The organism is Vibrio profundi, assembly GCF_043642225.1.
Taxonomy (GTDB): domain Bacteria; phylum Pseudomonadota; class Gammaproteobacteria; order Enterobacterales; family Vibrionaceae; genus Vibrio; species Vibrio profundi_A.
The window spans coordinates 1-57,671 of record NZ_JBHZSF010000008.1; the positions used below are offsets into that span (position 1 = coordinate 1).

Genomic DNA, 57,671 nt, shown 5'->3' on the forward strand with positions numbered 1-57,671 from the left:
TTTGTTTGGCGACTAAACCATATCACTTACTACCGTTTTTGTTTTAAGTTCCCGCTAATCCGCGATGAACCAAAAAATAGGGTTCCTTTCGACTAACAATCAGTACCTTCTGAAAGTAACAATGCGTCTTCTAATTCAACACCAAGATAGCGAATCGTCTTATCTACCTTTGTATGCCCAACAATAGCTGCACCGCTCTAATATTTTTCGTTTTTGCATAGACTAATGTCGCTTTGGTTCGCCTCATCGAGTGAGTGCCATACAAGTTAGAGTCCAACCCAAGATCTGATGCCCACTCTCTGACTAGGTGTCTATAGTACGAATAACTAATTGATTGTTGCTTTCGTCTTTGACTTGGAATAAGAAAATCGCTGGCGCTCAGTGAGGAAATCAAAATCCATTTCATTAAACTTTGTTGAGCTCTCGTCGTTATTTCAAATTGAACTTCAATGTCTGTTTTTCGCTGAATATGCTTAACACGGCTAAATATCCTATCTTGCGAAGATACATCGCAGACCCTGAGCGAGAGCAAGTCACTCGCCCTAAGTTTGCTATCAATTGCCAAGTTAAGTAGTGCAAGCTGCATCAAACTATTTTCAATCTATAGTCTGTTTCTTATCCGCCAAATCTCCTCAAGCCGAAAAGGCTTTTTGACGCCACTTTGTTTTGTTTTGTTGAAAACTACCATAATGACCTCCTATTTATTTGATCATCACGATTGTAGTTGGAAGGAAAATGGACAAGAGCTTGCTAGAGCATTTAATTAATTCAAATCGTTCAGAACTAATTAAAGCCTGGTAAAGACTTCAAGTTTGCACTTTTTCACAATCAGCTTTAAATAAATACGTTCTAAAGCTCATCTAATCTCAACATTAAAAGCAGATATATCAGACAATTTGTTATGAAAAACACCTTTAGCAGCCATAAAGCCGAAAGTGTAAGGATTCACTGCCCGCCCTTCCCGATCGTTTACACAAAGCATAAGGGGCCAGTTAAATAGGCTAGTGAGCATTACCCCGAGAGATGACATGGGACAGTGCTCCTACATACTCAATCTGTAACGATCTACTCTTCTTTCTTCTCACTTCGATAACTTGGTGCCGTGATACCAACCCAACCTTTGAAAGCACGGTTAAAGTTACTCAAATCACTATAACCAAGTTGCCAACTGATCTCTTGCACTGAAAGATCTGTTTCTTCGAGCAACTGTTTGGCTTTCTCTTTTCGAACCTGTTCTTTGGCTTTTTTAAAAAGGATGTTTCTACTCTTCAGATTTCGTTGCAGCGTTCGTTTTGTCATGCCCAACATGGTTGCAAACCACTCAATGTTAAACCAAGGCAAAATCGCGTAGGTCTGGATCAACGTTTCGACTGACTGGTACCAATCTAATTCGCTCTCTTGTTCGATTATGGCTCGATAGTTATCAGGCAATGGAATCACTATCGCACCATATTGTTGTTCAAACTGAATATCAGAATTAAAAAAGTGCTTAGGTATCTTACGAGCACTGTTGTTCGATGAGACAAGTTTACCGTGTGATGGTTGCCAACTTTCGCCTATAAACTTACGGCATAGGGTAATCACAGTAAGAGATCTAAACCATTCTGCTTGTTCAAAACCCGATGTAGATGGGTGATAGCAACTGCGATGACACAGCCACCACAAGCCCTCTTTTTTCTCTGTCCAGATCGTGACGTGGTTGTTCAAACTAGGCATTTCAGCGATCAAACAACGAATGGCTTGCGCCAACGATGTGCATTTTTCTATTTCATTATGCAGCCGTGGTGACAGTTGTTCCAGAGAGGTTTTTCGCCCAACTTCAATCCCTATTGAATAACCAAACTGACGTTCAAGTCGATGAATAAAGAGAATTAAATCTTGGGTAGGAAGCCAATGGTTAGATTGTGTCAATTCAATTGGTAAACCGCACTCGATAGCGACACTGCGCCAGTCAAGTGCTCTCTTATCGCAATACGCAATGTATGGGGCAATATTACTGGTAGAACTCAACAGTATGTTAGTTATGTTCGATGAAGCTTTCATTGTTGTTAGCGTTTACCTACAAATGTCACCAAATGACCCACTTCTGGGTGCTAAGCGCTACTTCTTGGCAACGCTATCAAGTTTCACCAGATGTTGATAACCGAAGTGTAGTTGATGAGTAAATTTGGTCACATAATTAGATTTCTATGCATGAGGAAAAGTAAGTCAAATGACGCTTTGGTGACGCGTGTGTTGAATCAGTCGAAACACACTTTGGAGCAAAAAAGAGTCAGCCTGATAGGCTGACTCTTGTACATGAAAGTATATGGTAATATCGAAAAGGTCACGGATAGTTTGATCGCTGCAGCCGCTGATTACTTAAGCTGATGACCCGTCCTCTTCGCGAGCTTTTGCATCGCTTCCGCAAACGTAGTGGCCCCACCTTTAGCTTTGACCTGTACTACCTTATAGCCCATTTTTTCCAACGCTTGGCGCTCTGCCAAAACCGCTTTGTCGTCTTGCTGGCTACCCTGAGCAGGCTGATGAATGTAGCACCCTTCAAGTTGACCATCTTCGACCAGTTGGTGATGTTTCAGTGCATTGATATCAAAATTCATAGTACGTCTTTTAATTAAAAGTGGAGAGTTTCTGAGACAAGTTACATTCGCTTTAAAGGCTTCACGACACTATCTAAACCTTCGATTTTCAGAGCTAAACATAGCTTTAATAAATCGCCTAGCTCACCGTTCGGAAACCCCTTCTTGTCGAACCATAACAGGTATTCTTCCGGTAAGTCGATCAACACTCTTCCAGCGTATTTTCCGAAAGGCATTTGAATGCGAGCTAACTTAATTAAATTTTCTTTCTCTAACATGTGACTTATTAGTTTAGTTGTGCGCTTCCTTGTAGAGTAACACCTAAACGATCCACCCAGAAGTGAATCGCGTCTTTCGCATCCTAGAAAACTCCTGTTTATGCTAGCTGACGGATTGGATACAAAAAAGCTCACTGTCAGTGAGCTTTATGAAATATAAATTGGATACCCAATCGTTACCGGAAACAAACCTCAGCCCAGCGAACTAAGCCTGCTGTGACCGAGCCAAAATAGTTTCCACTCACTATCGGAGTATTCGGAACGGCTTGTTCTACAGCTTGACGTAAGATAGGAGAACGAGCAGAACCACCAGTCATAAAAATAACGTCTGGTGTTTTCTCCCCTTCTACGATCGCTTCTTTCACTAAATCGATCATTTTTGATTTTGGGGATTCAATCGCTTCAACCATTTGCTCAACGCTTAAATCGACTTCCACTAGCTCTGATGCAATATTCATTGCCGCTCTATATTGCTTAGAATCTGCTAACGCAATCTTCGCTTCTTCCGCCCTACGAACGATACTGTAGCCAAGCGTTTCGTTATAGATTTTCAATAAACGGTCTAGCTTTTCTGGCTCCTGCGCTTCTTTTCTTAATAATTTAAGTGCTCTTAAATTTTCGCGGGAGTAAAAATCACGCTGTGCTTCAACGTTATTAATGGCAATAGGGTTCCAAAACTGAGTCAAAGGCATATCAATGCCTGCAGTACTTTTGCTTCCCATTCCGAATGGATGCATTAACTGTTTAAAAGCTAAGTAAATATCTAAGTCATTACCACCCACTCGCTGACCACTATGGGCGAGTAAACTTTGAGTTCGATCGGTTTGCTTTGCCCAACTAGGACCCATGTCTAATAGAGAGCAGTCTGTTGTACCACCACCAATATCTACCACTAGCACCGTTTTATCTTCAGACAAGGTGCTTTCATATTCTAAACCTGCGGCAACGGGTTCAAATTGGAAAGCGATATTACGAAAACCAGCACGCTTAGCTGCTCTCGAAAGGATGCTTTCTGCTTGGCGGTTTGCTTCTTCTCCACCGCGTCCATGGAAGTTAATTGGACGTCCAATCACCGCTTCATAGATGATCGCTTCAGTATGTGATTCAGCTTGGTTTTTGATGTTTGCCATCATTGCACACACAAGGTCTTCAAAAAAACTCACCTGTATGTCATGCAAACCGCTCGCACCTAAAAAGGATTTGGGAGACTTCACATAATAGACATCACGAGGGTCTTCTAAATACAAATCCAACGCAGCCTGACCAAATGCCATATCTTCAGGCAACAAATCGATGCTTTCTTCTCTATTGGCAGCGATGGCGCGACGAAGGACCTGCTCGCCCACAGTATCGCTTGGCTTGATGTTTAAATGACGGAAAAGGTGCTCTGAAACACTCTCACGAGTAGGAGCACAGACTGTCGAAGGGATGTAGTGACTGCTACCTTCTACAGGTAACAAGCTTGGATGGCCTCCTACCATAGAAGCCACCGAACAATTCGCAGTACCATAATCAAAGCCGATATACATATTTTCCCCCATCAACAAAAGGGGCAAGATGCTACCCTAAACCACTCAAAAATACGAGCTTGGTTGCTGATGAAATACGAAAGGGAAAATAGCTTGTTATGCTAACCCAATAATAAATGGGACAAATATCACACTTTAAGTAAATACTCTCTAATATAGACATAAAACCTCAATAAAATTAATCCTTATTTATCAAATGGTTAATACCTTACAATATGTTCAATATCTATCATTTAAGCTTGTTTGTTTTACAAATCAATAAAAATCAATAAGTTATATGCAAGTTTTGTTGTATACATATTCTCTATCAAATATTTACAAACCATAACTCACTTTGACGCTCCGACAGTTGCTTCCTAAATTTTAATGGTCTTTCGACAAATACAGTTAACTGTTTAGGATGAACAATGAAAAAAAATAAAATTGTATTAGCGCTTGGGTTAACAACAAGCCTTGGCTTAGTCGGCTGTTTTGACAGTAGTTCCTCTAGCGGATCAACGTCTTCAGCCAGTTCATACAGTGTGACAGCGATTGATGGCTATCTACAAAACGCACAAGTTTGGCTCGATTTAAACAGCAACTTCATGTTAGATGCAGGTGAACCAACTGCGATTACAGGTGCTGGTGGGCAAGCTAGCCTCGATGTTACAGGGATCCCTAACCCAGAAAGTTACCCCGTTGTAGTACGGGCAATTAAAGGTGAAACCATTGATGAAGATACTGGAACAGAGGTAGCTTCTGACTACGTGATGTCCGCACCTGCTGGCCAGCAAGATGTGACCCCCCTTTCAACCCTTGTTCACGTCATACTAGAGCGTGACGATACTCTTACCGAAGATGAAGCCGTAACCCAAGTCGCCACACAACTTGGTATTGAAGATGACGAAGTACTTGGCGACTTCATTGAAGATGGACACACCGAAGCCGCTTTTGGTGCTGAAAGCCTAGTGGATAACGGAGTTCTCAAATCCACGCCTGAAGAACTAGCAACCGAAGCGGATGAAGGCGAATCAGACACCAGTGAGATGCTAGCAGAAGCCGAAGAAGTGAATGAAGCTATTGCAAGCTACATCGACACGCTAGAAGCAGACCTCGAAGAAGGTGAAGAGCTTGTTATTGACGAGGACGTGGTCATCATCGTCGATGAAACGGCTGAGAATGGCTATACCGTAGACACGGATTCCGATGGCGATGGCGTCGCAGATAGCGTCGACTTTGCACCTAACGACGAAACAGAGTGGGTGGATTCAGATGATGATGGTACTGGTGATAATGCCGATACTGACGATGACAACGACGGGACTTTAGATGTCGATGATGATCTCCCATTTGACCCAACCGAAACATCCGATAACGACAACGACGGTATTGGTGACATTGCCGATACCGATGACGACAACGATGGCATTCTAGATGTTGATGACGCTAACCCAACCACACCAGACCTCGATCCTATTGAACAAGTAATCGAGTTCATGCAAAACAACAGCACCTTCTATGCGCTATGGGCAGATGAAGATACGTATCAAAACTCAGCAGGAGAAAATGAAACTGAAATTAGTGTCTTCATGGAAGAGTTCGAAGTCGAGAACAACGTAGGTACACTTGCAAACTTCTATGAGATTGAGGCGGATGGCTCTCTATCTAGCGAAGACCCATATGACGAAGAAGACCAAGACATTGCGCTAACCGATACCGGTTGGATGGCTTATAACGATGTCTATGAAATAGCGATCACCGGTGGTGGTGTAAGTGTTTACCCTGAAGACATTCCTACACTAACCAGCACAGCGTTTGGTTATGTGAAAGACCTAGGGGGAGAAAACATTGCAGAAAACGCCGGTGAACTCGCGGATTATGTAGATGAAACCGCCGTATTCCCTGAAGGCTCTGAAGGTGGTTCGGTGCAACTCACCCCAGACAACGACCAGTATTTCTTATGGAACCAACCTTGGTTCTGGCGTGCGACAGGAAACTACGAAGACGATGGTGAAAACGCGACATCACTCACCGAAATTGTCGTTGCAGCAGCGGATAAAGTTGCGACTGGTGATAAGTCTGACACCGTTAAAGCGCTGTCGATTGGCTATGATATCGGTATCCAACTTGTCGATGACAATACGATTAGTTATGTCTCTCTCGATTGGGAGTGGAATGAAGAAACGTCCAGTGTTGGCGACGCCACCGTCAATGGTACCGGTACTTGGGAACAAATCACCGTTAACGGTGAAAGCATCATTACCTTCGATATCCCTGCAAGTGTAAGAACGGCTTGGGGTGATAATTGGGACCAAGATACCTACCGCCAAATCCTATCTGTCTATGAAGGTGCGGTGTACCACGGGGACTGGTTCCCAGCCGGAGAAGCTGAAGAAGGCGATGAAGGTTTCTTACTTAATGAAACCGCCAAAGACGCTCTAATTGCCGCGGTAAACATAGAAGGTTGGTGTCCGATTACTGAAGCCGATTCTGGTACCACACTCGCTGAGTTTGAAGCGCAATTTGCAAATTGTACTCTGCCAGAAATGATGCCTCTCGATTCCGTGTCCTACCGAGTCAGTAGCTCGGGTCAGACGCGAACCGGAGCGTATGCTGACAATAACGAAATGCTTCGCTTCAAAAATGGCGATCCAAGCATGAAGTACTGGAATGTAAATGATTCCGGCATACTGGAGATCGGGGATGATGCAAACACCATTTGGGATTACCGACGCTTAATCATCGACACTGATGATGACGGTCAATTCCGTATTGCTCACTTTGATCCAGAAGATGGCAGTGTTTGGTTAGGCACTTACCTTGATATCAACCTAGATGAGTCAATTGGTATGTGTGACGCTGACGATTCAGGTTGGAACGACGAAACTGAAACGCCTATCAACTTCAAAACTTACACGGAATACTTAGCAGCATTAGATGGATGTCTTGATGACCAAGATTATCGTTTAGCTAAATTCAGCACTTCTTTCATCGACGATGAGCTCCAGCTTAACTCTGATGATGAATACATGACGTTCTATGGCGAAGGTCATGAAACAGAAACCGCAGGCACGGGCTTATTCCAAGAAATTGATGAGCAAGGCACTGTGACTGAAGAAGTGAACTTTACTTGGTCTATTCATGATGAAGACAGAGGGATCCTCGCAGTAGTATTCAGCTACACCGACGATAACGATGCAGCGCAAACTGCGACTGACTACATGTCTATCGCATACAGCAACGGTATCGAGTTCAATGTGAAGATCTTCACCACTTCCTCTGAATGGGATGGCAATACGATCGATGCAGACGGTGAAATCTGGTTCGAAAACTACGCTCACCCTGATTCGGAAGACGAGCTAACCGATCTCGGTTTTATTAGCGACTCAACCGAAGCAATGTAACCCGAAGCAATATAACTGTGTTGCTGAACAAAGCCGAGCCTTATAGCTCGGCTTTTTTTCATCTAAAGATCAATCTTCAAGCTTTCTATTCAAGGTACACAATTGACATAAATGATGGTAACGTCTGCGCTTTCATAAACAGGAGAAAAATATGAAAACGCCTTGTGTCGCGGCTTGCAAAAACAATGGTGGGATCTGTAGCGGTTGCTATCGAACCATGGATGAGATTATAGGTTGGAAAGGCTTAACGGAAGAACAGCGCCAAGACGTAATGAACCGACTAGGTAAGGCTGCTTCTACGCATACGTGCCCGCAATGTGATGAGCCCGCCCAATGTGATATCAGTGCAGGCAAAGAGACTTGCTGGTGCTTTGAGCTCGAAAAAAGAGACACAGACAGCATCCCAAAAACAGGTAGCTGTATGTGTCGTCGTTGTTTATCTCAACTGCCGATACTGTAACTTACCCCTAAGCGTTTAGACGTGCCAGAAGCTCAGGCTGCTAAAATGTGTAGTAAACGTTCAAATTGAAAGAGATCACACCATCGTCCCCTTCTTGAGCAATCGAATCTTCGTGTAGGTATTCCGCTTCAAGGTCTAGCATCAGCGGGGTATTATTGCGAAAACGCATTCCGCCACCGAAGCTTGGTGCCCATTCTATGTCATCATCACCAGGTAAATCTTTTTTGATTCCGGCGTACCCTAGCGTGCCATAAATATTAAAATGATAATCGATGGGAATTAACCATTTGGACACCAAGGAGGCATTCCACTTAACCCTTTCATCTCTATCAGACACTAAAACAGACTCTCGACCTTCAATCGCTAAAAAGCTCAAAGGTTGGTAGCCAACAATCCCACCTAGCAAGGTGCTGTCTGGTTTGTTATCACCTTGGTATTCAGAGTCACCATAATTCGCCATACTCATGCTGACGCCTAAATAAAACTGATTGGGTTCTTTTTCTTCTCGATTGGTTTCAGCCTTTGCCGCAAGAGAAAACGTTGTCGCTGCCAATGCAGTAGCCAACATTATATTTTTCATATCACCACCACTAGCCATCCATAGTACTTTAAGACTAGTTCGAGACTGAAAAGCTGCCACTATTGAACATACACTTAGACGCAAAAACGTTGATTTTATATCCAGTTCAAGATTAGAAGATGAGAAACATTGATTAAAGACGCTCACGGCAAAGCACAAAACAAAAAGGCCAGCAATGCTGACCTTATTTAACTTGATAAACGTGTATCAATTGAGCGTTATTTTTTAGCTAGCGCTTGAGAGTCGAATTTGATCCCTTCCCAGCCTTTCACCATAAAGTTACGAATATTTTGGTGATCAGTGTTATCTGGGTGCTGCAATACGTCTACTCGGTAGTATTGGCCGAAACACTGAAGCGTTTCCGCAGGCGTTAGGTCATTCAACAAGCCAAACGCAAAGATCTTACAAGAACCATTATTCTGCCCAGCTTCATTGTGGGTATCGCCATTTACAAATGCGGTAGGTTCAAAATCATACGTCGATTCGATAACAGCAATAGTATCTGAAAACTCAATTGATTCAGGGCGAGCTTTTAACGCATCTAAAAATGCATTCAATTCCATCTGTGGTTCTCCTTTGATAATGAATGACGCATATTACCTTTTTTTCACTTTCTTTCCATTATTGATATTCCCACGAAATTAAGAGCAAGATTTTCAGGTCTAACAAGCATCTAAGTTTATTCAAGGGTATATACTGTATATATTCCTACCTGAAATGGAGAATCAAATGTTTGATATACAATCTAACTTGCTTGAAAAACAGCAAGGTTCGGTTGACCTAGAAAAATGGCAACAAACCGTTGATTTGATTTCAGAGCTTTATGACGCTGCATGTGGAACGATCGTTCAATTAAAAGATCAAGAGTTCAAAGTCGTAGTCTCTAGCAGCAATGAGGACAACTTCCTCAAAGTAGGAGAAACCTGGCCATGGAATATACAAAGTTTCTGTAGAACAATCGTAGAAACCAATGAGCAACTCTACATATATAACGCACAAGCAGACGACTTCTGGAAAGATGCCCCTGCAGTGAGAAAAGGCCCTGTTCGTTCTTACTGTGGCTTACCGGTCTATTGGCCTGATGGCTCTATCTTTGGGACGATCTGCGTTATTGATACCAAAGACACGAACTACAGCGAGACACTACAAGCAGTTCTCAAACAGTTATGCCTGTTGATCACCTCAGATCTACGCATGTTGGCGGACTACGAAAAGATTAAAAGCCTAGCGATTACCGATGACTTGACGGGAGTCAATAACCGCCGAGGTCTAAAAATCCTTGGCGAGCAGAAATTTAAAGACGCAAAGCGCTACCAACATTCCATTGGCCTCATTTACCTTGATATCGATAACATGAAAATCGTTAACGACACATTTGGTCATACCGCCGGTGACACGTGCATTGTCACACTCTCCAACATATTGAAGGAGAACTGCCGTGCAAGCGACATCATTGCTCGGTTAGGTGGAGATGAGTTTATTATCATTTCTTTACTGGGTTCGCGCCGAGAATTAGGTTTGATGGCCAGTCGTATCGAAGAAAAATATCACACCGCTACCAAGGGCAATGTCCAACTAGAACTGACTTCGATCAGCTACGGAACGAGCATTATTGATTGTTATAGCCCTCATTCCTTTGAAGAACTACTAAATGAAGCCGACGCTAAAATGTACGAACACAAACAAAGTAAGAGGTCGAAAACAAGTATAGAGTAGAGTTGTTGCCAGAATGTTGATTTAAAGATAGAGTTTTTATTCCAATAACAACAAGAGTATAAGCATGGAAGCATTACTGGCTGAGTACCCTGTCGTGACAGAGATCCCTGTTGCTTGGGGAGAAATGGACGCATTAAACCACGTGAATAACGCTGTTTATTTTCGTTACTTTGAAACGGCACGACTCGACTTCTTCAAACACGTCGAACTAATGGAAGAGATGGCAGTTACTAAAGTAGGCCCAGTGTTAGGTGATACTTACTGTAAATATCGCTTGCCGGTGACATACCCCGACACGCTATTAGTGGGTTCAAAAGTCACCGATGTACAAGAAGATAGATTCACCATGGAATACTCCATAGTTAGTAAGAAGCAGGGCAAAGTCACAACAACCGGGACTGCCACAATTGTAATGTTTGATTTTGCCTCAAACCAAAAGGCCCTACTTTCAATCCGCCTACACAATGCCATTCAAGAAATGGGGCAACTTAAAGCGTAGCGCTCAGTTACTTATTTAATTCATTTTACTTAAACACAATTGACATATTTCCTCTTTAATTTCTGTTATCTAAAATTTCAGGAGGATTTATGTCAACACCAACAAAAACACTACTTGCCATCTCGCTATCAGGACTCATGCTGAATGGCTGTTCAACTGAACAAGCTGACTTTTCAACCGTTAATATTCAATGTAAAACCACCGCTCCCATTACTGCCGGCGAAACATCCATTAGCAAGTTAAGTGTGGTAGGCACTTCAATCGCGGATGCCAAATTTGACACATCCGCAGCTGAAATCGTCAGCTATGACTTTTGTACCGACAAATTGTATGTCGTTAATGCACAAGCTAAACAAGTCGACATTCTAAAGTTAGATCACCAATCCTCCCCACAAAAAGATGGCTTCATCGATTTAGAGATGGCAGGGAAACATGCCAACATCGAAATTGGTGCTGCCAACAGTGTATCAACCCATCAAGGGTTAGTGGCTGTTGCAGTAGAGAACAAAAACAAACAAGAACAGGGCATCATCGCCCTATACCGTTCAGACAACCTAGCCTTGATCACGACTTACCCTGCAGGAGCACTACCAGACATGGTCAGTTTCTCCAAAGACGGGCGCTACATCGCATCAGCAAATGAAGGTGAGCCGAATGTAGACTACACAGTCGACCCTGAAGGAAGCGTCACGTTAGTCGATTTGAAGGATGGTCCATTGCAAGCACAAGTCACGCAAATTGCTTTCACGGCATTCAACCAAGGTGGTTCTCGTCATTCTGAACTCGTCGATACGATGAGAATATCGGCGCCCAACGCTTCAGTCGCCCAAGATCTTGAACCTGAATACCTAACTTTCGCTGACAATGGCAAGCTGTATGTCGCCCTGCAAGAAAACAACGCAATCGCAGCGATCGATGTTGAAAGTGCTCAGGTTGACTCCATTTTCGGCCTTGGCGGAAAACCGTGGAGCCACTTTAAACTCGATCCTTCTAATAAAGATAAAAAACTAGGCAACCTTCATCATTACCCACAACTCGAAGGCTTATACATGCCGGACAGTATCGCAAGCTATACCGTTAATGGAGAAACCTTCATCGTAACGGCAAATGAAGGCGATGGACGCGAGTATGGTTTCGATACCACACAATCTCAATGTGACACCTTAGGCTACTCATGGGATGGCGACGATTTCTCTGGCACAGAGAAGTACGACACCAAGCTCGACTTTTGTATTGCCTACTCCGACGAGATACGAGGCAAAGGACTTGATGTTTCACCTGAACACCCACTGTTTGCTTCACTATCGGACAAGTCTCAGCTAGGCCGTTTAAAAGTTGTTGATCCTAAGCAATCCGTTCAGCCTGATGACACCATCAGCACTTTTGGTTCTCGCTCGTTTTCTATCTGGAATGAAGATGGAACGCGTGTATTCGACAGTGGTGACCAATTTGCCAACATCGTCTTGCACACCAACCCACAGAACTTCAACAGTTCTAACGACAGTAACCAAAGCGTTGATGACCGAAGTGATGACAAAGGCGTTGAACCAGAAGCCATTGAAGTTGCCTCGATCAATGATCGCTTTTACGCTTTTGTTGGGCTAGAGCGACAAGGCGGCATCATGACATACGATATTACTGACCCTAGTAATGCTCAGTTCGTCAACTACACGAACAATCGTAATTTCAAGCACGGCGTCTGCACCCAAGTAGACGAAGGTGAATGTTCTAATGGCATTTACGATCCGCAAGCTGGAGACCTTGGTCCAGAATCTATCAAGTATTTTTCTCGAAATGGCGAACACCTACTAGCAGTGGGTAATGAAGTGAGCGGATCGACCACCGTTTATCGCATCGAATTGTAATACCCCCTACTCCTTCCCAGAGCGAACTCGGCGCTTTTCGAGTTCGCCTCTCCAACATTTCCATTCAAACGAAACTAATTCCCGCTAAATACCCTATCGTTTAGAGGTAGACCGAACTCAAAAACAGATCAAATTCAAATAAACCAACAAAAAACTAACACAAGAGTCCAATGCTCGTATATATTCACTTAAAAATGAGCGAACGAAAACAAAGGAACAGCAAAATGAGCAATAACAGCCCATCAATCGAAAGAAAAAATAACAATGTGCTCGACCTTATAGTCGTCGGTGGCGGTATTAATGGTGCTGGTATTGCCGCAGATGCAGCTGGCCGAGGTCTAACGGTAGGGCTATACGATTCACAGGATTTTGCGAGCGCAACCTCATCTGCGAGTTCAAAGTTGATTCATGGTGGCTTGCGCTACTTAGAGCATTACGAATTCCGCCTTGTTGGTGAAGCGTTAGCAGAGCGAGAAGTTTTGCTAGGAAAAGCGCCACACATTGCTAAACCAATGCGCTTTCGCTTACCACACCGCCCTTTCCTACGCCCGGCTTGGATGATTCGTGCTGGTCTATTTCTTTATGACAACCTTGGCAAACGTACATCTTTACCTGGTAGTAAAAAAATCACTTTGGATGCAGGAAATGTGACTAAGCCAGACCTAAAGATTGGCTTTGAGTATTCTGACTGCTGGGTCGATGATGCTCGATTGGTTATTCTCAACGCGATGCAAGCTCAAGAGAAAGGCGCTGAGGTAAGAAACTACTGTAAAGTTGAAGCGGCAGAGCGTGAAGGAAATATTTGGAAAGTGACTTTACTCAATGTTCAAACGAACGAGCGATTTGTACGCCATTGCCGTGCACTCGTTAACGCGACAGGGCCTTGGGTTAAATCTTTCATTGATAACAAACTGGATGGAAAGTCTCCTTACGGAATTCGCCTCATCCAGGGCTCACACATTATTGTTCCAAAGCTTCATGATGAAGAACAAGCGTACATCTTACAAAACGAAGACCAACGTATTGTGTTTGTCATACCTTACCTAGACAAATTCTCTATTATCGGAACGACTGACGTGGAGTACAAAGGAGATCCTCGCGAAGTTGCTATAAGCGAGAAAGAGAAAGAGTACTTGTTAGATGTGGTGAACAAACATTTCGTCAAGCAGCTGAGCCTAAAAGATGTTGTTTCCACTTTTGCTGGCGTTCGACCATTATGTGACGACGAATCAGATTCTCCACAAGCTATTACTAGAGACTATACGCTATCTCTAGAGCAAGAATCTGATGACGCTCCGCTTCTATCTATTTTTGGCGGTAAATTAACAACTTACCGAAAACTTGCCGAAACAGCGATGAAGCAATTGAACCCTTATTTCTCGCAAATGGGTTCACCTTGGACGGCAGAAGCGCCATTACCAGGCGCAGAAGCCTATGACTTCGAACTTCTGTCGACTAAGCTACGTTCGAAATTCCCATTTGTGGAAAGCCATATTCTTAACCGTTGGTTAAAAACGTACGGTAGCCGTACTGAAAAAATGCTAATAGGTGTGACTACTAAAGAAGATTTAGGCCAGAGCTTTGGCGAGTCGTATGAGATTGAAATCCGTTATTTAATCGAACATGAATTCGTTGTAACCCTAGAAGATTTACTATGGAGACGAACCAAACTTGGCCTGCTCGCTTCCCCAGCTCAGCAAGCGGATATCGAAGTGTGCTTCAATCAGCTAAAGGGGTATCCCCAACCCGCTAGCGCTGTAAATCAATAAACCTTACTTTTCTGACACTACGCTTTGCGTAGTGTCAAATTTCTCATTTATTCCACTAGAAAAACATGATGCATATCGTTATTGTCTCGGACATACAAAATGACCGACCATATATCGATAAATGCCAAGCACGACAAACCAAACTCAACACTTAATCAAATACTTAAAGCCAGGGACTCGAGTTTCGGCTGCGCTACAATTTGGCCCGGATGATTCCGTTTCTATCAGTGCAACTTACGTTGGCATCAAACACGAAAGTTACCTGTTGTTGGATTTAAGTAAACTCGTCGTTGAAAGTCTTGTGCTCAGAAAACTAGAAAACGTCGACATCATTATTCGAGCAATCACTGATACTGAGCTTGGTCATATAATCGCGTTTAAAACGAGCATCATCTGTCAAATATCGAAGCCTACCCACATCTTGTTTTTAAGGCCTCCCACGAATATTGCCACTAAACCTGTTCGTGAGCATGAAAGGTATAAAATTGATTTGGAGTGCCAACTCGTTTCACAATCCATTACTTATGAGGGAAAGCTTGTCGATTTTTCAATCTCAGGCTGCGGGATCTATGTTACTGAAGATCCCGACTTAAATAGTAAATCGAAGATCGAGATTCACTCAAAACTCAATGATCTCTTACCCGCTGATATCCACTATCAGGTTGTAAGAGTCACCAAGAAAAAAGGGGGGTGGGTCGTTGGTATTCGCTATGAGCAAAGTATTGAGATGTGCCAAGACTTAAAGAGAGAAGTATTAGAGCAAGCTTTCTTAGCTGGATCTTTGTAGATCCAGCTGACCAAGTTAACTTTGGTTTTCAGCTCAATAATTAACTTTTTATGTGCGTTTCTTTGTAGTGCACAAAAGCTTGGTGAAGATCGTGCTCTTTTATCGGCTTCATAATGATGTAATCAGCGCCCGCAGCCATAAAGTTATCACGAGTGACTTTTTGCGTATCTGCTGTACAAGCATAAACAGGCGTCGCTAATTGGAGTTCATCACGTATGCGCTGTGTCGTTTCAATACCACCTAAATTCGGTAATTGGTTATCCATTAAAATAAGGTCAAATGACTCGACTTTAAGGGCCTCCATCGCTTCAAGACCATCTTTCACCCAAGTAACAAGCATGCCGTATTTCTTACAGAAAGCTTGAGCGATAAATGCATTAGTGTGGTTGTCTTCCACCAGCAATACTTTCAGAATCCCATCAAACAAGCTTGTTGTTGAGGTAACGACTGGAGCGGGAGTTTCCGCGATCTTTTTGGTTGTTATCTCAACAGGAAGATCTATAACAAAAGTGGAACCACTGCCTTTTTGGCTTCGAACTGAAATATCCCCGCCGAGCATTTCGACTAAGTTTTTCACAATCGCTAATCCAAGCCCTGTTCCGCCATATTCGCGGGTAATTGTCGGCTCTTCTTGAACAAACGGTTCAAACACGGCGTCGAGCTTGTCTTCTGCTATACCAATTCCACTATCTTTCACCGTTATGCTTAGGCCCGCTTTTTCACTATTCGGATATTGCTCCAAAGCGAAGTTGACCGAAACCTCTCCTTTTGGCGTGAACTTAATCGCGTTACTCAACAAATTGAACAGTACTTGATTTAAGCGAATTTGATCCGTATGAATTTCTAGCTGCTTATCAATCGCATTGGTGAGGTTAAGTTCGATATTGTTTTCTTCACATAGTGGACGATAGATATTGTCGAGCGTATTGACTAACTCAATTAACTTAAAATCTTTGCATTGAATCGTGAACTGGCCTTGCTCAATCTTAGAGAAGTCCAAAATGTCATTCAGAACCGCAACTAAGTGCTCTGCACTGTTACATAAGATATCGACTCGTTCGTTGTTCGCTTCATTATGCATCGAACGTTTCAAGAGCTGAGCCACACCAAGGATACCGTTAAGTGGTGTGCGGATCTCATGGCTCATTTTGGCTAGAAAATCAGCCCTCACGTTCGCTAGTTGTTCCGCTTCTTTACGAGCAAGGTTACTTTGCTTTTCAGCATCAATGAGCTTGGTGATGTCTTGTCCTTGAACAACAACACCGGTGATCCCCTGCTCTACTTTAATTGGTGAGAGGTTCCATCGAAATACCTTGTCGCCGATAGGCACATTGATCCCTGTTAGAGTGGCACCGCGTACAACCATATTGATGTGCTGTAGCATATCTCGCTCAAACGTCTTTGCAGGTGTGAGTGCTGCATCAACAGTGTCAGTCAGCTCATCGGCTTTGGACAGCTCGAGTTCCGCGGCAGGGTTCATTTGCATTAAAACGCCAGTCTCTGACCAAACTAAAATTGGCGAGTGTGCAAAGTTGAAGAGATCCTGAAGCTTTTGGTTCTGCTCAACGAGCTTCTCAAATGTGTCTTCTAACGTGCGTCCGATATGGTCAAACTCATAAATGGTCGAGCCATCGAATTCGTTAAATGACTCCGAGTCACCCGTCGCCGAACGCGTGTAATCCATCAACTTATCAAGTTCAGTCGAAACACGCTTTTGAATCCATGTTCTCGCCAAAATCGAAATAATGAAAATACCTGCAACCACTACTAATAGCGCCTGACGGTAGTTTCTTTCCAACTCAATAACATTGGAGTTTTTTTGAACCGCACGGATGATGAGTGGAGTTTTAACTGAGTTAATCTCAATTGTCGCGATAGTAACGAAATGCCCGATTGGGTCCATAGAGTGCGTTTCGTAGTTTAAAACGTCTGATACCGAATATTTTTCTTTACCAGAGAAAGTCGACGTTACCGGCTTGCCGTGAGCTTCTATCACGATATTTTCACAGTTACTTCCTTGTTGAATCGACTCGGCCAGTGAAAAGTTATTGTCCAGAATAATCGCAATATAAAGCTGTCCGAGAACTTCGCCAGTATCCGGCTCAATAATCGGGGTTCGCCTTGCAAGCAAATGACGATCGCCGATAGTGGTATCCATCTTCAAGAAGTGCCAGTTACTACTAAACGCTACACGCTCAGATAAAGCCTGTAGATTACCGGATGAAAAGCCGTAAAAGTTGGCGTTACCATCGTTCCAAATAATCCCATCATGGGTCGTAACGAAACGCAGATCAGGGGCATGATCCGGTTCTTTTTGATCAATACCGAAAAAGTAATAGCTGAGCGCGTCTTGATCTTGGAGAGTAAAAAAGTTGGTCAGAGCTTCACTGTTAGAACTGCTGTCTTGGTGAAGCTGTAAAACTGAAAGGCGGTAATCGAACATATTCTGAATTAAGCTCGATGTTTGCTTAACCGTTCGATTGGTTTCTTGTTGAATGATCTTACTACTTGTCTGGTAGTTTTGAACCAGTACTCCAATTGCCATCATACCTATGACCAAGATAATAATGCGAGTAATCAGTTTGGCGAGTGTGGGTCTTTGCAAGTTGGAGTACTTTTTTCTCATTTATTGTCCAGAATACCTAAATGCTCTTTCTTTTAATTTGGCAATACGTTTGGGAGAGTCGTGTTTAGAAACGACAGTGAAATCTCCGGAATAGACGGTGGGAACAGAGCGCCCTTCGACATCCCATTTAATAGCTTCAGCCATCGCGACGCCGGTATCATCATTCATACGCATAATAGTAACATCTAGTTCATGATTTTGAATGGCATTTAATTCTGCGGAGCCGCCTCCCCAGCCATTTACCACTATATCATCCCGCCCAAGCTCACGAATGGCTTCAGCCGCCCCCATCGCAACATCTGTCGCACAGGCATAGATGAAATCAATATCTGGGTTCTTTTCAATACTTAGCTTAGCCGCCTTATAGGCACTTTCTTTATCTGCTTTAGTATAGAAAGACGATCGTAGCCTAAAATCTGTGCTCTTATTAAGCTCATGAATAAACGTATCGCCACGGGCGTCACTAATATAACCCTCAGAACGATATAAAACTGAGTACTGGCTATCTTCTTTGCTGTTTTCTTTAAAGTACTCCGCCAGTTTCAAACTACCAATGGCATGATCAAAACCAACATACATAAATGGCTGACGGTCCTTCCATGCACGAACGGGAGTTGTAATGTTTTGTAAGATCAGTTTGGTATCTGTCGAGCTCAACACGTGCTCAATGAACTTTCTGTGGCGTGTTGTATCTAGCGTGAAGATAAGGTAATCAGTTTTACTTTCAATTGCTTCCTGAAGTGAAATGCTTTGCTGCGCGATGTCTGCATTAACACGGGTAAACACTTGATTGATCTGGTAGTTAACGTTGAGCTTATCCAAGCGCTTTTCAAACGCAGTGATATTGCGGCTCCAATAGTCGGAGATCTGTTGCCCAGGGTACACAACAGAAATAGTAATCGGTTTGCTTTGTGCGATCGTTAGCGGGACAGGAGGAAGTTGAACGACTTCATTCATTTGCTCCGTTAAAGCCTTTTGATTGGGGAACGTATCCAAATATTCCTGATATTCCCAATAGCCATTCAAAACATGTGTTCCGTGCGAGAACACGGGAGACGCAAAAAGTGCGAGCCCCATAAGCAAGAGTGATCGTTTCATTGAATTCTCAAATTGTGATGAGCTACTTTGGCTCATTTTTTATAACCTAACCATTCGCGATTCGTGCGATAGCGTGCATATATTATGGAGGACAAATATACAAAATGATAGCGATTGAATATATTTAGTATGCCGTACATCAAAATTTTATGTAAATATTCCTACACAATATTCAGTCAACATATTCATTAGCTCTAGGTCATAAAAAAACCGCCTAAGTGGCGGCTTTTCAATCGTCAAATCAATCATTAGAACGTAAAGGCTAAGTTACCCGACGCACCAAATTGATTATCCCCAGCATACGAACCCGCAAGATCTAGACTAACCACATCCCAAGGGCTGATACCGATACCCGCTGTCAGTGAATTATCTAAGGTATCTTCGATATCAATTTCGTAACCGGCTCTTAGCTGTGCCCAGCCCCACGCATTACCTTCAATACCGAAACGAAGAAACTGCGTATCGTCGTCTAAATTCTGGAAACGCTCTTGGCTTGTTAAATCAGCATCCGCAGCAACGGTAAAGTATTCGTGCGCGTACGCGAAGCCTAACGTCGCTTGAGGATTAAGCTCGTAAACTCCCGTGTTGCCTTCCGCAAACTTAACTTCCTGGGCAAAAATATCTTTGATTGCTAAACCGACGCGGAAGTTGTCTCGATACCAAACGGCACCTAAGTCTAAGTTAAATGCGGTTTCTGACATTTCAGATTCATCGTAATCATCCAAGTCAAAGTCTTCAACGGAGGAGCTTGCAGAATATGTCGTCAGTTCCTGATATTTAGGGGAGATACCAAATGATACCCTTTCTTCTTGAATGACAAACTCTTTAGCGAACGAGATACCTACCTCGGCGTAACCAAATGCTGCCATTTCTACCGTCGAGTTTTGATACCTAGCCTCAACGTCTACTGCTGTGTTCCCTGTATTCGGGGCAATATCTTGAGTCGCGATCACTTCAACGTAACCTCGGGTAAACAAGTTGGTAGAGACCGCTTTTATAGGCAAAGCAATCGCAATTCCTGCGCCGGCCGTCACTGCCAAAGGTGCGTTACCATCGAGATCATCAAGATAACCATTCAGTTCATCTATCTGGCTTTGTGTTGGAATCGTTGCATCTTCGTAGCTATCAATGGCATCTTGAAGATCATCCAACGTAGCAAGTGATTCGTCTGTATCGCGAGCAGTAACTCCGACAGCTGGAATCAACAAGCCAAAGTCATCATGTTCACGGAAATTGGCACCCAATGCTGGGTTATAGAAGGGAGCAACGAGGTAGTCGGCAGAAGCAACACCGGTATTACCCATTGCGTTACCGCGACCATCCGCTACGTGATTTGCTGCTTGAACTGACATCGACGCACAAGCAAAACCCACTGCTAGCGCCATTTTATTTAGCTGTTTCATTTCCATATCAACCTTATAATTCTAAATAGCTTCATAAGGTTAGCCTATAAATTAGGCAGAAACATTAAAACTAGCTATAGACCACCACCCCATTGATTAGTTCAATTGATATTTGTGATCTTACTAACTTTTCTTTCTTCACTTTGGGCTGTTGTTTAATGGAATATTCCATTTTTAATGCCGAGCTTTTAGAGTCGACGGGGAGATGCCAAACCAAATCTAATGGGCCTTTGCCTTTTAGCGCTTTTGCACCTTTGCCTGTTTGGTGTTGGTTAAATCGACGAGGAAGGTCATTGGTAACGCCACAATACAATGCATTGTGGCAGTTACGAATTAGGTAAACGACCCATTGGGACTGGGTTGTTTCATTACTCATTAAAGCAGAGATTGTACAAGTTCTTTTAGTTCAGCAACTTCTTCTTTCAAGCTCGCCACTTCTGCTTCCAATTCCGAAAGCTTGTCGCTATTTACAGGAGAGCTCGTCGCTGGGGCTGCGCTTGCCAACGCTTCCAGGTCGACTTCCCCACTCAATAAGTGTTGATAGCGAGACTCACGCTTACCCGCTTCTCTAGGTAACTTAACCACAAGTGCGCCAGCATCGCGATTCGCTAAGCCTTCGAGTACGGCTTCGACTTCTTTAACATCGGTAAACGATGCTAAGCGATTAGTACGAGTTCTTAGTTCGCCCGGCGTTTGAGGCCCACGAAGAAGCATACAACAGATGATACCGCGCTCTTGCTCAGAGAATTGCAGATCACCAAACTCAGTGTTACAAAAGCGGTGTTGGTATTTACTCACGCGGCTATTAAAGCTGCTTTCATCGCTCACCAAACGTCTCGATATTAAGCTTTCTACCGTGTCTAATACATCAGATTCTGACAACGCCAACACTGGCTCACGGTTAGATTTTTGGTTACATGCAGTCGTTAAACTGTTTAATGTTAGAGGGTAATGGTCAGGTGTCGTGACTTCTTTTTCAATTAAACAACCAATCACACGTGCTTCTACAGGTGAAAGCTCAATACTCATATCTCTTCCTTATTATTCTCGAATCTATCCTAACTCTTTACCGACTCAGCTTCTGTGTATCAGTGTTCGGATAAAATAGGGACTTTTTTCTTTCGGCCTTGTTCATCAATCATAATAATCTTAGAACGATTTAGCTCTATTTCTGTTACTTCTAGCTGCCTACGTTCTTTTACGTATGCCTTGCGGATTTTTTCTTGGTCTGGCGACAAATCTACGTATTGTTCGTCATCAAACTCATCAGGCAAAGTCTGCTGATTCATTATGTATTTTCATTTAAATTGCGATACTGCTTGGGATAGTATCGTGATACATCAGCAAAACACAATCACGCCCAGTGAGATCGATGAATTAATAAACAAGTTAATTAGTGCTTTGATCTAAAGACTGTTACTCCACGTTTTGATGTGCTTTAATCATCCTCAGACAACGTATTATCAAGATTAGGAAAAGGAATCTATGAGCAGCGTATTTGAAATCGTTAACCAAGCACGTCGTAAGAACAAACTGAAACGTGAACTTCTAGACAACGAAAAGAAAGTTCGTGACAACCGTAAGCGTGTTGATCTACTTGATAACCTACTGGACTACATCAAGCCAGAAATGTCTCACGATGAGATTCTAGGTATCATCAAAAACATGAAAGCAGATTACGAAGACCGTGTTGATGATCACATCATCAAGAGCGCAGAAATTTCTAAGGCTCGCCGTGATATCAGCCGTCGTATCCGTGAACTAACGGAAGAAGACAAGCAAATCCAAGGCAAAAAATAGTCGCCTTTGATTAAGACTCCAAACCCACCTCTCAGGTGGGTTTCTTTTTATCTACTTTTATCTCATCTCACTTAGCCTCATACCAGAAAAGCATCAATTTGAATTAACGCTATACTTCACTACACGTTAACCAAACGGATATGTGCATGAATTTAGCCTTGGTATTAAGTCTGCTTGTAGTGAACTCTCAACCTCTTCCTGATGAATATGAGAAACTCTATAACGTTGAAACCGATCTTTCATACGAAGACCTAGTGGTCGATGTGCATGGATATAAAGTGCCAACACTCACCGCTTTTCAAGGCTGGGTTTTATTGAATCATGCCGAAGACAAGATAAAGAAAATTGGCGACCAACTTAGAGCCGCCGGTATCAAAAAGACGATGCCTCTCCACCTGGTTTTATTGCAAGGGACAGATTGGGTGATGAGTAACACCACTTTGTTTACCCTCCCAAATCCAAAGCATATCCCAACTATGATTAACACTCTCAAATTCATTCAAGAGTATGTTGAACCCGAAATTGGCATTGTTATCCCTGTATCGGGTGAGCGGACCAATATATACAATAAACAAGCAGGAGGAGCAGCGCGGAGTAAACATCTAAACTTTTGTGCTTTAGACCTCGTCCCCTCCAAAGAGATACCCAGAGACGAACTTCATAAGAAACTAAAGTCTATTCACAACACAGTTGGACAGAAGTACAACGTAGGATTAGGGCTCTACTCTGGTTTGAGATTCCATATCGACACTTGCGGCTTTAGACGTTGGTAAAGCAATGTATTTTTATCAATGATAGTTCATATAGGTTGTTTAAACGTGGCATTCCTTGTAGTCTAAAAATTCATCACAGAGAGATACTATGAACTTTAATTTTTCTTACCTATGGCTCCAACTCCTTATACCATGTAGCCGGTAGGATAAATGACACCTGGCTGCGAGTAAGACAGCTGGGTATTTCTCTCCTTTCTTGCTCGTATGCCTCTTGAAGGAGCGAGCAAATGACTGAAAAGACTATAGAAAGTAACGTCGACCAATCCAATACCTGTAAGCAGTACCATCAAGGTATGATCTTCGCGCTAATTGGCGCTGCACTGTTTTCTATTAAGCCGGTACTGGTGAAACTCGCTTATCAAGCGGGCGGAGATGCCACTTCTATCATGTCCCTTAGAGCATTCAGCTCGCTCCCTCTCTATTTACTGATGCTAGTGTGGAGCCTTCGCGATCCTACTCATCGTCAACAGGTACGAGCTTATGGTTGGCAGGCCGCGGCTATAGGCGTTCTCGGTTACTATGTCGCGAGTTATCTTGATATCACCGCATTGGAGTCAATATCAGCTCAATTAGAGCGACTGTTGATCTTTCTATTCCCCACATTTGTGGTACTCATCGGTTGGTATTTCCAAGGACAAAAACCGACCAAGAAGACGCTAATCGCTATCTTGATTGGCTACCTAGGCATAGGTTTCATTGTTGCTCATGATTTTGCTTATTTAGGGGAGCAAGTTTGGTTAGGGAGTAGCTTGGCGGTAAGTTCGGCATTCATTTTTGCTTGTTACCTAATTTTGAGCAAAAGAATCATCACCATCATGGGGAGCCAGCTTTTTACGAGTATCGGAATGGGCAGTGCGGGTGTCGCTATTTTAATCCATCTGCTTGCTTCTGAAGTTAACTTGGCATCAATGAATTCAGAGCTGATTTTGATCGGAATTGGCCTTGGAATATTTTGTACCGTGTTACCGTCATACTTTATTGCGGCAGCAATGGCGCGCTTAACACCACAACTACTCAGCCTTACCAGCAATATTGGTCCAGCAATCACAGCAGTGTTCGCGGTGTTCCTTTTAAATGAGCCGTTTACTCTTTATCACGTGATTGGCATGAGCTTAGTCATTCTGTCGATATTTAAGCTCAAATAAAAGAAAACCCACCAAGCTTTCACTTGGTGGGTTTCAGTTCTTACTCGCAGCAATCCGGCTACTAAATAGGTGCTCCCTGCATCTATTCCTTGATAGTGTGCTGTATCCTTCAGCGCATTCCGTTTCATCGCCATCCTAGCGGTGTCCTCGGCTATCCTGCCTGCCAACTATCCTAGTTAGCTCACTTCACTTAATCCTTAAGTGGTGTCCTGTTACATCCATTGCAGATAATTCTTCCTGAATCATCTAATCTTCGTCCTGAAGATGACCTATCCATGGGTCTTTCCTGTTCCGTGTCTGCTTCCTGCTGACAATTAAATAATATGTTACTGAGCATTTTCCTCAATTGCCTATTTTCTATTAAACTGATTTCCGAAAAGATTAACACAGGCTATAAGTGATAAATATCAGCAACTTATAACCATTAACTCACCTTTTTCTTAATAAAAACGAGCTAACAACCTACTTATTTGTAAGAGATCTCTTACAAAGCTAAGCGTTTATATCTCCATGAAACCAAACCTACAAATATCGACCCCATCGTGTCATTTTAACACCAAGATAAAACGAGTCAAAATGACACCATGAGTAGATAAATAAAAATAAATAATTGAAGTTAAAAGACTTTTAAAGTTGGCACAGTTTTAGCAATAAGATAAATAAGACTCATACTTATTTAGAGGTTTGCTATGACTACAATGAATCAACGCTTTTCGACTCTGCTATCTGTCTCAAATTCTGTGTTGCTATTCACCACACTACTGATGATCGCGAGTATTATTGTCGCCTACCCTCTTGCAGACAAATTTTCGTTACCAGTACAAATAGCGGCGCATATCAGCACTATCTTAATCGCGGCATTGCTTAAAGTCAGTTACGTAACCCGCTGCTTAGCGCAATACAACTTAGGAATGGAAGTTCGATAATCTCTATTATTCGCATAGGGGAGCTTCCCCTATGCGAGTTGAAGGTTGTCAAAGAGGTCATAGAGTTGGTGAGATTTATACGGCTTAGGCAGATAAGCATCCATACCTGCCTCAAAGCAATGGCGAATGTCTTCATCTAGAACACTGGCGGTTAACGCTATTATTGGTAGCTTTGGTACTCCCTGTTCTTTTTCCCATTGACGGATTTCTTTCGTCGCTGTTATCCCATCCATTACAGGCATCATGCAATCCATTAGAATGGCATCAAAATCTCCTCCTTGGGTAATAGCATCTACCGCTTCTTGCCCGTTACTGGTGATCAAATACTCGTAACCTGCCTTATCCAAAAAGAAACTCGCAATTTTCTGATTCATCAAATTATCTTCAACAATCAGAATCCGTCGGTTAGATACTCGTTTCGATTCAGGTTCAGTGCTCGCTTGAATCTGCTTCTCTTTAGCTTCATTAAGGCTTTGCAAACTTGTTTGAAAACGCTTACCTAAGAATGGAAGGGTATGAATGGCATGCACTGCATCGGCACGCAAATTAGATTTAAACAAATGATGTTGAAGTACGACCACTTTTTTCAAGTTGTGGTGTATCGCGATAGTCTCTAGATCCGTATCAACGGGTGGGTGAAGTGCATGGCAATACAGAATAAGATCGGGATCTTCTCCCTCTAGATTCGCATTCTGGACTGAGCTCGCGGTTGCCACTTTGATACCCAGTGAATCACACTCGCGCACGACTTGATCCACATAATTAAAAGAGTTTGAAATCAAAAGCACATTTTTAAGATTAGGGTATGTCGGCTTCACGCCATCAACAGCATCCACGGTAATTTCAAACTTAAATATCGAGCCAACTCCTTTCTCTGATATCGCATCTATTTTCCCACCCATTAAATCAACAAGTTGACGACAAATCGCGAGCCCTAACCCAGTACCGCCAAACTGACGAGTAATGCTGCCATCTTCTTGAATAAAGGGTTCAAAAATCGAGTCCAATTTTTCACTGTCGATACCGACACCAGTATCAATAACGCTGACTTCAATCACTCCCTTCGACTCACTCAAAGGCGAGTAATTAATATTCGTCGTGATGCTTCCAGCTCGAGTGAATTTGATTGAGTTAGAAAGTAAGTTCGTTAATACCTGTTTCAATCGGTACTCGTCGAATTTAAGTAATGCAGGTATCGAGGGGTCTAAGAAAATTTCTAATTCAATATGCTGGCTTATCGCTTTAGATAGAATCAAATTGACCGAGTCATAAATGGTTTCAGACAAATCGGCTTGATGAGGAGATAACGTTAGATTTCCAGACTCAATTTTCGAAAGATCCAGAATATCATTAAGTAAAACCAGCAATGATTGAGAAGAGGAATCGATGTCATTAAGCACTTCTGTCTGATTCGCATCGAGAGAGCTTTGCGACAGTATTTCGGCCATGCCGATAATGCCATTCAATGGAGTTCTGATTTCATGTGACATGTTCGCAAGAAAAGCACTCTTCGCTTTGTTGGCAGCAATCGCATCTTCTTTCGCTGTAATGAGTTCCCGTTTATGCCTTTGCTCCGTCGCCATGATATGGTTGACTTTTGTCGCGAAAATGGCCAGTTCGTCTTTACCATCGACTTCAATTTGCTTGAGGTCTTCTCCATCCTCGCTATGGATCGACATTGCTTTAACGATCTTCGATAGTTTACGATTCAACCTAAGAGAAGTGGTCGCACCCATAATCAAAACAAACAGAGTCGCACCGACGACTAGTGTCGTGACTAACGTCGTTTTCGTTTGCTCTTGTTCAATTCTCGCCTGTAAGCTTCGTTCGATATTCGACGTATACAAGTCGATCACCCAAGATAACTGAGAATAACGCGAGTCTAGTTTCTGAATATACGAAAGCAGAGTTTGAGAGGTCGCTTCTCCATCCAATATCAGCTCTCTTAATGCTAGGCCTTTTTGATACTCGTCTTGTGAGAAAATAGATAGCAGCTCTTTCACTTGATTCGAGGTAGCCCCAAGAACTAGAAAATGTTCTAAATAATGCTCCTGTCGCTCAACGGCTTTTACAAAACTGCGTAATTTGGATGACAGAAATGGAGGGTCATTATGGACTGCATTGCTAAGCCAGGCTTCACGCTGCATCCAAAATGTAAAACTACTTAAATCCTCAAAAATATGTTCAGACTTAGCGATTTCAGGGTCACTGACTTGAGTTTCTAGTCGAGTTAGTTCGAGTAATAATTCCTGCATCGCTTCAAAAGCCCATTCACCAGCAAATACGCGCTCTTCTTCACTGATAACTGATAATTCAGTAATTACCTCAGACATCTCATTGACGGCGCTATTGAGGGACTCTATTTCTGAATAATTGGAAAGTTCGCTTTCTAATGCTTTAATAACCTCAAGATCTCCCTTACTTTTATTGATAAAGTAACCTTGAGATTCCAGTTGAGGGTCGATGAGAACCGCTTGATAAATATTGCGAGAGAGTGTGCCGAAGCTATGAAGCGCTTTTGTTTTTATCAGCGTCGCTTCAAAGTTATCCATGCTCCCCTTTACCCTCACCATCTCATTGAAAGTAAAGCCAAATATTATAGCTACGGGTACCACTGAAAGTATGAAAAGCCTGAATCTTATTGATGTATTTATCATTATATGAATCACTCCCATCCTTGAAAGTAATTTTACCTAGCCTATGTTAAGAGTAGACAATAAATATAAATTTAAGTTATCAAAATGGAATTTTAGGTGAACAATTATTCATGACAAAGATGTCATTTAGGCTTTTTTCCATCGTATTACTCGCAATATTAAACTCCTCTGCCTCATTTGCAGAGGAATATGCCGTTATTTCTCTAAATCAGTCACTTACACCACTAAAAAAACTTCAGCTCAAAATGCTATATAAAGGAAATATCACTTCCATTAACGGCAATAGCACGAAAATTTTAGATCTGCCCGCTAACTCAAATATAAGAAAAAAGTTTTATTACTCCCTCCTTAATAAGAGTCCCTCACAGATGCAGTCCATCTGGGCAAAACAGTCCTTTTCTGGGCGTGCAACTGCTCCCTTTGAGTTAAAAACCGACGATCTCGAGAGTGTACTTCAATGGCTTAAAAGTACACCTACCGGTATCGCGTATTACCCATTAAAACAACTACCTAACAACGTCAAAATCCTCTACACAATTACAATAAAGGAAGAGTTATGAATTTAAGATTTCTACTCTTATTGGCTATTATACCGTCGATATCTCAAGCGGCGTTTCAGATTACCGATGATCTTCGGATTAGCGGTTTTGGAACACAAACTGCCGTCATTACGGACCAATCTATTCCCGTATACCACCATTTTAATTTTACAGACGAATGGTGCTATGACTGCGATACAACATTGGGTGTTCAAGTCGATTGGTCAATGACTGACAATCTAAGAAGCTCGTTTCAAGTAGTGAAAAGCCCTAAGAATACCTTTTCCGATCCAGATTTAGAGTGGGCATATCTGGCCTACCAATATTCAGACTTCACGACAAAAATCGGTCGCTTAAGATTACCGCTGTTCATGGTCTCTGAATATTACTACGTTTCTGAAGCGTATCCATGGATCCGTCCACCACAAGATGTATATGACAGTATCTTCGGGCTCACCTATTTCAATGGGGTGTCACTGGAATGGAACACTTGGGTTGGAGAAGATTTCTCTGTCAGAGTCGCTCCATTTCTTGCGACTCCTTCTACCTCAACCCATGAAAGGTATGGGTTCACATTTGATATCGAGTCGAGCGACACCGTCGGCGTTACCGTTGACGTTAATAATGAAGACGGATTGATCAGGCTTGCTTACTTACATTCTTCCTACACTCAAGACATTCACGGAGGCCCAAAGTTTCGAGAAATGCTCAATATGTTCAGCATTGGCGGACAATATCTGATTGGAAACGTGAATATGATGTCTGAATTAGTACTTTCTGAAGAACTTCACTCTAATTGGTATGTCAGCATCAACTACCTTTTTGATAACTGGACCCCTTATGTTACCTACGGACAAAGACGAAAATTGGACGACAATGATTCTTTGATGATTGGTGCCAAGTACTCAATCCTTGCTAACTTAAGTGCATATTTGGAGTGGCAGCATATAAAAGGACGCGAAGAAATGAACAGTGGACACTTTACTGAGCCGCAAAATCCGTTCGGCCCGATTGAGACTGAAGTTAACATCTACTCTGTCGGTTTATCGTTTACCTTTTAAGTAGATAAGTTGAATTTGATCACACCTTTAGCTTTAAAGATGAAATCACATTCATTATTAATTAGATTTAGATCGTTATCGTCGCAAATTAAGTCTAATGGTTAAAAATTGTCAATAGGCGATTAGACTGATAATCCTGCCGTTTTACTTCGGGTATAGCCCAAAAACCAGTCATAAACTCTGCATTTAATTTTCCTAGCAGAATAAGCGTTTAGCCATTACAATCCTGCCACATAAAAATTACAAATATTGTACACCCTATATCAAGGCTGCTAGCAGCGATAAAGACTGTCATTCCTTGATGATTTAATCCCCACAGCACACTTACCACCCTACGCCTCGTAAGTGCTGCATAACTAACGTGAAAAGGTCCCGAGTTAAGATGAGCCCTGAAAAGCACCTTCAAGACTGGCAAACGAGCCAAACGATTGCTGAATCCATTTCCCCTGTACTAGGCCAACTTTATCGCCAAAAAGGCGTCGAAGTTATCCTCTTTGGTAAAACACTAGTCAACGCAACCACTATCGACATTATCAAAGCTCACCGAATCGCAAGACGCTACACCGGATCATCTCTTACTCCTGAACAAACTATGCCAATTATCCAACACCTTGCAGCCATGGAACTTTCTCCAAGCCGTATTGATGTTGGTCGCCTTGCTCACGAATTCTGGAAAGATCGTGAAGATACATCTGGTTTGGATGACTTCCTGCAAACCGCTTTGTTAGGAGCATTAAATGGCGAAGTCATGTCAGAGCCACGCGATGTTGTCCTTTACGGTTTCGGTCGTATTGGTCGCTTGCTAACACGTCTTCTTATTGAAAAGAGTGGCCCAGGCTACCCACTGCGCCTGCGCGCTATTGTGGTTCGTGGTGGTAAAAAAGGCGACTTAGAGAAACGCGCAAGTTTACTTCGTCGCGACTCTGTACACGGCCAGTTTAACGGCAGCATTGTTGTAGATGAAGAGCGTAAAGCGATCATAGTGAACGGTAACTACATTCAAGTTATCTACGCAAACAAGCCAGAAGACATTGATTACACTACATACGGCATTAAGAGCGCACTTGTTGTCGACAACACGGGTGTTTGGCGCGATGCCGAAGGTCTAGGCCAACACGTTGCTTGTAACGGTGCAGAAAAAGTTCTACTGACTGCTCCGGGCAAGGGCGATATCAAGAATGTCGTATTCGGTGTTAACGAAGACGTTATCTTGCCTGAAGACACAATCATCTCAGCGGCAAGCTGTACGACAAACGCGATTACGCCGGTTTTGAAAGCGATGCACGATAAATATGGTGTTCTTTCAGGCCATATTGAAACCGTTCACTCTTTCACGAATGATCAAAACCTTATCGATAACTTCCACTCTGGAGATCGTCGCGGCCGTGCTGCATCACTCAACATGGTTCTGACTTCTACAGGTGCGGCAAGTGCAGTAGCGAAAGCAATGCCTGAAATGGCGGGTAAGTTAACTGGTAACGCGATTCGCGTTCCAACGCCTAACGTTTCAATGGCGGTTGCTAACTTAAACCTAGAGAAAGGCACTGACAAAGAAGAGTTAAATAACTACCTTCGTGAAATGGCGCTGACTTCATCTCTTTCTGCTCAGATTGACTACACGGATTCTACTGAAATTGTATCCAGTGACCTAGTTGGTTCTCGCCACGCAGGTGTGGTTGATGGCGTTGCGACTATTGCTCAAGACAACCGTGCTGTACTGTACATTTGGTATGACAACGAGTTTGGCTACAGCTGCCAAGTTGTTCACTGTATGGAGCAAATGATGGGTGTTCGTTACAAGACTTTCCCAGCAGCTTAATTCAGCTTAGGAAGATATAACTTAGCCGCTTTGACAGCGGCTAAGAAAAGACTCCACAACATAATAATGATAAAGATATTGTTCTGGTTGTGATGAACTAGACCAATCACCCCCAATCTTGCCGCTCAGGGATCTGAGCGGCTTTTTTGGTTCATCAGTATAGAATATTGTCGAAGTATCGTTATTGAAGTGGCAATTACTGAGTCAACGTTTTCAAAAGCTGCTCTGCTGGGCGCGCAGTGGCTACAATCGCTTCATCGTAGATCTTCGCAGCTTCACTTAAGATTTCTTGATACGCTTTAGCATCTTCTTTACGAATCTTTTCACCAGCTTCTGCTTTACCAATTAAGGTCAATGCAAGGTCGGCCACTTGGATCGTTTTATCAGCGATTATTACGCTATCTACTGAGGCAACGTGGTCAGCAAGTACCGGCTTAGCAGACTCCGCAGCCATTTTCGCTGTATTAAAGTGCTCGCTCAACGCTTGTAAGGCTGTTTTATCCCCTTTTGCGTATGCTGATACTAAATCTTCCATTTCATACACGGCATAACTTTCGACTACCAGCGCATCAACAAAACGATTCAAACGCTCGTGCTGGTTATAAAGATCACCGTGGTTTTCCGTCGAGATCCACTTTTCCCAGTTACGTGCATAATATTGTGCAGGCTCAGTGTATTTCGCGAGTAACTGCAGTGAACGAATGTCCTGCCCTTTTGCTAAACGCTTGAGCAGCATGTCTGAGTTAGCATGATGGCGTAGCCCCACAGATACTTCCGACCAAGTATCCATCACTTGCATTCGTTGGTACATGCTGCGCTCGTCCGTCAGTTCTTGGTTCGACCACAAGCGTTCTGCAATCGCGTAGCTACGTGGCCACAAGTATTGCTCAACGGTATGCGTGTCTTTGTTTTCAAGCCAGATAGTGATTTCACCACCAAGGATCAATTCTTCTTCCTTCTCCGTCAGTTCAGCTGGGTAACCGCCGCTAGGCTCAGGAATGACACTGCCCTTGATTGCGCTGCTCGCAATAACTTCTCCTGTCGTCGGCCAGCGAACATTCCCTATTAACTGATAGCTGCTCTCTTTTAGTCCTTTAGCATTCAGATCTAAATTAAATTCCGTGTATGACATGAAGTTATCAAAGTATCCGATGAACTTTTTGCCTGGAACGTATTCTTTGATGAAGATTTCTTCACGAGATTTACCGTTGTAATCAGAAAACGCTCGGAATGTGCCGTCTTTTGCTTCAATGATTGATAGCGTTCCTTTACGTGGCCCACCTTTGGTTCTTGGCTTTTCCCACTGATACGTGACGAACTGCTCACCTTCATGGACCGTATCGTCAACCGTGATACCCGTTGGAATTGGATCATTACGGTAGTGGTAACTGGTTGGTTGAGGTTGATCTAAGTAGTAACCCGTAGAAAGAATACCTTGGTAGCCCTCTTTGGCAGCACGTCCGATACTGTCGTGCCCCTGCCAGCTTTGAATAACGATCGAGGTTGGAAGATCTTTATGCCAAATTTCATCCCACCCCGTCATCTTCTTGCCACGAGCTTCGAGCATTTTTTCAACCTTGATGTTTAGATATGACTGTAAGCCCCTTTCCCCATCAATGTTGTTATCAGCGATAAATTGTTGGTGTTTCTCGCTATTAATCCATTGAGAATAGTTCGGTTCATCCCCACCGATATGGAAATACTCATCTGGGAACAGCTCAACCATTTCATCAAATACGTCCCCTAGCATTTCATACAGCTCTGGGTTTAGCGGGTCCATCAGCGGCTCAAATACACCCCATTCACGCTGCTGTTCGTAAGATTGCCCTTCACCACCAGACATTAGATGAGGGTAAGCATGAGCGACACCTGAAGAGTGACCCGGAAGTGACACTTCAGGGATCACGCGAATACCTAAATTACGAGCGTATTCTACCAAGTAACGTACTTGATCTTTGGTGTAATAATTGCCGTCTGTTGTTTCAGACCATAATCGAGTCCAGCTATCTGTTTGAATTCGAATACCTTGGTCGTCCCAAAAGTGCCAATGAAACACGTTCATTTTCGCCGATGCCATCGCATCCAATTGACGTATTAGCACATCAAACTCAATAAAGTGACGTGAAGTGTCATAAGAAACCCCACGCCAGCGGAATCGTGGTTCATCTTTGATAGAAACTTGTGGAATGAAATAGCCTTCGGATGTCGATTGCACAAGTTGAAGTAGAGTCTCGATGCCTCGAATCGCACCGTATGGGCTCTCAGAGCTCAGAACAATTTGCTGGCCCTTCATTGCGATTTCATACGTTTCGTCAGCATCAAGGTTCTGAATTTTTGTTTTTGGCGCTCTTTCTACATCAATGATCAGATTCGCCTCTTTTTCATTCTCCGCTCGCCAGTTTAAAGTAGGCAAACCCGTTTGACGCTCTAAGCGGTCGATAAAACGCTTAGCTGTGTAGTCAACACGGTCAGAGTTGTAACCTTTAATAAATACTTTAAAGTCACTATCGATATTAACTTGACCACTTTTTAATTCCACTTCCTGTGGATACGGCATCAAGTTTAAATCTGTATTCGGGGCCATTGCAAAAGCCATAGGGGCAACCATTGAGCTAGAAATCAATAGAGACAATATAGTTTTTTTCATTGTAGGTAATCCTATTAATATGAAATCTAAATTTATTTATCCGAGCGTAATCACACTCGATTTACGCTCGGGTATTTTTATCGGGGTATAAAATTTTATTCGCGATTTAAAAAGCGAAGTTCACACCAACTCGGAAACGCCAGTCGGTTTTATAGTCCTTGGATTGCACTTTATCTGCGTCGACCACTTCAGCATATGGGCGAATGGTTGGCTTCCATTTGTAGACAGCTTTAACGGTGTGCTCTCGCGCGTTTAAGTCGCCTGTTGCTAACTCGTTTGTATGATGAGTGATTTGATCAAAATATGTGAATGCATAAGAAATCATATACTTATCTGTGTTGTAACCCGTCCAGATATCGTAACGATTACGTTTTGCTGTCTCTTCATTCCCATAGTCATTGACGAGCGCTTCAGTCGAAAAATCGTAACGGTAACGGCCATGAATAAATAAGCCATTATCGAAGTTATAATTCAATTTTAAATAAGGCATCAAAAACGTATTTGAACCTTGAAAGTTCATAACAACACCAGGGTTAAGCATGAAGTTATCGTTTATTGAATGAGTATAGTAATGAGTAAACTCAGTATTAATAACTTTAGTTTCATCGTACGCACCCGCAGCATGCCTTACGTTTGTTAGCGTTTCTAATCCATATCCATTATCGAAATGGTTACCAACAATAAACCGGCTTCTTAATTGATCTGTTGTACTTCTATATTCAGAACGAAGGTCAACATATCCACCAGCAATTGAAGTCATTGGTAATAACGCTAATAAAGTTACACTAAGTGATTTTTTCATTATTTCTTTTCCTAGAAGTAATAACATCGAGAGAAATATTCACTCGAAAAAATAAATACTTAGATAACCTTGCTTTCTTATATTTTGTAATCTCTATAGTAGAGAAGTAGATTGGACTTTATTTATTATAATTTTTTGATTCTCTCCTTCACTCTATTGGTTTGCCCGCCAAGAATGAGTGAAGGAGGAAATTTTGATTAACTAGTTTGTTTGCGAAGCAGGGCGTGCTGTTGAAGTGTCTTCTTCTAATACGCCTGTCTCAGAAAGTTCCATTTCCATCAGAGCACGCTCATCATCAAGAATTGCTTGTGCCATTTCTGGAGTCACTTCGTTTGCAGGTGTACATAGGCTAACTAAAACACCGGCAGTAAGTGCAAACAGACAAGACGGGATGACCGGGTTGCCCCAGAATGCTGTTAGGTCAGGGCTTAGCATCACCGCAAACGAAGCTACCGATGCACCTACTAGTGTTGCAATAGCGCCTTGCCAGTTATAACGGCTCCAGAACTTACCTAACATACCGCATACAAACATGCCTGACATAACCGTAGAGATCATCTTAGTGATGTAGCCAATGATATCGTTAGACGTCAGTGCAAACAGTAGTGCGAAACCAATGACCACAACCAAAGCTAAGCGAGAGTAGTTCAGCATTGACTCTTTATTTGGTACGCGGCCAGTAAACATCACGTAAACGTCACGCAGTAAAATGGAAACACCAGCAATCGCATCGGAACTCGCGCTCGACATTGTTGCAGATAGGCCAGCGATAAGAACAATCATACCCACACCTACTGGTAATACGGTTGCCGCAATGTATGGGAACGAGAAGTTAGGGTTGTCTAACGTCGGGTCAATCGCATGCGCCGCCATACCGATGATTGCTGGGATAATTGAGAAGAACAAGTACAATACACCTGACGCTACGAAAGAGCGGCGGATAGTCGATACATCTTTACCTGAGTAGATACGCTGACGGAAAGATGGAGTAGCCAGAACACCAACACCGATTACTACTGCTAATGAAATTGCAGGCACAATACCCAGTTTATCGATTGCTAAAAAGCTTGTAGCTGCAGGGTCCATCGCCGCGTAAAGATTATCCATTCCACCAATGTGTTGGACAGATAGCACCGCCATTAAAATGAAGCCAGCGAACAAAATAATAGCTTGAATCGTATCGGTCCAAACCACCGCGGTATAACCGCCAATCACGACGTATATTGTAAATGCTGCCGCAATGATGACTTTAGCAAGGTTAAGATCGATATCTGCAATCCAAGCTAAGTACATGCCACCGCCAAGAATATGCGCGCCTAACCAACCGATTGAAGCGATAAATATCAATAAACCAACGACATTTTTAACAATGCGGTTCGCGCCTACATAATAGGAAAGCTCTTCACTCATTGTCATAAAGTTTAGCTTTCTGACAGGAGCAAACCATAGCGCGAGTAATAAAATACCAATCGCACCACCAATGCCGTACAACGCGCCAGCCCAACCATTAGCGTAACCAAAGCCCACTGCGCCCATACTTGAGCCCGTGCCAACCATGGTCGCTACCGTTGTGCCTAACACAAGAAACAGAGGTAAACCGCGGCCACCTAATAGAAAGTCTTCACCTGATTTTTGATTGCGGGATACAAACCACCCCAACCAAATTAAAAAACACACATACAAGCCGAAACCTGTCAGAAAAAGCGTACTATTCATTACACACCTCTCAGTGATATTTAGAATTCAATCCTGAACCCATTTCTTATATTTATATAATTGAAATAGACTTTATAAATATTAATTCGTTTTTTTTGTAGGGAGAGAGTATCGAGAAATAATAACAGGGATAATTACCGCTCAATACTCAAGGTATATTTATCTGTGACTGTTATCTGCGAGATTCTTTGTAACAAGTTACGTCAACTTCAACTTTTACATCGACAACTAAATCACACACCATGCATATACGAGCTGGAGGGTTGGCACCAAAGAATTCTTTGAATACTTTATTAAATGATTGGAAATAACGAGAATCTGTAAGCACGACTTTTACATGAATAACATCTTCAAGGTCGTAGCCAGCTTCATTCATGATATCGACACAGTTTTGAATGGCTAAGCGCGATTGATCGATAATGCCGCCTTCTACCACTTCGCCATCTGTCATAGGCGTTTGTCCAGACACATACAAGAAGCCTCCCGCTTCAGTTGCTCGTGCAAATGGTAAATGTTGACCACCTGTACCTGTTCCGCCTTCTACTCCGTAACGCTTAATCATGGTTTGTACTCCAACTAAAACTTATTTATCAAACTGAACGGATGTTATCGATCTTATGAGGGTTACCGATCGTCCGTTTACCAAGTTCGATTGGTGTATTTTCATCTCATTTTGTCCATAACCTGAGAATCAAAAATCGAACTATTTGTTTATCTTTAAAGCATGAGTACATCTTACAATTGCCCCTATTATATACAGTGACAAAACACACATTTAACTCCAATCTGTGTGATAGTTTCCTACACAAAATAACAAACCAAAGATTTTTAACATTAAATATCAGTATCTTATAATTTGTTAGTTGAATATAGCAAAAGGTTAAAGCCTACCATAAACGTGATAGTAACTACCTAAAACTGAGATCCTCGTCCACCTATTTACGCCCAGACAGAACCTATTTTGGTAAAACCGCTATTTCAGATACAAAAAAACCGCCCTAAATTGGACGGCTTTTTATAAAAATAATAGATAACTAGTTCAGCGCAATTTCCACATCTGATTCAATCGTACTTGAGCAAGCTAATACATAACCTTGCTCAATATCGTCTGGGCTCAGTGTTTCAGTGCTGGTCGAGTTCACCGTTCCTTTGGTGACTTTGCATTTGCATGAACCACAAATACCACTTCGACACGCAGCGATAACTGGAACACCACCTTTCTCCAACGCATCAATCAACGGGCTGCCTTTGTCGGCTTCAAGCTCTACGCCAAAGCTAGGCACAAACACATTCACTTCTGATGACTCAGTCGCCACTTCAACAGTCGGCTCATCAGTTAATGCTTTTGGCGTAAAACTTTCTTGATAAAAGTTCGCCATATCGAAATCAATTTCTTTTAGATAGCTTTCAACATCTTGCATGAAGCCAACCGGACCACACAAATACACCGTGCGATCTTGAATGTCTGGGCTAAGTTTTAGTAGCCAGTTTTTATCCAACCGACCTTGAGGAGCATTCGTATCAGTATTGTCTTTCAATAATAAGCGCAAATTAAAATTGGCATGCTGCTCATCTAACTGAAGTAGCTCTTGGTAATAAATGGTCTGCTGCCTATCTTTAGCCATATGAATAAAGTCGATTTCAATTCCGCTATCGAATGACAACCAATACTTTACCATCGCCATCACAGGGGTAATGCCACACCCTGCGCTAACAAGCGTCACTTTCTTCGAACTAGATGGTGTGCAATCAACACAGTTAAAGGCACCCGCTGGCTTCAATACCGCTAACTCATCACCTTCATCCAATTCATCAACAATAAAGTTAGAGACTAAACCGCCTTCTACTCGTTTTATCGTTAGCTTTAAAGTGCTGTCATTAGGTCCAGAGCTAATAGAGTACGCACGATAATCTAGCTTCTGCGGCATATTGAGCCCCAGCGTAATAAACTGCCCCGGCTTAAAATCAAAATTCAGCTCTTGATTCACACAACCTAGCTCTAAGCTGACCGTATCTTCCGTTTCATGCCACTTCTTTAAACATACCAGTTCAATAGAATCACTTTCAGACCATGCCTGCATAACCTGTGACCTCTTCTTATTCAGTAGTAAAAAATATAAATACACAAAAGCCTCAGCATTGGCTGAGGCTTTATACGACTACAAATTAAGCCGCTAGAATGTCTTTAAGATCTTTCTCAGGAGTAGAGATAGCGCGCATATCAAACTCATCTTGAATGATTTTCAGTAGGTTATCAGTCAAGAACGCAGGTGCTGTAGGACCTGTGTAAATCCCTTTCACGCCCAATGCAAACAACGTAAGAAGAATCACAATCGCCTTTTGCTCAAACCAAGACAGAACTAACGTCAGCGGTAATTCGTTAATGCCACAATCAAACTCTTGAGACAGTGCTAACGCTAATTGAATCGCAGAGTAAGCATCATTACATTGACCCACATCTAATAGACGTGGAATACCGTTGATGTCACCAAATTGGTTCTTGTTGAAACGGAATTTACCACACGCTAGCGTTAGAATAAGTGAATCTTCTGGCGCTTGAGCGGTAAAGTCTGTGTAGTAGCTACGCTCTGCTTTATCACCATCACAACCACCGACTAGGAAGAAGTGCTTGATGTTGCCTTCTTTGACTTGGTCGATGACTGCTGGTGCTGCAGCCATAAGTGCATTACGACCAAAACCTACAGTGATCATTTGTTCAATTTCATCATGCTGGAAGCCTGGTTGCGCTAGAGCACAATCAATGACTTCACTGAAGTCATCGCCTTCGACATGAACAACACCCGGCCAGCCCACGATGCTACGAGTAAATAGACGATCACGATATTGACCAATATCTGGGTTTAGTAGACAGTTCGACGTCATGACAATCGCACCAGGGAAGTTAGCAAATTCTTTCTGTTGATTTTGCCAAGCGCTACCATAGTTACCGACTAAATGAGGGTACTTCTTCAATTCAGGGTAGCCATGGGCAGGTAGCATTTCACCATTGGTGTAGACGTTAATGCCTTTGCCTTCTGTTTGCTGAAGGATTTTCTCTAAGTCATGTAAATCATGTCCAGACACGAGAATACAGTGGCCTTTCACTGTCTTAACGTTTACTGACGTTGGTTCAGGGTGACCAAAAGTATCTGTCTCACCTTTATCAAGCATTTCCATGACTTTGTAGTTCATCAGACCAATCTGCATTGAAGTATCTAGCAGCTGTTTTAGATCCGTTGGATCTGTGCCTAAGAACGCCATGATTTCGTGGTATTCGCCTTGGATCTCTACGTCAGTTTGACCAAGAACGCGTGCATGTTCCATGTACGCTGCTGCACCTTTTAATCCGTATAGACAAAGTAAGCGCAATCCAATCACGTCTTCGTGTTGAGAATCGTGGCCACGGTTCACAGCAGCTTGAGGCGCAAGTGCAATCAAAGCTTCAGGATCTGTTGGCAGGTCAAACTGAGCAGCAGCTGATAGTTCAGGAATTTCAAAACCAGTGATAAGCGCAGCAGCACGAACTTGTTGCTCAAGTTTTTCTTTGTATTGATGAGATTGTTGTGCGAATTCGATGATACGAGCTGCATCGAAGTTTACGTTCGTCAGCGTTGCGAAGAATGCTTTTGGTGCCCACTCATCAACTGCAGAGTCGATAACACCACATTCGCGGCCCAAACTAGCCCAAAAGGAAACACCTTGAAGAGAATGCACCAACACGTCTTGAAGGTCTGATACTTCTGATGTCTTACCACACATACCTTGTGTGAAAGAACAGCCTTTTACGGTTGGGGTTTGAATGGTTTGTTCACATTGAATACAGAACATATTGGGCTCCAGTAATAATTATGTATTCGTAAGTTCTTTGCTTACGAAGATTTATATCCGCTCACCCTAGAGCATCAACCGTGCCAACTTTTAAATAACTGATTTATAAGAGTTTTAATTATTAACCCTATTTTGATCATGTGTATATGACTACAAAACCACTTTTCATATCCACACATGCGTGTCCTATTGACACAAGGGAATATATCAACATTGTTCATGTTTGATTCATATTGTGGTTGTTATAGTCAAGACAAATGAAAAGAGGAAAGAATATGAAGAATATATTTGTGACAGTATTTGCCTTAATTGCTGGTTTCATGGCGCTAGTAACAAGCTTAGTGCTAGCCATTCCACTTGCAATCGCAGCACTTATCACAGGTAAACGCATTCAAAATAAAATGAAGCAGCAAGGCTACACAGCTCACTACGCTGGTGGGCAATTCAATCAAAGTCAATATACGAACAGCGCTAACTCGAACACGATTGAGGGTGAGTTCGAAGACTTGTCTAACAAGAAATAATTCCACTAGATTGCACACACAACCTAACTAAAACCGCATATGAAGTACGTTATCTCCCTCACCGTGGTATCCGCAACGCTGCTAACCACAGCGTTGCTTGGATGCTCAGCAGACATCGTCGCGCCAGCCTACGAGCAATCAAGTTCACTCCCGAATTATCAACAAGCGTCCTTTGAAGAATATGCAAAAGACACACGAACCTGGCTCAAAGAAAACCGTGTTTTCATCAGCGAAGATGAAACGCTGGAACTTGATGCGAACTCGCCAACAGAATACAAACCCAAACATCCTAACGGGCAAGCCGTTTTATTGGTTCACGGGCTTGGAGATTCACCCTACTCCTTTATCGATGTTGCTGAACATTTACAGCAACAAGGTTTTTTAGTCAGAACAATTCTACTTCCTGGCCATGGCAGTAAAGTGGGAGACTTAATGCTTCCTAACCTAACCGATTGGCAAACCGTCGTAGACCACCACACCAAATTGCTACAAAAAGAATATGATTCGGTCTGGCTTGGCGGCTATTCTACGGGGGCAAACTTGGCGACCTCGCAAGCAATCAATGATCCGTCAATCTCAGGGTTACTTTTGTTTTCCCCAGCCTTTCAACCCAACTCACCAGCGGTTCAATACGCGGAGTTCGCCAGCCATTTTATTACATGGGCAGATCAAGACCCGGAAGATAATTACTTGAGATATAACTCGTTACCGATGAATGGTGCGGCGGTCTATTATCAGACCTCAGAAGTCGTACGAGAGGATCTGGGCAAAGCCAATTACGAGAAACCAGTTTTTATCATGATGAGTGAAGGCGACAGTGTCATTGATACCCAATACGTCGCTGACCAATTCAAGCATACTCTAACCAACCCAAGTAACGCTTTAATTTGGCAAGGTGAATCCAGCATTGATGATCCGAGAAGTACGGCATTTTCGATGAAACTCTCCAAGCAGCGTATTTCTAACGGATCACATATGGGACTGTTGTTTTCACCAGATAATCCCAACTACGGGATTAACGGACGGGAAAGAATATGCAGTAATGGACAAGGCAGTGAACTTGAACAACGCTGCCAAGCTGGGGAATCGGTATGGTACTCATCTTGGGGCTACCAAGAAGCAGGAAAAGTCCATGCAAGGCTTACCTATAACCCTTATTTCAAAGAAAGCATGCTTGCACTCGATGGCGTCTTAGGCGCCACCCATTAAAACTCTAAGCTGTCACTGACAATATCAATCACCCAGATATGAATTCGCCCTTGCAGACCAATACTGCAAGGGCGAATGTCGCATTCATCAATCACACCAACATCGTTACACCGTCACGACAACTCGAACTGCAAGCAATATCAGTACTATCCCTGAAAGACGGTCGATCAACTGTGCCTTAGAACGGATACGTTCAACGACCAGTGGGCTAGATAGAATCAGAGTGATAAACGTGTACCATAAACCGTCGACAACTAGAGGTGTCGCTACAATAATCACTTGATTGGTTAACTCGTTGCCTAACGCCACAAATTGACTAAATAATGCGATGAAGAACAGAGCAATTTTAGGGCTCAACAAGGATAGCAAAAACGCCTCTCTTGCTGACTGCCAATAGCTCATTCGTTCGCCAGATTCGAGTTTCGCCGCAACTCCACCTTTCGAACGAAGCGCGTTATAGCCTAAGTAAGCCAAATAACCCGCCCCTGCATAGCTGATGCCTTTGAACAATAATGGTGATTGCTCGAGTACGACTGCTAAGCCAATAATGGTAACAAACGCATACACACCAATTCCCATTGCATGCGCCCAAGCTGCAACCAGACCATTCATTCTGCCACCAGCTAGGCTGTGTTTGGCGATCATCGCTAAACTCGGCCCTGGAGACATAGCCCCTAATAAGCAAATGGCTAAAAGAGACAGCCAAATCGTAAATGTCATTATGAATCCTTGTTATATCCGTGAGGTTTCGACCTCTTTGTTTGATACAAAGACAGTAACAACTCAAAGATATTATTTGAAATCAAAGTTTTTCATCAAGGGTATGATTTTAAATCATACCTATAGAATAACTAGATTCTCGCATGCTCGAAAAAACCAGATTCCTAACCCAGCGGTGAGCCGAATCATTATCATATTTTGGGTGCCACATTAGCCAATAAAGGTGGCTTTCCGTATCGAAAGGCAAATTACGATACTCAAGATCTATATGATGCGCCAAGTTAATCGCGATATGTTCAGGGACGATCATCAAATAGTCACTTTGGGAAAGCGCGTTACAAGCAGCAGAGAAAAACGGCACTTTTAACGCCACTCTTCGCTCATGCCCAAGCGCTTTCAAGGCGATATCAGCATGTGAGTCTTTATCTCCACCACCGGTCACTTTGATGTGGGCGTAGTTCACCAACTCATTAACGGATATGGATCTTTTGCTCGCTAACGGGTGAGATTTTCTCATCACACACACCGACTTATCTTCTCCTAGCTTCAAGCTTGAAACTTGAGTCGGCTTGCTCGGCAGCATGGTTGAAGCTAAGTGGATGCCCGTATCGTTCAAACAGTTGAGGAAATTCGGTTGCCATAACCGATAAGCAAGATCGATTTGAGGCGCTTGCTTAGAAATACGAAGCGCAATGTCCGGTAGAATATACTGAGCCACATAATCGCTAGAGGCCAATATTAACTCCCCTTTCCAATCCGCCGGCTCAAAAGGCTTATCGTCTAGGAGGTGATCAAATTCACCCAACAAATCATCCAGCTTTTCTTTTAGCTGCAATGCTCTTGGGGTGGGAATCAACTGGTTACCATCTCGAACAAGAATGGGATCACTGCATAGTTCTCGTAACTGCGCGAGTTGGCGACTGACTGCAGACTGAGTGATGTTCAGACGCTGCGCCGAGCGGCTTACATGGCACTCTTCCAAGAGTACGTGGAGCGAACGTAATAAGTTAAGGTTGATGTTATTCAGCATACGTGACCCAAGGTTTACGCCACTCTGGAGCAGGAAAGCTGTCTGGCCAGTACTCAATCTGCTTGGTAATGAGCCCGTTCTCTACGGTATGAAAAGTGATGGCGGTATCCGTTTGGGTTCCGTCCGAGACAGTGACGCGGGTGACCACTTCATTACCATCACTGACGATGCTGTTAATCTGAAAGGTCCACTGACCTTGCGCTGGGTATTCAGAGTTTACGTGCCCAAAATTTTCTCGCCCCGTAATGATTTCTTTAGATTGAGGCCAATGTACTTCACAGTCATGACTTAACCACTCTGCCGCAAGGTAAAAGTCATTTCCTTCCATTGCTTGCCAATAGGCAAGTACTGTCTCTTTTGCTGTCATGACTTCTATCGCGTTGTGTTAAAAAACTCATTGAGTACGGTGTGGGTCATCAAGTGACGTAGGTCTGGGTAAGCTTGAATCTCATCCCTAATTTGATTCAGCCTCGCCATACTTGCGACTTCCAAGTAGAGCATCATGTCAGTCTCACCACTAATGGCATGACACCATTTCACTCCATCAATCGATTGAATATCGCTCGCATAAGATTCGCAATTATGCGTAGAGCTCGACATATCGAACTTCAAAGCCAAATAAGCGCATACGTTGGTTTCACCTTCTGAGCGAGCAATTTGCGTGTGATACCCAAGAATCACTTTATCGTTTTCTAACTTCTTGATTCTTGCGGTTACTGCCGAGCGAGATAGGTTTACATCTCTAGCAATGTCGCTAACTGAACTGCGCGCGTTTGTTTGCAATATTGCTAAGATCTGCTCGTCAAATTTATCCATATTCGTTTCCACTATCCAACTGTGTTTTTTCATTTATCAATAAGCAATTTGACACAGTTTTCATTCAACAAAAACCATTAATCCGCCCCTAATAGCGACAATTTCACGTGTAAGCCCACAAGATTCCGTCAAAATGACATTTGATTGCGACAAATTGCTAGCTGTAATCATACAAACATCGCGCTATTCTCGTAAATCATAAGAAAAGAAAATCACTCGGCTACGGAAGGCAAATGACGCAATTAAAACAAGAAATTACCCTGCTATCTGGCATCGGACAGCTTTCAACCACCCTATTGGGGACTGGCTTATTTATGATCCCAGCGATTGCCGCTGGCATTGCTGGTCAATTCTCTTTGTGGGCGTGGCTCATATTGTTCATCGCAATTTGCCCAATCGCTCTGACCTTCGCGGCTTTAGGTAAGCGCTACCCCAATGCTGGCGGAACCGCCTATTTTGTCCGCCAAGCCTTTGGCTCTAAACTTGAGACCAGTGTTGCTTGGCTGTTTTTGAGCGTGATCCCTGTAGGGGTTCCTGCAGCGGTTGCATTGGCAGGAGGGTTTGCTCAACAATTGTTACCAACGGGTCTTAACTCGCCATTAGTGGCCCAGTTATTCACTGTTGCCTTGCTCATTGTCGTCAACCTAATGGGAAGTAAATCTTCAGGGCGATTACAAAGTGTAATTGCCATATCCATCTTCGGGTTAATTGCCGCGTTTCTGTGGAAAGGAGGTATCGGCAGCGCCGACATAGCGATGCCGACCCTGACCTCTGATTCACTATGGTCTATTGGTCTTGCGTTAGGCGTCATGTTTTGGTGCTTTGTGGGGATTGAAGCATTCGCTCACATGGGTGAAGAGTTCAAAAACCCTCAACGTGACTTTCCTATTGCGATCGTGATTGGCTGTTTTGTCGCAGGCGCGACCTATTGGGCATGTTCTGTCGTGATATTGAAGATGCAAGCGTACGGTTCTGCACAATTCGATTCAGCGTCCATCCCTTGGATATCAGAACAACTTTTTGGTAGTAGCTTTAAAGTCGCCATCAGTATGCTTGGGTTCTTTGCTTGTTTCGCGAGTTTAAATTTATACACGCAAAGCTTATCAAGAATGTTGTGGGCGCAAGCGAGGGAACATAAGCCAGAAAGCAAAATGGCTCGACTATCGACACAGGGCGTCCCTCATTATGCGACTTTTTCAATCGGTGCCGTGGTTATCGTCTCCTGCGTCATTGGTGAGTATTCGGGTTTAGACCTTGAGTTTTTCCTTAAACTTGCCAATGGTATTTTCGTCCTTATTTACTTATTGGCGATGCTCGCCGCATTTAAATTGCTTTCCGGGTTCACCAAAAAACTTGCAGCTATTTCACTTGTCCTTTGTACTCTCGTTTTCATGTGCCTAGGCTGGTCAATGATATATGCGGTCGGTGTGTTTGTGGCGCTATGTTTGCCATGGAAAAGCTGGCTCAACAAAGAGAAAAAAGCACGCGTTTCTAAAGAATTATAGAGGGACGGTTCTATGGCGCGTACTTAGCGCGCCATACTTTTCATCGAGATATAGGGCTGCTCTACAACTCAAAATAGGTCATTTCAGCATTTCGAACGTTCAGTAAGGTTTGAGGTGGTAGAGTTTTCCACCCATTTTTCGAAGAAAGCGGCTCGGATGCAAACGCAAGATCGTCTCCTTTCTTTTGGTAAAAGACCGTTGTTGGGCAATCGTCGGTACTGTAGCGCACCACCCAAAACTGATTGCCATCCGAGAGACAAATCGACGCTTTGAAGGGCTCTTCACATCCTTTTTTATTCAGTAAATCCGCTACCTCGTTTAGCGTGACTCGAATCGCTTCCAGCGGTTGTGTCTCTAAGCCATTTTTTAGCATCAATAAAAAGATCAGTTCGCTGTCCGTTGAACCTCGCTTTTGCAGATACAATTCTTCAGGTAATCTGCGCTCCAACTCAAACTTAATCTTGTCGAATTCACCAATCTGGCCATTATGCAAAAACATCCAATTACGAATGATAAAAGGGTGGCAGTTAGAGCGAGAGACTTGCGTTCCAGTGGAAGAGCGGACATGCGCCATAAAGCGATGAGATTGAATATGATGCGTCAAGGAGCGAAGATTTTCATCTCCCCAGGCCGGTAGCACTTCATGAAATTGCCCAGGGGTGTCCCTGTCAGTATACCAACCCAAACCAAACCCATCAGCGTTCACTTTCGTCACCGCTTTTCTCGCCTCGAGACTTTGATGCACAAGGGAGTGTTCTGGTTTATAAACCAGTTCATCCATGTAAATTGAGGTTCCTTGATAGGCTAACCAACGACACATACATCCTCCTAATGACCGGCGTGAACCACTAAAACATGTTCAAATAAAGCACGTTCAAAAAACAGTAGCAAGCTTATTTATTAACCTATCAATATCTTCCAAGGGAACATTACCAAAACCAAGCACAGCGCCATGCCAGCTTCGATCGCCCTTGCGGTTTTCATAGTAAGCCAGAGGACGAATAATAATTCCTAGCTCGAGTGCTCTTTCACACCATAGTTCTTCTCTTATTCCTTCCTCCCACTTTACAGTAACATGCAGCCCGGCAGGTTGACTGATAACCTGCACTCGACCGTCAAATGTTCGCTCAATGGCCTCAATCATTGCGTTATACTTCATTTTGTATGTTCGGCGCATTTTGCGAATATGCCTGAGCAAATCCCCTTCCAATATAAAGTCCGCTAAAGCAGCCTGAGTGTGAGATGGTGAATCTCCACTAAGGGCATCTTTAATTTCCAAACATCGAGGTACCAAACCCTCCGGTACGACTAAATAACCAAGCCGTAAACCGTTAAACATGACCTTACTGAACGACCCAACATACAGCACACGGTCATCATGCCCTATTTTCCCCGCCAGCCCCTGCATGCTCGTATATGGCCGATGCGCGAACTGGAATTCACTATCATAATCATCTTCAATCACCCAACGTTTGTTTTGATGCGCCCACTCTATAATGTTGAGTCTCTGTTCTGTATTAAGGGTCGTGCCCATCGGATATTGGTTACTAGGTGTCAAATACAAAGCCTGAGCTTCGCTGGAAGTAATATCAGCAATAGAAGGGCCTGATTTTTCTTGAACGATCAATGGCTCTAACTGCATATTTAGCAAGTTCAATGACTTACGCATCTGAGCGTAGCCAGGGTTTTCCATTAAGACCTGATCGCTCGGTTTCAGTACCGACATCAGCGCAATGATCATCGCCTGCTGAGCACCAGAAGTGATGATGATCCGAGAAGGAGTACACACTACAGAGCGACTACTGGAAAGATAGTCGCTAATCGCATGTCTTAGGTTACTGTCGCCCTGAACACTGCGATTCCCTGCAATGAAATCTCTAGATACATGTCGTTGTAATAACCTTTGCCACTTGGCATAGGGGAATAAACTGAGATCGGGCACTCCAGGAGCGAAGGCTTTATTGATGTTGGGTTCTACTGTGGGAGCATAAGGCTCTCTGGTTTGAGAAGGCACCTGCGCTAAATAGTGCTCCGGAAGATCAACTGAAACATAGTAACCCGAGCTTTTAACGCTCGTGATATACCCCTCTGCGACTAACTGCTCGTATGCCAAAATCACCGTATTTCGGCTCACCCCAAGGCCCGACGCAAACTTTCTGGTTGACGGTAACTTTCCACCTTTCGGCCACAAGCCTTCTATAATTCGCTCTCTAACCCCATGAAAAATGGCACTTTGTCGGCTTGGTTTTGCTTTGTCTAAAACAAAATCTCCAATGTCTATCGGCTGCAATCTGGATCCATCCACTTGTTAAAACTGGCTCTATTCAAGATACCACTTAATTCATACATTAGCGAAAAGGCAAACGAATCATGGGGGACACGATATGTTATCGAGCACAAAAAGAACTGAAATTAAAAAAGGCACGCGAAAAGCGGTTTTCGAAACAGAGAAGCTTCACCAAATCATCGACGAAAGCTTAATTGCCCATGTAGCCATTAACGAAGAATCAGGCCCAGTGGTGATACCTATGTTGGCATGGCGCGTTGAAGATAATGTTTATATTCATGGAGCTCGAAATAGTCGATTGCTGCGTAGCTTAAAAAATGGCGCTAAAACCTGTTTAACCTTCACTTTGTTTGATGGTTGGGTGCTCGCAAGATCGGCGTTCCACCATAGCGCCCATTATCGTTCGGCCGTGGTATTTGGCTCTTTTGAGGTAATCGAAGACAACGCTGAAAAAGACCGACTCTTGAATATCTTTATCGAACAAATCGCACCAGGGCGAACGGGTGAAGTAAGACTGAGTAATGAGAAAGAACTCGCCGCGACAGAGTTGCTCGCCATACCGCTCACTGAAGCTTCCGTAAAAATTGGTAGGCACGGGGTAAACGACGATGCGGCAGACTTGGATATTCCTGTATGGGCTGGGGTGCTTCCGTATAGAACGGTTGTTGGCCCACTCGAACCGACAAGCGATTTGTCAGATACATTGAACGAACCCGACTATCAGCAAGCTTATGGTGAACGCTGGTATCAAAATTAACATTTAGCTATTTTCAAAATCATCGAGTTGTATACAATCTAGATAAGAATAAACACGGATTTATGCATGAAATGATGTTAGGAAAACACACCTTACAAGTTTATGGCTTGCTCAACGGCATCGGGCAAGTCTATTTTTCACCTTCATTACTCACTTCGTTTTTCATTTTGTGCGCCATTGCCGTTGAATCAATTACTTTGCTTATCCTAACGGTCATCGGTGCGCTCACCAGTCACTTTATTGCTCAGTTAACACGCAAGCCTCAAACAGATATCGACCAAGGCTTATATGCGCTGAATGGTGCACTTGTCGCGCTCTTCATAGGAAGTTTCTACGAACTTAATCTTGGGCTGTGGCTAGTTACCGTTGTAGGTGCTGCGCTTACGGTACCTATAGCAAAAATCGTATTTAGTTTTAAAAAATACAAAGGCTATACCAGTGCATTTATCACAACAACATGGCTGATTTTCGCCTTGTTATCTCTGTTAGATATTGATGCCAGTTCCGCTTCAACAGACCAACATCTGTGGTTGCACATTCCAAACGAGCTTGCCGTTCTTTTAATAGGCATCAGTCAGGTAGCATTTATTAATAATGAACTATCGGGTTTGCTCATTCTCGTGGCAATGGCAATGTACAAGCCAATACATGCGCTTTGGGTCATTGGAGCATTACTCGTTACAACCGGGGTTAATTCTTACTTAGGCGTGGAGCAAGCGTTAGTCGAACGAGGCTTGTATGGGTATAACGTGGTATTGGTTACGCTGGCCTTGCTGCACTACAAAAATATGCATTGGGGCCTAGTGATATTAGGTGGGATGACTAGCTGCGTGATCACTTATGTATTTCATGGGCTGCAGCTGCTTCCGCTTACAGCCCCATTTATTTTAAGCGCTTGGTTGATGGTTTATTTTTCCGGTGTGCTCGGTAAATACTGTTCCATTAATGTACATGGATCCGAATCCAAATAGCCTTGGTTACCATGAACTCTCATCAATTCTGCCGCCAGTGCAGCCATTGGCGTAGAGGCTTGCTCTTCAAATGCTAACTGCTTAGCCATATCTAAATCTTTAAGAAGGGTTTTCACATGCCATTTCACTGGCTCATAATCCCTTTCAGCCATTCTAGGACCTGTGATTTGTAAAGGCAGTGAATCAGCGAAACCTCCACTTAATGCGCTAGCTATCTGAGTTGAATCGACGCCTGATTTCTCGGCCAGCGCATAGACTTCCGCCATGACCAACACATTGCAACTCACCAGCATTTGGTTTCCAATTTTAGTCACTTGCCCCGAACCGACCTCTCCCATTCGAGTCACATTATCACCAAGCACTTGATAGATGGGCATCAAAGCTTCAATGGTGGATTCATTCCCACCACACATGATCGCCAATGAACCCTTTTCAGCACCTGCCACTCCGCCAGAAACGGGATTATCAACCCACTGAATATCGGTTTCTTCATACAATTTTTTCGCCATTGAAACTGTCGATTTAGGCGAGATGCTCGAGAAATCCATGATGACTTTAGTTCTAGATGATTGAGCATTTTTAATTGCTTCTAGTACACCACTCTCCCCAAGCACGACCGCTTCTACAGCACTGGTGTCGGATACGCACAACATCAAAACATCTGATGATGTCACAAGTTCTTCAAGGGAGGTTTTAAGCACCGCCCCTTTACTAACCACAAATGATGATTTGCTCGGGGTTCTTGCCCAAACATTAACGTCATAGCCAGCATCAACAAGCCTCGCTACCATAGGATTACCCATTAACCCTAACCCAATAAAACCTATCGTTTGCTGCATAACTACTCCTCGAACTAGTAACTAACGTGCTTTGAATTACGGTCTACGACATCACAACGAATCACCGACTGCTCCACCACCAGCCCCGCTATTTGCTGGCGACTCGCAAGGTAATGGTCGGTTAATTTATGTTGAGCTAATGCTGCCTCATCGGCATAAATTTCATAAAGATAGAAGCAATGGTCGTCATCTTGCGCTTGCAACACATCAAATACAAAACACCCCGCTTCGTTCGTCACTGAAGAGAGTGCGTTTTCATTCATCACAGATAAGTACTGCTCTCGCTTTCCTTGTAAGACCACATTCTTAACAATAATACAGAACATAATTTTCCTTAATTTGATCTCTAGATATCCCTTAGCACACCATGAATTCGATTTTTTATCAATAATTGTATACAATACTTAACCATATAAAATACAATCAAGGACAATTGCAATGATAAAACGGCCAAGCCCATTCAACGGATTAAGACATTTAGCACTAAAAGTTTATGAGTTTGATGAATGTCTGAATTTCTATACGGAAGTGATGGGAATGCAGGTATTGCGGAAAGCGAGTGATAATCTCGTGTATTTGACCTGTGGTAACGACAACCTATCCTTAGGCAGAGCGCACAGTCCGACTGAAGCCAGAGCCCAAACACTCGACCACTTTGGTTTTGTCGTAGATTCGAAACAACAATTGCAAGAATGGTTTGAGTACATGCAGTCGATCAACGTACCGCTATTGGATCGACCACATGACCACAGTGATGGTGCGCGAAGTTTCCATTGCCAAGATCCTGCGGGCAATATCATTCAACCTCTGTTTCACCCTGCCGTTTCCGGACAAAGTATTCGCTAGAACAGGCGAGCTTGGTTACCCATTCAAGCGGAATCGTTCTATGTATTGCTTAGGAGTCAACCCCCGATGCTTTTTGAACATACGGTTGAAGCTCGCTAGATTCGTGTAACCAAGCCGACTGGCGACTTCAGTGAGGAGCACTGAGTGACGCATTAAATCCACCGCCGAATTACTCAGGACATAACCCATCACGGTGGTAAAGTTCATCCCCAAATTCTGTAGACGTCGCTGGAACTGTTGTTCTGACAATCCAAGCAAATTTGATACACGTGCCAACGTCGGTAGCCCATAGTGACAGCTGTATTTGATCATCTCGTAAATGACTTTATGTTGGTCATTTGGGTTTGGCATGTTCATGAAAACGTCTAAATCGCTAAATCCCATCGCAAGTTGGGTTTTCGAATTCGTCTCTTGCTGGTTAGATGCCAACATCAGGTTTGATCGCAGCCACACCTCCGTTTTGGAATGATTCCAAACCACTTCACAACCGAAATATTGCTCATATAATTTCCGATTCTCACGAGACCCTTGGAGCATGACACGAGTAGGCGCATAAGAATCCCCTAAGTAACGTCTTAGCACTTTAGTTAATAAGACCGCGACTCGAATACTGTCATGAACTTTAACGTCACTATCTACCGAAGAGTTATGATAATTCCACTTCATTAAATGCCCGACTTGAGCACCGGTTAAATGCGCCCCAGATTGTAGGCAGCTCATCCCCATATTAATACGTCGAATCGTGGAAGCGAGGTCATGACCAGAAAAAAACCAATGCCCAATCGAGCCAACCTTATCCAAGTCAACTTTCGATGCCATTTTCAGCATCACATCTGGATCTTGCGTTAAGCGCACTAGCTCTCTCAACCAAGTGCACATTTCACTAATCGGGAGCAAGTTCATTGAATTCTTAAACACGCTTGGCGGAAGAGAAAATTGGTCAACATTTACACCATATTCCGTCCGCGTATTTTGATAAACACCCATTAATGCAAGTGCTCTAATAAAATTCACATTCTGATTCACAATCATTTCCACGCATTCAAATTACAGATCACGTCATAAATAATTATCATCCGAGATAATCTGCTCAAAAACAACCAATATGAATGGATATCAGCAAAATGCAGCCAATCATCCACTGTGGGGGAATTAAATGAGTTTACTTAGCGTTCCATTTGTAGGAACAGGCGCTGATACAGCATTACATGTAGTCGCAGGCATCGTACTAGTCGCCACCATTGCCGCTGCTGCTTATGGATTTTGGCGTTTTCACGAATTGCCGATCAATAAAGCTCACAGTAAAGACCACCACCAGATTGGCCTCATTACCGCCTTAACCTGGATAGGCTTCCTCTGGCATTGGGTATGGGTCATTGCTGTCATTCTTGCTTTTGTCGATATGGAAAAAGCCGTCATCAACCTTCGTGACACATGGAAGAGTCCTACAAAATCAATGGATTCAACGACTCAACCCGAAGAGGAAACAACATGTTAGAAGGTTTAGCTGTTTGGGCACTATTCATTTACCTACTAAGACTCGTCGGTATGCCTTGGAATAAAGCGACCAAAAGCTTCGCGTACTTAGGTGGTACCTCATGGTTAATGTTTGTTTGGGTAGGCTTAATCAATTACACACCGATGGATTTATCCGGTGGCTCTGTGGTGCAATCACCCCATATCCAATTACGCCCTGATTCAACGGCAGTTACCGGCAAGGTGGATGCAATCCATATATCGCCAAACCAGCAAGTGGCAAAAGGTCAGCTCATCTATGAAATTGATGAAACTAAATATCGTATTGCCGTCGAGCAGCAACAGATCAAACTCAGCTCCGCCTCTGCAGCACTAGATACAGCCAAACAAGAAGTGGAAATTGCAAAAGTAAGCTATCAATCGAGTCTGGAAGATATCCAAACTGCGAAAGCCAAGCTCAAATCTGCAAATACGGACCTAGCGCTACAGAAAAGAACACTAAAACGCTACATGGAGCAAAATCGAGTTGTTAAAAACACAATTACGGAAAGCGACATTGATAAGCAAACCGCCACTGTCGAGTTAGCGGCTCATAACATTGAGACACTCAAGTCTCAGCTTGAAAAGAAAAAAGTCGATTCATTGAATGCCAAACTCAACATTCAAAAGTCTGAATTGAATGTAGCAACCAAGCTTAACGACGTCGATGCTGCACAAACGTCACTTGAACAGGCACAATGGGATCTAGCAAGCACCAACGTCCATGCTCCCACGGATGGCTTCGTGACCAACTTCATCTTACGTGAAGGGCAACGTGTATCTATGATGCCAAGAATCCAAATGTACACTCATGAGAAATACGTTCTAATGAGGGTAAACCACCAAGCGATTCGAAATGTGAAAGTCGGACAAACCGCTGAGTTTGCGTCAGCCGTTTACCCTGGCCACATCTTTTCAGCGTCAGTAGAGGGCATTGTCGAAGCAACAGGCGAGGCGCAGGGTTCTTTGATGGGGTGGGACGATTCGGTAAGAGTCACGACAGGCAAAAACCTTCAAAACAAACATCATTTTGTTCGATTAAAAATCGAAGAGACTGAAGGCTATGATATTCCTGTGGGCTCCGTTGGGCTTGCATGGGTCAGTGCAGAAAAACCGATTGGGTTTATGTCATTCCTTGATGTCATCCGTGGCATTATTATCCGAATGAAGTCGCAGTTGTACTTCTTTTATTCGATTTAATGGTCGTTAGTATAACTCGATACAAAACCGTTAATAACAATATGCACAACATTGCATTATCGTGGAGATCGCAATTTGCAATTGCATTTTGCAAACAAAATCGGCAAATACGTGTAAATACGCACCAAATTGCTATGAAAACCCGCAATTTTTGGGATTGAAAAGTTGGCACGCATGCTGCATTATACAAATTGACCCTTCTTAAGCCGAGGGTCACCTAGCCAACTGACGTTGTTAGTGAATAATCTTTGTTCACACTATATATAAGCCAATCGCACCTTTGCGGTTGGCTCTTTTTTTACCCGTCGACCTGCCCTTCCCTCGTGAATTTGATCTCGTTTCCTATCATCTAAACCTAACGCATTAAACTTACTCGGTTACCTTTGCTCATCAACCTTCAAATAAAGCATCGCAACGTGAATTTATTGTACCGCTTTGAAATAACAGCAAATCCTTTCCCGCATTTGCTTTCCTTCCCAGTATAAAAGTAAGCGAAGTACTCCCCTCTAATATACAGACATGCATTTAAAACAGACTAAGATGACTTTGCACTCATAAATACACTGGCATACAAGATAATCATATAAGTAAACGTTTAATCTTAATTTAATCACCAATCAAATAAAAAAATAAACAGCTGATAAATAAGACAAATAATAATAAAACATAGATTTAAAACGTTTTATTAACATTATTATCATTGACTCTCTGTTTTATATCACCATAATGCGCACGTTTGTCTGAAAAATGACGACTAAAATTCATTTCAATTGCGGAGGTATATGATGGCTGCGGATAATAACTACAGTCTTGGGCCGGTTCCAACATCGGCTAGGAAAGGAGTCGCTTCACTTACGATGGTAATGCTTGGACTCACTTTCTTCTCTGCAAGTATGTGGACCGGCGGTTCACTAGGCACCGGCCTTTCTTTTAATGACTTTTTCCTTGCTGTTCTCATTGGTAACCTAATTCTAGGTATTTACACTTCTTTCCTTGGCTACATCGGTTCTTCCACTGGACTTTCAACTCACCTTCTTGCTCGTTTCTCTTTTGGTACTAAAGGCTCATGGCTCCCTTCTGCACTTCTTGGTGGTACTCAAGTCGGCTGGTTTGGTGTCGGTGTGGCAATGTTTGCGATTCCCGTACAAAAAGCGACGGGCATTGATACCAACACTCTTATTATTGTCTCCGGCCTGCTAATGACCGCAACGGTGTACTTTGGCATCAAAGCTCTAATGGTACTTTCTGCGATTGCGGTACCTGCGATTGCAGTACTGGGCGGTTACTCTGTTCTTTCCGCCGTAGAAAGCGTGGGTGGCTTAGAACAACTTCAATTAATTCAGCCAGAAACGCCGATGGATTTCTCTGTCGCATTAGCCATGGTTGTCGGTTCATTTGTTAGTGCGGGAACCCTCACGGCAGACTTCGTAAGATTTGGTAAAAAGCCTGCGAGCGCTGTATTGGTGACCATGGTGGCTTTCTTCATTGGTAACTCGTTAATGTTCATATTCGGCGCGGCGGGAGCGGCGGCAACAGGCCAAGCCGATATTTCAGACGTGATGATTGCGCAAGGCCTCTTGTTACCTGCGATTATTGTTCTCGGCCTAAACATTTGGACGACCAACGAGAATGCACTGTATGCATCAGGCCTTGGCTTCTCAAATATTACTGGCCGCTCAAGTACTGCCATGTCTATTATCAATGGCGTAATTGGTACGATTTTCGCCCTGTGGCTCTACAATAACTTTGTTGGATGGCTGACATTCCTATCTCTAGCCATTCCACCGATTGGTGGCGTAATCATCGCGGATTTCTTTGCCAACCGAAAACGTTACAAAGATTTTGCAAATGTTCAATTCCAAACAGTTAATTGGGCAGGCATTATTGCCGTCGCAGTAGGTGTCGGTGCAGGCCACTTCCTACCAGGAATCGTTCCACTGAACGCCGTTCTTGGTGGCGCCATTAGCTACTTAATCTTGAACCCAATTATTAATAAAAAAGTGCTAGCGACTCAGCCAGCGTAAGGAATCAAAATGACGACTCTATTAATCAAGAACGCTAAGCTTCAAGCCGAAGATGGCTTGAAACAGATTCTGATTGAAAATGGTCAGTTCAAAACTATTGTCGATAACGACGTAAAGATTGAACACACTGGTGACACGCTAGATGCAGAAGGTGGTATTGCAGTTAGCCCGTTTTGTGAACCTCATATTCATTTAGATACGACGCAAACAGCTGGCGAACCAAATTGGAACATTTCCGGCACCTTGTTCGAAGGGATCGAACGCTGGGCAGAGCGCAAAGAACTGCTTTCCATTGAAGACGTCAAACAGCGCGCGAAGCAAACATTGAAGTGGCAAATCGCCAATGGTGTACAGCACGTTCGTACCCATGTCGATGTTTCAGATCCTACGCTTATTGCTTTAAAAGCAATGGTAGAAGTGCGTGAAGAAATGAAAGAATGGGTCGACATTCAGATTGTTGCATTCCCACAAGAAGGCATTCTTTCTTACCCTAACGGTAAAGAGCTACTTGAAGAAGCTGTTCAGTTAGGTGCTGATGTAATTGGTGCGATCCCTCACTTCGAATTTACTCGCGAATATGGTGTTGAATCCCTACATTATGCGTTTGAATTAGCAAGCAAATACGACCGTTTGATTGATGTTCACTGTGATGAAATTGATGATGAACAATCGCGATTCGTAGAGACGTTAGCAGCACTGGCTCATAAATATGAAATGGGTGACAAAGTAACTGCTAGCCATACGACCGCAATGGGTTCTTACAACGGTGCGTATGCTTCTCGTTTGTTCCGACTATTAAAAATGTCAGGCATCAACTTTGTCGCTAACCCTCTCGTGAACATTCACTTGCAAGGCCGATTTGACGATTACCCTAAGCGTCGTGGTGTAACCCGCGTGAAAGAAATGTTAGCGGCAAACATTAACGTGTGCTTTGGCCATGATGATGTCTTTGACCCATGGTACCCGCTTGGCACAGCAAACATGCTACAAGTACTGCATATGGGACTGCACGTAACGCAAGTCATGGGTTATGACCAGATCAATGAATCGTTAAACTTAATCAGCCACAACTCCGCAAGAACATTGAATATCCTAGATCAATACGGAATCGAAGAAGGCAAACCAGGTAGCTTGCTCATTCTT

At 43.1% G+C, this 57,671-nt stretch carries 52 protein-coding genes and 1 pseudogene (1 of these 53 running past the window's edge); 24 read left to right on the top strand and 29 right to left on the bottom strand.

The genetic code is table 11. The annotated features are described in order from the left end of the window. Window positions 1-92 precede the first annotated feature (92 nt). The 5 genes and pseudogenes from ACHUFI_RS13240 to yegD all read right to left on the bottom strand — a co-directional run bounded on the left by ACHUFI_RS13240 (window position 93) and on the right by yegD (window position 4,386). Window positions 93-688 (bottom strand): annotated as a pseudogene (locus ACHUFI_RS13240) (tyrosine-type recombinase/integrase). A gap of 377 nt (window positions 689-1,065) precedes the next feature. Further along, complete coding sequence (locus ACHUFI_RS13245) at window positions 1,066-2,043, bottom strand: helix-turn-helix domain-containing protein (protein WP_394249836.1); 978 nt, start codon at window positions 2,041-2,043, stop codon at window positions 1,066-1,068. Between the two features lie 314 nt (window positions 2,044-2,357). Next, entirely contained in the window at window positions 2,358-2,600 is a 243-nt protein-coding gene (locus ACHUFI_RS13250; RefSeq protein ID WP_394249838.1) for a hypothetical protein, read from the bottom strand. A gap of 41 nt (window positions 2,601-2,641) precedes the next feature. Continuing rightward, on the bottom strand, window positions 2,642-2,857 hold the full coding sequence (locus tag ACHUFI_RS13255) for a DUF3820 family protein (protein WP_171382257.1): 216 nt from the start codon (window positions 2,855-2,857) through the stop codon (window positions 2,642-2,644). A gap of 176 nt (window positions 2,858-3,033) precedes the next feature. Continuing rightward, the gene (yegD, locus tag ACHUFI_RS13260) at window positions 3,034-4,386 is read right to left on the bottom strand and encodes a molecular chaperone (protein ID WP_394249840.1); all 1,353 of its coding nucleotides are present in this window, start codon (window positions 4,384-4,386) and stop codon (window positions 3,034-3,036) included. Between the two features lie 407 nt (window positions 4,387-4,793). On the opposite strand from yegD, the gene ACHUFI_RS13265 reads away from it, so the two are divergent. Together ACHUFI_RS13265 and ACHUFI_RS13270 are read left to right on the top strand one after the other, a co-directional pair. Beyond that, window positions 4,794-7,769 carry a hypothetical protein gene (locus tag ACHUFI_RS13265; RefSeq protein ID WP_394249842.1) on the top strand — a complete coding sequence of 992 codons (2,976 nt, stop codon included), beginning with the start codon at window positions 4,794-4,796 and terminating at the stop codon, window positions 7,767-7,769. Window positions 7,770-7,920: 151 nt separating this feature from the next. Continuing rightward, window positions 7,921-8,229: a DUF1289 domain-containing protein gene (locus ACHUFI_RS13270; protein ID WP_394249844.1), complete on the top strand. Its 309-nt coding sequence runs from the start codon at window positions 7,921-7,923 to the stop codon at window positions 8,227-8,229. Window positions 8,230-8,269: 40 nt separating this feature from the next. Here the strand turns inward: ACHUFI_RS13270 and ACHUFI_RS13275 are convergent, their stop codons facing one another. Then, window positions 8,270-8,809 carry an outer membrane beta-barrel protein gene (locus tag ACHUFI_RS13275; protein ID WP_394249846.1) on the bottom strand — a complete coding sequence of 180 codons (540 nt, stop codon included), beginning with the start codon at window positions 8,807-8,809 and terminating at the stop codon, window positions 8,270-8,272. A 218-nt stretch (window positions 8,810-9,027) separates the two neighbouring features. Then, complete coding sequence (locus ACHUFI_RS13280; RefSeq protein WP_394249848.1) at window positions 9,028-9,372, bottom strand: HopJ type III effector protein; 345 nt, start codon at window positions 9,370-9,372, stop codon at window positions 9,028-9,030. 166 nt (window positions 9,373-9,538) lie between these two features. On the opposite strand from ACHUFI_RS13280, the gene ACHUFI_RS13285 reads away from it, so the two are divergent. The 5 genes from ACHUFI_RS13285 (at window position 9,539) to ACHUFI_RS13305 (ending at window position 15,445) form a co-directional block, all read left to right on the top strand. After that, window positions 9,539-10,525, top strand: coding sequence for a sensor domain-containing diguanylate cyclase (locus ACHUFI_RS13285; protein WP_394249850.1), 987 nt, complete (start codon window positions 9,539-9,541; stop codon window positions 10,523-10,525). 64 nt (window positions 10,526-10,589) lie between these two features. Beyond that, complete coding sequence (locus ACHUFI_RS13290; RefSeq protein WP_394249852.1) at window positions 10,590-11,024, top strand: acyl-CoA thioesterase; 435 nt, start codon at window positions 10,590-10,592, stop codon at window positions 11,022-11,024. A gap of 89 nt (window positions 11,025-11,113) precedes the next feature. Continuing rightward, window positions 11,114-12,889 carry a choice-of-anchor I family protein gene (locus ACHUFI_RS13295; RefSeq protein ID WP_394249854.1) on the top strand — a complete coding sequence of 592 codons (1,776 nt, stop codon included), beginning with the start codon at window positions 11,114-11,116 and terminating at the stop codon, window positions 12,887-12,889. Window positions 12,890-13,113: 224 nt separating this feature from the next. Then, a complete protein-coding gene (glpD, locus tag ACHUFI_RS13300) occupies window positions 13,114-14,658 on the top strand; it encodes a glycerol-3-phosphate dehydrogenase (protein WP_394249856.1) in 1,545 nt (514 codons plus the stop codon). A gap of 121 nt (window positions 14,659-14,779) precedes the next feature. Then, entirely contained in the window at window positions 14,780-15,445 is a 666-nt protein-coding gene (locus ACHUFI_RS13305) for a PilZ domain-containing protein (RefSeq protein WP_394249858.1), read from the top strand. A 40-nt stretch (window positions 15,446-15,485) separates the two neighbouring features. Here the strand turns inward: ACHUFI_RS13305 and luxQ are convergent, their stop codons facing one another. The 6 genes from luxQ to ACHUFI_RS13335 form a co-directional block, all read right to left on the bottom strand. Beyond that, the gene (gene luxQ, locus ACHUFI_RS13310) at window positions 15,486-18,071 is read right to left on the bottom strand and encodes a quorum-sensing autoinducer 2 sensor kinase/phosphatase LuxQ (protein ID WP_394249860.1); all 2,586 of its coding nucleotides are present in this window, start codon (window positions 18,069-18,071) and stop codon (window positions 15,486-15,488) included. After that, window positions 18,072-19,169 (bottom strand): autoinducer 2-binding periplasmic protein LuxP, encoded by a 1,098-nt coding sequence (locus ACHUFI_RS13315; protein ID WP_394249862.1) that lies wholly within the window; start codon window positions 19,167-19,169, stop codon window positions 18,072-18,074. 248 nt (window positions 19,170-19,417) lie between these two features. Beyond that, window positions 19,418-20,572, bottom strand: coding sequence for a conjugal transfer protein TraF (locus ACHUFI_RS13320; protein WP_394249864.1), 1,155 nt, complete (start codon window positions 20,570-20,572; stop codon window positions 19,418-19,420). Between the two features lie 70 nt (window positions 20,573-20,642). Further along, window positions 20,643-20,948 carry a GIY-YIG nuclease family protein gene (locus tag ACHUFI_RS13325; RefSeq protein WP_394249866.1) on the bottom strand — a complete coding sequence of 102 codons (306 nt, stop codon included), beginning with the start codon at window positions 20,946-20,948 and terminating at the stop codon, window positions 20,643-20,645. Then, entirely contained in the window at window positions 20,948-21,601 is a 654-nt protein-coding gene (locus ACHUFI_RS13330) for a YceH family protein (protein ID WP_394249868.1), read from the bottom strand. The genes ACHUFI_RS13325 and ACHUFI_RS13330 overlap by 1 nt, the downstream gene beginning before the upstream one ends. A gap of 59 nt (window positions 21,602-21,660) precedes the next feature. Continuing rightward, window positions 21,661-21,861, bottom strand: coding sequence for a hypothetical protein (locus tag ACHUFI_RS13335; protein ID WP_394249870.1), 201 nt, complete (start codon window positions 21,859-21,861; stop codon window positions 21,661-21,663). A gap of 196 nt (window positions 21,862-22,057) precedes the next feature. Here ACHUFI_RS13335 and ACHUFI_RS13340 point away from each other — a divergent pair, with 196 nt between their 5' ends. From ACHUFI_RS13340 to ACHUFI_RS13355, 4 genes are all read left to right on the top strand, one after another. Further along, on the top strand, window positions 22,058-22,372 hold the full coding sequence (locus ACHUFI_RS13340) for a DUF496 family protein (RefSeq protein WP_394249872.1): 315 nt from the start codon (window positions 22,058-22,060) through the stop codon (window positions 22,370-22,372). A gap of 146 nt (window positions 22,373-22,518) precedes the next feature. After that, window positions 22,519-23,145: a D-Ala-D-Ala carboxypeptidase family metallohydrolase gene (locus ACHUFI_RS13345; RefSeq protein ID WP_394249874.1), complete on the top strand. Its 627-nt coding sequence runs from the start codon at window positions 22,519-22,521 to the stop codon at window positions 23,143-23,145. Window positions 23,146-23,372: 227 nt separating this feature from the next. After that, window positions 23,373-24,290, top strand: a complete 918-nt coding sequence (locus ACHUFI_RS13350; RefSeq protein ID WP_394249876.1) for a DMT family transporter — start codon at window positions 23,373-23,375, stop codon at window positions 24,288-24,290. Between the two features lie 689 nt (window positions 24,291-24,979). After that, window positions 24,980-25,216 (top strand): hypothetical protein, encoded by a 237-nt coding sequence (locus ACHUFI_RS13355; protein ID WP_394249878.1) that lies wholly within the window; start codon window positions 24,980-24,982, stop codon window positions 25,214-25,216. A 29-nt stretch (window positions 25,217-25,245) separates the two neighbouring features. Here ACHUFI_RS13355 and ACHUFI_RS13360 read toward each other — a convergent pair whose 3' ends face one another. Then, on the bottom strand, window positions 25,246-27,873 hold the full coding sequence (locus ACHUFI_RS13360; protein ID WP_394249880.1) for a hybrid sensor histidine kinase/response regulator: 2,628 nt from the start codon (window positions 27,871-27,873) through the stop codon (window positions 25,246-25,248). A gap of 110 nt (window positions 27,874-27,983) precedes the next feature. Here ACHUFI_RS13360 and ACHUFI_RS13365 point away from each other — a divergent pair, with 110 nt between their 5' ends. From ACHUFI_RS13365 to ACHUFI_RS13375, 3 genes are all read left to right on the top strand, one after another. Continuing rightward, window positions 27,984-28,433 carry a hypothetical protein gene (locus ACHUFI_RS13365; protein ID WP_394249882.1) on the top strand — a complete coding sequence of 150 codons (450 nt, stop codon included), beginning with the start codon at window positions 27,984-27,986 and terminating at the stop codon, window positions 28,431-28,433. Further along, a complete protein-coding gene (locus tag ACHUFI_RS13370) occupies window positions 28,430-29,473 on the top strand; it encodes a porin family protein (RefSeq protein ID WP_394249883.1) in 1,044 nt (347 codons plus the stop codon). Before ACHUFI_RS13365 ends, ACHUFI_RS13370 begins: the two co-directional genes overlap by 4 nt. A 382-nt stretch (window positions 29,474-29,855) precedes the next feature. Beyond that, on the top strand, window positions 29,856-31,292 hold the full coding sequence (locus tag ACHUFI_RS13375; RefSeq protein WP_394249885.1) for a glyceraldehyde-3-phosphate dehydrogenase: 1,437 nt from the start codon (window positions 29,856-29,858) through the stop codon (window positions 31,290-31,292). A gap of 196 nt (window positions 31,293-31,488) precedes the next feature. Here the strand turns inward: ACHUFI_RS13375 and ACHUFI_RS13380 are convergent, their stop codons facing one another. The 6 genes from ACHUFI_RS13380 to hcp all read right to left on the bottom strand — a co-directional run bounded on the left by ACHUFI_RS13380 (window position 31,489) and on the right by hcp (window position 40,285). Next, on the bottom strand, window positions 31,489-33,939 hold the full coding sequence (locus ACHUFI_RS13380) for a family 20 glycosylhydrolase (protein WP_394249887.1): 2,451 nt from the start codon (window positions 33,937-33,939) through the stop codon (window positions 31,489-31,491). 106 nt (window positions 33,940-34,045) lie between these two features. Continuing rightward, the gene (locus tag ACHUFI_RS13385; RefSeq protein WP_394249889.1) at window positions 34,046-34,741 is read right to left on the bottom strand and encodes an oligogalacturonate-specific porin KdgM family protein; all 696 of its coding nucleotides are present in this window, start codon (window positions 34,739-34,741) and stop codon (window positions 34,046-34,048) included. 201 nt (window positions 34,742-34,942) lie between these two features. Next, entirely contained in the window at window positions 34,943-36,457 is a 1,515-nt protein-coding gene (locus tag ACHUFI_RS13390) for a sodium:solute symporter family protein (protein ID WP_394249891.1), read from the bottom strand. 172 nt (window positions 36,458-36,629) lie between these two features. Continuing rightward, a complete protein-coding gene (locus ACHUFI_RS13395; RefSeq protein ID WP_394249893.1) occupies window positions 36,630-37,019 on the bottom strand; it encodes a RidA family protein in 390 nt (129 codons plus the stop codon). 472 nt (window positions 37,020-37,491) lie between these two features. Then, window positions 37,492-38,538, bottom strand: a complete 1,047-nt coding sequence (locus tag ACHUFI_RS13400) for an FAD-binding oxidoreductase (protein WP_394249895.1) — start codon at window positions 38,536-38,538, stop codon at window positions 37,492-37,494. Window positions 38,539-38,623: 85 nt separating this feature from the next. Beyond that, window positions 38,624-40,285, bottom strand: a complete 1,662-nt coding sequence (gene hcp / locus ACHUFI_RS13405; protein WP_394249897.1) for a hydroxylamine reductase — start codon at window positions 40,283-40,285, stop codon at window positions 38,624-38,626. Window positions 40,286-40,560: 275 nt separating this feature from the next. On the opposite strand from hcp, the gene ACHUFI_RS13410 reads away from it, so the two are divergent. Beyond that, the gene (locus ACHUFI_RS13410; RefSeq protein ID WP_394249899.1) at window positions 40,561-40,809 is read left to right on the top strand and encodes a hypothetical protein; all 249 of its coding nucleotides are present in this window, start codon (window positions 40,561-40,563) and stop codon (window positions 40,807-40,809) included. 39 nt (window positions 40,810-40,848) lie between these two features. Beyond that, window positions 40,849-42,018 carry an alpha/beta fold hydrolase gene (locus ACHUFI_RS13415; protein WP_394249901.1) on the top strand — a complete coding sequence of 390 codons (1,170 nt, stop codon included), beginning with the start codon at window positions 40,849-40,851 and terminating at the stop codon, window positions 42,016-42,018. Between the two features lie 105 nt (window positions 42,019-42,123). On the opposite strand, the gene ACHUFI_RS13420 is transcribed toward ACHUFI_RS13415, so the two are convergent. The 4 genes from ACHUFI_RS13420 to ACHUFI_RS13435 all read right to left on the bottom strand — a co-directional run bounded on the left by ACHUFI_RS13420 (window position 42,124) and on the right by ACHUFI_RS13435 (window position 44,584). Next, window positions 42,124-42,738: a LysE family translocator gene (locus ACHUFI_RS13420; RefSeq protein ID WP_394249903.1), complete on the bottom strand. Its 615-nt coding sequence runs from the start codon at window positions 42,736-42,738 to the stop codon at window positions 42,124-42,126. A gap of 109 nt (window positions 42,739-42,847) precedes the next feature. Continuing rightward, the gene (locus tag ACHUFI_RS13425) at window positions 42,848-43,768 is read right to left on the bottom strand and encodes a LysR family transcriptional regulator (protein ID WP_394249905.1); all 921 of its coding nucleotides are present in this window, start codon (window positions 43,766-43,768) and stop codon (window positions 42,848-42,850) included. After that, window positions 43,758-44,135 carry a nuclear transport factor 2 family protein gene (locus tag ACHUFI_RS13430; RefSeq protein WP_394249906.1) on the bottom strand — a complete coding sequence of 126 codons (378 nt, stop codon included), beginning with the start codon at window positions 44,133-44,135 and terminating at the stop codon, window positions 43,758-43,760. Before ACHUFI_RS13430 ends, ACHUFI_RS13425 begins: the two co-directional genes overlap by 11 nt. A 5-nt stretch (window positions 44,136-44,140) precedes the next feature. Beyond that, window positions 44,141-44,584 (bottom strand): Lrp/AsnC family transcriptional regulator, encoded by a 444-nt coding sequence (locus tag ACHUFI_RS13435; RefSeq protein WP_394249908.1) that lies wholly within the window; start codon window positions 44,582-44,584, stop codon window positions 44,141-44,143. A gap of 233 nt (window positions 44,585-44,817) precedes the next feature. Between ACHUFI_RS13435 and yjeH the strand changes: the two genes are divergently transcribed. Next, window positions 44,818-46,089, top strand: coding sequence for an L-methionine/branched-chain amino acid transporter (gene yjeH, locus ACHUFI_RS13440; protein ID WP_394249910.1), 1,272 nt, complete (start codon window positions 44,818-44,820; stop codon window positions 46,087-46,089). A gap of 61 nt (window positions 46,090-46,150) precedes the next feature. Here the strand turns inward: yjeH and ACHUFI_RS13445 are convergent, their stop codons facing one another. Together ACHUFI_RS13445 and pdxR are read right to left on the bottom strand one after the other, a co-directional pair. Then, the gene (locus ACHUFI_RS13445; RefSeq protein WP_394249912.1) at window positions 46,151-46,909 is read right to left on the bottom strand and encodes a class II glutamine amidotransferase; all 759 of its coding nucleotides are present in this window, start codon (window positions 46,907-46,909) and stop codon (window positions 46,151-46,153) included. Between the two features lie 54 nt (window positions 46,910-46,963). Then, on the bottom strand, window positions 46,964-48,379 hold the full coding sequence (gene pdxR, locus ACHUFI_RS13450; protein ID WP_394249914.1) for a MocR-like pyridoxine biosynthesis transcription factor PdxR: 1,416 nt from the start codon (window positions 48,377-48,379) through the stop codon (window positions 46,964-46,966). Between the two features lie 94 nt (window positions 48,380-48,473). Here pdxR and ACHUFI_RS13455 point away from each other — a divergent pair, with 94 nt between their 5' ends. Then, on the top strand, window positions 48,474-49,133 hold the full coding sequence (locus ACHUFI_RS13455) for a pyridoxamine 5'-phosphate oxidase family protein (RefSeq protein ID WP_394249916.1): 660 nt from the start codon (window positions 48,474-48,476) through the stop codon (window positions 49,131-49,133). Window positions 49,134-49,204: 71 nt separating this feature from the next. Beyond that, the gene (locus ACHUFI_RS13460; RefSeq protein ID WP_394249918.1) at window positions 49,205-50,104 is read left to right on the top strand and encodes an urea transporter; all 900 of its coding nucleotides are present in this window, start codon (window positions 49,205-49,207) and stop codon (window positions 50,102-50,104) included. Here the strand turns inward: ACHUFI_RS13460 and ACHUFI_RS13465 are convergent. Both ACHUFI_RS13465 and ACHUFI_RS13470 read right to left on the bottom strand, forming a co-directional pair. Continuing rightward, entirely contained in the window at window positions 50,041-50,943 is a 903-nt protein-coding gene (locus tag ACHUFI_RS13465; RefSeq protein ID WP_394249920.1) for an NAD(P)-dependent oxidoreductase, read from the bottom strand. The two genes, ACHUFI_RS13460 and ACHUFI_RS13465, sit on opposite strands and share 64 nt — an antisense overlap. Window positions 50,944-50,957: 14 nt before the next feature. Then, on the bottom strand, window positions 50,958-51,269 hold the full coding sequence (locus ACHUFI_RS13470) for a putative quinol monooxygenase (RefSeq protein WP_394249922.1): 312 nt from the start codon (window positions 51,267-51,269) through the stop codon (window positions 50,958-50,960). Between the two features lie 112 nt (window positions 51,270-51,381). Between ACHUFI_RS13470 and ACHUFI_RS13475 the strand changes: the two genes are divergently transcribed. Beyond that, window positions 51,382-51,789, top strand: coding sequence for a VOC family protein (locus ACHUFI_RS13475; RefSeq protein WP_394249924.1), 408 nt, complete (start codon window positions 51,382-51,384; stop codon window positions 51,787-51,789). 15 nt (window positions 51,790-51,804) lie between these two features. Here the strand turns inward: ACHUFI_RS13475 and ACHUFI_RS13480 are convergent, their stop codons facing one another. Beyond that, entirely contained in the window at window positions 51,805-52,776 is a 972-nt protein-coding gene (locus ACHUFI_RS13480) for an AraC family transcriptional regulator (protein ID WP_394250175.1), read from the bottom strand. 169 nt (window positions 52,777-52,945) lie between these two features. Between ACHUFI_RS13480 and ACHUFI_RS13485 the strand changes: the two genes are divergently transcribed. From ACHUFI_RS13485 to ACHUFI_RS13500, 4 genes are all read left to right on the top strand, one after another. Next, a complete protein-coding gene (locus ACHUFI_RS13485; protein ID WP_394249926.1) occupies window positions 52,946-53,287 on the top strand; it encodes an MFS transporter in 342 nt (113 codons plus the stop codon). Continuing rightward, window positions 53,281-54,504 carry an HlyD family secretion protein gene (locus ACHUFI_RS13490; RefSeq protein ID WP_394249928.1) on the top strand — a complete coding sequence of 408 codons (1,224 nt, stop codon included), beginning with the start codon at window positions 53,281-53,283 and terminating at the stop codon, window positions 54,502-54,504. The genes ACHUFI_RS13485 and ACHUFI_RS13490 overlap by 7 nt, the downstream gene beginning before the upstream one ends. Window positions 54,505-55,289: 785 nt before the next feature. Beyond that, the gene (gene codB / locus ACHUFI_RS13495; protein WP_394250177.1) at window positions 55,290-56,528 is read left to right on the top strand and encodes a cytosine permease; all 1,239 of its coding nucleotides are present in this window, start codon (window positions 55,290-55,292) and stop codon (window positions 56,526-56,528) included. Between the two features lie 9 nt (window positions 56,529-56,537). After that, a protein-coding gene (locus tag ACHUFI_RS13500) for a cytosine deaminase (RefSeq protein ID WP_394249930.1) crosses the window boundary here: on the top strand, window positions 56,538-57,671 show its 5' portion. Its footprint extends 144 nt past the window's final position; only the first 1,134 of its 1,278 coding nucleotides appear in the window; its start codon is at window positions 56,538-56,540; its stop codon lies off the right edge, out of view.

What these genes read in the sequence shown, in the direction of transcription:
- ACHUFI_RS13245 (WP_394249836.1), bottom strand. Translation starts at nt 2,043, where the DNA reads ATGAAAGCTTCATCGAACATAACTAACATACTGTTGAGTTCTACCAGT.
- ACHUFI_RS13250 (WP_394249838.1), bottom strand. Translation starts at nt 2,600, where the DNA reads ATGAATTTTGATATCAATGCACTGAAACATCACCAACTGGTCGAAGAT.
- ACHUFI_RS13255 (WP_171382257.1), bottom strand. Translation starts at nt 2,857, where the DNA reads ATGTTAGAGAAAGAAAATTTAATTAAGTTAGCTCGCATTCAAATGCCT.
- yegD (WP_394249840.1), bottom strand. Translation starts at nt 4,386, where the DNA reads ATGTATATCGGCTTTGATTATGGTACTGCGAATTGTTCGGTGGCTTCT.
- ACHUFI_RS13265 (WP_394249842.1), top strand. Translation starts at nt 4,794, where the DNA reads ATGAAAAAAAATAAAATTGTATTAGCGCTTGGGTTAACAACAAGCCTT.
- ACHUFI_RS13270 (WP_394249844.1), top strand. Translation starts at nt 7,921, where the DNA reads ATGAAAACGCCTTGTGTCGCGGCTTGCAAAAACAATGGTGGGATCTGT.
- ACHUFI_RS13275 (WP_394249846.1), bottom strand. Translation starts at nt 8,809, where the DNA reads ATGAAAAATATAATGTTGGCTACTGCATTGGCAGCGACAACGTTTTCT.
- ACHUFI_RS13280 (WP_394249848.1), bottom strand. Translation starts at nt 9,372, where the DNA reads ATGGAATTGAATGCATTTTTAGATGCGTTAAAAGCTCGCCCTGAATCA.
- ACHUFI_RS13285 (WP_394249850.1), top strand. Translation starts at nt 9,539, where the DNA reads ATGTTTGATATACAATCTAACTTGCTTGAAAAACAGCAAGGTTCGGTT.
- ACHUFI_RS13290 (WP_394249852.1), top strand. Translation starts at nt 10,590, where the DNA reads ATGGAAGCATTACTGGCTGAGTACCCTGTCGTGACAGAGATCCCTGTT.
- ACHUFI_RS13295 (WP_394249854.1), top strand. Translation starts at nt 11,114, where the DNA reads ATGTCAACACCAACAAAAACACTACTTGCCATCTCGCTATCAGGACTC.
- glpD (WP_394249856.1), top strand. Translation starts at nt 13,114, where the DNA reads ATGAGCAATAACAGCCCATCAATCGAAAGAAAAAATAACAATGTGCTC.
- ACHUFI_RS13305 (WP_394249858.1), top strand. Translation starts at nt 14,780, where the DNA reads ATGCCAAGCACGACAAACCAAACTCAACACTTAATCAAATACTTAAAG.
- luxQ (WP_394249860.1), bottom strand. Translation starts at nt 18,071, where the DNA reads ATGAGAAAAAAGTACTCCAACTTGCAAAGACCCACACTCGCCAAACTG.
- ACHUFI_RS13315 (WP_394249862.1), bottom strand. Translation starts at nt 19,169, where the DNA reads ATGAAACGATCACTCTTGCTTATGGGGCTCGCACTTTTTGCGTCTCCC.
- ACHUFI_RS13320 (WP_394249864.1), bottom strand. Translation starts at nt 20,572, where the DNA reads ATGAAACAGCTAAATAAAATGGCGCTAGCAGTGGGTTTTGCTTGTGCG.
- ACHUFI_RS13325 (WP_394249866.1), bottom strand. Translation starts at nt 20,948, where the DNA reads ATGAGTAATGAAACAACCCAGTCCCAATGGGTCGTTTACCTAATTCGT.
- ACHUFI_RS13330 (WP_394249868.1), bottom strand. Translation starts at nt 21,601, where the DNA reads ATGAGTATTGAGCTTTCACCTGTAGAAGCACGTGTGATTGGTTGTTTA.
- ACHUFI_RS13335 (WP_394249870.1), bottom strand. Translation starts at nt 21,861, where the DNA reads ATGAATCAGCAGACTTTGCCTGATGAGTTTGATGACGAACAATACGTA.
- ACHUFI_RS13340 (WP_394249872.1), top strand. Translation starts at nt 22,058, where the DNA reads ATGAGCAGCGTATTTGAAATCGTTAACCAAGCACGTCGTAAGAACAAA.
- ACHUFI_RS13345 (WP_394249874.1), top strand. Translation starts at nt 22,519, where the DNA reads ATGAATTTAGCCTTGGTATTAAGTCTGCTTGTAGTGAACTCTCAACCT.
- ACHUFI_RS13350 (WP_394249876.1), top strand. Translation starts at nt 23,373, where the DNA reads ATGACTGAAAAGACTATAGAAAGTAACGTCGACCAATCCAATACCTGT.
- ACHUFI_RS13355 (WP_394249878.1), top strand. Translation starts at nt 24,980, where the DNA reads ATGACTACAATGAATCAACGCTTTTCGACTCTGCTATCTGTCTCAAAT.
- ACHUFI_RS13360 (WP_394249880.1), bottom strand. Translation starts at nt 27,873, where the DNA reads ATGATAAATACATCAATAAGATTCAGGCTTTTCATACTTTCAGTGGTA.
- ACHUFI_RS13365 (WP_394249882.1), top strand. Translation starts at nt 27,984, where the DNA reads ATGACAAAGATGTCATTTAGGCTTTTTTCCATCGTATTACTCGCAATA.
- ACHUFI_RS13370 (WP_394249883.1), top strand. Translation starts at nt 28,430, where the DNA reads ATGAATTTAAGATTTCTACTCTTATTGGCTATTATACCGTCGATATCT.
- ACHUFI_RS13375 (WP_394249885.1), top strand. Translation starts at nt 29,856, where the DNA reads ATGAGCCCTGAAAAGCACCTTCAAGACTGGCAAACGAGCCAAACGATT.
- ACHUFI_RS13380 (WP_394249887.1), bottom strand. Translation starts at nt 33,939, where the DNA reads ATGAAAAAAACTATATTGTCTCTATTGATTTCTAGCTCAATGGTTGCC.
- ACHUFI_RS13385 (WP_394249889.1), bottom strand. Translation starts at nt 34,741, where the DNA reads ATGAAAAAATCACTTAGTGTAACTTTATTAGCGTTATTACCAATGACT.
- ACHUFI_RS13390 (WP_394249891.1), bottom strand. Translation starts at nt 36,457, where the DNA reads ATGAATAGTACGCTTTTTCTGACAGGTTTCGGCTTGTATGTGTGTTTT.
- ACHUFI_RS13395 (WP_394249893.1), bottom strand. Translation starts at nt 37,019, where the DNA reads ATGATTAAGCGTTACGGAGTAGAAGGCGGAACAGGTACAGGTGGTCAA.
- ACHUFI_RS13400 (WP_394249895.1), bottom strand. Translation starts at nt 38,538, where the DNA reads ATGCAGGCATGGTCTGAAAGTGATTCTATTGAACTGGTATGTTTAAAG.
- hcp (WP_394249897.1), bottom strand. Translation starts at nt 40,285, where the DNA reads ATGTTCTGTATTCAATGTGAACAAACCATTCAAACCCCAACCGTAAAA.
- ACHUFI_RS13410 (WP_394249899.1), top strand. Translation starts at nt 40,561, where the DNA reads ATGAAGAATATATTTGTGACAGTATTTGCCTTAATTGCTGGTTTCATG.
- ACHUFI_RS13415 (WP_394249901.1), top strand. Translation starts at nt 40,849, where the DNA reads ATGAAGTACGTTATCTCCCTCACCGTGGTATCCGCAACGCTGCTAACC.
- ACHUFI_RS13420 (WP_394249903.1), bottom strand. Translation starts at nt 42,738, where the DNA reads ATGACATTTACGATTTGGCTGTCTCTTTTAGCCATTTGCTTATTAGGG.
- ACHUFI_RS13425 (WP_394249905.1), bottom strand. Translation starts at nt 43,768, where the DNA reads ATGCTGAATAACATCAACCTTAACTTATTACGTTCGCTCCACGTACTC.
- ACHUFI_RS13430 (WP_394249906.1), bottom strand. Translation starts at nt 44,135, where the DNA reads ATGACAGCAAAAGAGACAGTACTTGCCTATTGGCAAGCAATGGAAGGA.
- ACHUFI_RS13435 (WP_394249908.1), bottom strand. Translation starts at nt 44,584, where the DNA reads ATGGATAAATTTGACGAGCAGATCTTAGCAATATTGCAAACAAACGCG.
- yjeH (WP_394249910.1), top strand. Translation starts at nt 44,818, where the DNA reads ATGACGCAATTAAAACAAGAAATTACCCTGCTATCTGGCATCGGACAG.
- ACHUFI_RS13445 (WP_394249912.1), bottom strand. Translation starts at nt 46,909, where the DNA reads ATGTGTCGTTGGTTAGCCTATCAAGGAACCTCAATTTACATGGATGAA.
- ACHUFI_RS13455 (WP_394249916.1), top strand. Translation starts at nt 48,474, where the DNA reads ATGTTATCGAGCACAAAAAGAACTGAAATTAAAAAAGGCACGCGAAAA.
- ACHUFI_RS13460 (WP_394249918.1), top strand. Translation starts at nt 49,205, where the DNA reads ATGATGTTAGGAAAACACACCTTACAAGTTTATGGCTTGCTCAACGGC.
- ACHUFI_RS13465 (WP_394249920.1), bottom strand. Translation starts at nt 50,943, where the DNA reads ATGCAGCAAACGATAGGTTTTATTGGGTTAGGGTTAATGGGTAATCCT.
- ACHUFI_RS13470 (WP_394249922.1), bottom strand. Translation starts at nt 51,269, where the DNA reads ATGTTCTGTATTATTGTTAAGAATGTGGTCTTACAAGGAAAGCGAGAG.
- ACHUFI_RS13475 (WP_394249924.1), top strand. Translation starts at nt 51,382, where the DNA reads ATGATAAAACGGCCAAGCCCATTCAACGGATTAAGACATTTAGCACTA.
- ACHUFI_RS13480 (WP_394250175.1), bottom strand. Translation starts at nt 52,776, where the DNA reads ATGGGTGTTTATCAAAATACGCGGACGGAATATGGTGTAAATGTTGAC.
- ACHUFI_RS13485 (WP_394249926.1), top strand. Translation starts at nt 52,946, where the DNA reads ATGAGTTTACTTAGCGTTCCATTTGTAGGAACAGGCGCTGATACAGCA.
- ACHUFI_RS13490 (WP_394249928.1), top strand. Translation starts at nt 53,281, where the DNA reads ATGTTAGAAGGTTTAGCTGTTTGGGCACTATTCATTTACCTACTAAGA.
- codB (WP_394250177.1), top strand. Translation starts at nt 55,290, where the DNA reads ATGGCTGCGGATAATAACTACAGTCTTGGGCCGGTTCCAACATCGGCT.